General features: G+C 69.9%; 53 protein-coding genes and 3 pseudogenes (1 of these 56 cut by a window edge). 23 read left to right on the top strand and 33 right to left on the bottom strand.

Annotated features, from left to right (window positions below; all coding sequences use genetic code 11):
• From ACIBW9_RS39390 to ACIBW9_RS39375, 4 genes are all read left to right on the top strand, one after another.
• Nucleotides 1-165, top strand: partial view of a copper resistance protein CopC gene (locus ACIBW9_RS39390; RefSeq protein ID WP_398962708.1) — the 3' portion only. 1,170 nt of this gene lie to the left of the window's left edge; the window shows 165 of its 1,335 coding nt (coding positions 1,171-1,335); the start codon falls outside the window, past its left edge; the stop codon is at nt 163-165.
• Between the two features lie 61 nt (nt 166-226).
• Nucleotides 227-1,261, top strand: coding sequence for a plastocyanin/azurin family copper-binding protein (locus ACIBW9_RS39385; RefSeq protein WP_398962705.1), 1,035 nt, complete (start codon nt 227-229; stop codon nt 1,259-1,261).
• Nucleotides 1,262-1,519: 258 nt separating this feature from the next.
• Entirely contained in the window at nt 1,520-2,035 is a 516-nt protein-coding gene (locus ACIBW9_RS39380; protein WP_398962702.1) for a hypothetical protein, read from the top strand.
• Complete coding sequence (locus ACIBW9_RS39375; protein ID WP_398962700.1) at nt 2,023-2,709, top strand: plastocyanin/azurin family copper-binding protein; 687 nt, start codon at nt 2,023-2,025, stop codon at nt 2,707-2,709. The genes ACIBW9_RS39380 and ACIBW9_RS39375 overlap by 13 nt, the downstream gene beginning before the upstream one ends.
• A gap of 16 nt (nt 2,710-2,725) precedes the next feature.
• On the opposite strand, the gene ACIBW9_RS39370 is transcribed toward ACIBW9_RS39375, so the two are convergent.
• Complete coding sequence (locus tag ACIBW9_RS39370; protein WP_398962697.1) at nt 2,726-3,136, bottom strand: hypothetical protein; 411 nt, start codon at nt 3,134-3,136, stop codon at nt 2,726-2,728.
• Nucleotides 3,137-3,332: 196 nt separating this feature from the next.
• Here ACIBW9_RS39370 and ACIBW9_RS39365 point away from each other — a divergent pair, with 196 nt between their 5' ends.
• The 4 genes from ACIBW9_RS39365 to ACIBW9_RS39350 all read left to right on the top strand — a co-directional run bounded on the left by ACIBW9_RS39365 (nt 3,333) and on the right by ACIBW9_RS39350 (nt 7,600).
• A complete protein-coding gene (locus tag ACIBW9_RS39365; protein ID WP_351467940.1) occupies nt 3,333-3,770 on the top strand; it encodes a Fur family transcriptional regulator in 438 nt (145 codons plus the stop codon).
• A gap of 23 nt (nt 3,771-3,793) precedes the next feature.
• The gene (gene katG, locus ACIBW9_RS39360; RefSeq protein ID WP_398962693.1) at nt 3,794-5,989 is read left to right on the top strand and encodes a catalase/peroxidase HPI; all 2,196 of its coding nucleotides are present in this window, start codon (nt 3,794-3,796) and stop codon (nt 5,987-5,989) included.
• Nucleotides 5,990-6,151: 162 nt separating this feature from the next.
• Nucleotides 6,152-6,589 carry a hypothetical protein gene (locus ACIBW9_RS39355; protein ID WP_398962690.1) on the top strand — a complete coding sequence of 146 codons (438 nt, stop codon included), beginning with the start codon at nt 6,152-6,154 and terminating at the stop codon, nt 6,587-6,589.
• A gap of 96 nt (nt 6,590-6,685) precedes the next feature.
• Nucleotides 6,686-7,600 (top strand): hypothetical protein, encoded by a 915-nt coding sequence (locus ACIBW9_RS39350; protein WP_398962687.1) that lies wholly within the window; start codon nt 6,686-6,688, stop codon nt 7,598-7,600.
• 290 nt (nt 7,601-7,890) lie between these two features.
• Here ACIBW9_RS39350 and ACIBW9_RS39345 read toward each other — a convergent pair whose 3' ends face one another.
• The gene (locus ACIBW9_RS39345; RefSeq protein ID WP_398962684.1) at nt 7,891-8,166 is read right to left on the bottom strand and encodes a hypothetical protein; all 276 of its coding nucleotides are present in this window, start codon (nt 8,164-8,166) and stop codon (nt 7,891-7,893) included.
• 401 nt (nt 8,167-8,567) lie between these two features.
• Here ACIBW9_RS39345 and ACIBW9_RS39340 point away from each other — a divergent pair.
• The 7 genes and pseudogenes from ACIBW9_RS39340 to ACIBW9_RS39310 form a co-directional block, all read left to right on the top strand.
• Nucleotides 8,568-8,888 (top strand): annotated as a pseudogene (locus ACIBW9_RS39340) (nucleotidyl transferase AbiEii/AbiGii toxin family protein); the annotation flags it as partial.
• A 456-nt stretch (nt 8,889-9,344) separates the two neighbouring features.
• Nucleotides 9,345-10,757: an aspartate ammonia-lyase gene (gene aspA / locus ACIBW9_RS39335; RefSeq protein ID WP_398962682.1), complete on the top strand. Its 1,413-nt coding sequence runs from the start codon at nt 9,345-9,347 to the stop codon at nt 10,755-10,757.
• 143 nt (nt 10,758-10,900) lie between these two features.
• Nucleotides 10,901-12,271 (top strand): four-carbon acid sugar kinase family protein, encoded by a 1,371-nt coding sequence (locus ACIBW9_RS39330; RefSeq protein WP_398962680.1) that lies wholly within the window; start codon nt 10,901-10,903, stop codon nt 12,269-12,271.
• The gene (locus tag ACIBW9_RS39325) at nt 12,271-13,134 is read left to right on the top strand and encodes a ketose-bisphosphate aldolase (protein WP_398962677.1); all 864 of its coding nucleotides are present in this window, start codon (nt 12,271-12,273) and stop codon (nt 13,132-13,134) included. The genes ACIBW9_RS39330 and ACIBW9_RS39325 overlap by 1 nt, the downstream gene beginning before the upstream one ends.
• Before the next feature lie 160 nt (nt 13,135-13,294).
• Entirely contained in the window at nt 13,295-14,044 is a 750-nt protein-coding gene (locus ACIBW9_RS39320) for an aspartate/glutamate racemase family protein (RefSeq protein ID WP_398962674.1), read from the top strand.
• Nucleotides 14,045-14,331: 287 nt separating this feature from the next.
• Nucleotides 14,332-15,144: a 2-oxo-tetronate isomerase gene (gene otnI / locus ACIBW9_RS39315; RefSeq protein ID WP_398962671.1), complete on the top strand. Its 813-nt coding sequence runs from the start codon at nt 14,332-14,334 to the stop codon at nt 15,142-15,144.
• A gap of 514 nt (nt 15,145-15,658) precedes the next feature.
• Nucleotides 15,659-16,012, top strand: coding sequence for a cupin domain-containing protein (locus ACIBW9_RS39310; protein ID WP_398962668.1), 354 nt, complete (start codon nt 15,659-15,661; stop codon nt 16,010-16,012).
• Between the two features lie 171 nt (nt 16,013-16,183).
• Here the strand turns inward: ACIBW9_RS39310 and ACIBW9_RS39305 are convergent, their stop codons facing one another.
• The 8 genes from ACIBW9_RS39305 to solA all read right to left on the bottom strand — a co-directional run bounded on the left by ACIBW9_RS39305 (nt 16,184) and on the right by solA (nt 24,879).
• Nucleotides 16,184-17,167, bottom strand: coding sequence for a D-2-hydroxyacid dehydrogenase (locus ACIBW9_RS39305; RefSeq protein WP_398962666.1), 984 nt, complete (start codon nt 17,165-17,167; stop codon nt 16,184-16,186).
• Between the two features lies 1 nt (nt 17,168).
• Nucleotides 17,169-18,620: an NAD-dependent succinate-semialdehyde dehydrogenase gene (locus ACIBW9_RS39300; RefSeq protein WP_398962663.1), complete on the bottom strand. Its 1,452-nt coding sequence runs from the start codon at nt 18,618-18,620 to the stop codon at nt 17,169-17,171.
• Between the two features lie 41 nt (nt 18,621-18,661).
• Entirely contained in the window at nt 18,662-19,942 is a 1,281-nt protein-coding gene (locus tag ACIBW9_RS39295) for an NAD(P)/FAD-dependent oxidoreductase (RefSeq protein WP_398962660.1), read from the bottom strand.
• Between the two features lie 159 nt (nt 19,943-20,101).
• Entirely contained in the window at nt 20,102-20,869 is a 768-nt protein-coding gene (locus ACIBW9_RS39290; protein ID WP_398962657.1) for an amino acid ABC transporter ATP-binding protein, read from the bottom strand.
• Nucleotides 20,866-21,783, bottom strand: coding sequence for an amino acid ABC transporter permease (locus ACIBW9_RS39285; protein WP_398962654.1), 918 nt, complete (start codon nt 21,781-21,783; stop codon nt 20,866-20,868). The genes ACIBW9_RS39290 and ACIBW9_RS39285 overlap by 4 nt, the downstream gene beginning before the upstream one ends.
• A 43-nt stretch (nt 21,784-21,826) precedes the next feature.
• Entirely contained in the window at nt 21,827-22,846 is a 1,020-nt protein-coding gene (locus ACIBW9_RS39280) for an ABC transporter substrate-binding protein (protein ID WP_398962651.1), read from the bottom strand.
• 99 nt (nt 22,847-22,945) lie between these two features.
• A complete protein-coding gene (locus ACIBW9_RS39275; RefSeq protein WP_398962649.1) occupies nt 22,946-23,626 on the bottom strand; it encodes a haloacid dehalogenase type II in 681 nt (226 codons plus the stop codon).
• A gap of 116 nt (nt 23,627-23,742) precedes the next feature.
• Nucleotides 23,743-24,879 (bottom strand): N-methyl-L-tryptophan oxidase, encoded by a 1,137-nt coding sequence (solA, locus tag ACIBW9_RS39270; protein ID WP_398962647.1) that lies wholly within the window; start codon nt 24,877-24,879, stop codon nt 23,743-23,745.
• A 278-nt stretch (nt 24,880-25,157) separates the two neighbouring features.
• On the opposite strand from solA, the gene ACIBW9_RS39265 reads away from it, so the two are divergent.
• Nucleotides 25,158-26,780: a PucR family transcriptional regulator gene (locus ACIBW9_RS39265; protein WP_398962645.1), complete on the top strand. Its 1,623-nt coding sequence runs from the start codon at nt 25,158-25,160 to the stop codon at nt 26,778-26,780.
• A gap of 313 nt (nt 26,781-27,093) precedes the next feature.
• On the opposite strand, the gene ACIBW9_RS39260 is transcribed toward ACIBW9_RS39265, so the two are convergent.
• The 4 genes from ACIBW9_RS39260 to ACIBW9_RS39245 all read right to left on the bottom strand — a co-directional run bounded on the left by ACIBW9_RS39260 (nt 27,094) and on the right by ACIBW9_RS39245 (nt 29,996).
• On the bottom strand, nt 27,094-28,245 hold the full coding sequence (locus ACIBW9_RS39260; protein ID WP_398962643.1) for an ABC transporter substrate-binding protein: 1,152 nt from the start codon (nt 28,243-28,245) through the stop codon (nt 27,094-27,096).
• A gap of 116 nt (nt 28,246-28,361) precedes the next feature.
• Nucleotides 28,362-28,742, bottom strand: coding sequence for a nuclear transport factor 2 family protein (locus ACIBW9_RS39255; protein ID WP_126276500.1), 381 nt, complete (start codon nt 28,740-28,742; stop codon nt 28,362-28,364).
• Nucleotides 28,743-28,777: 35 nt separating this feature from the next.
• On the bottom strand, nt 28,778-29,188 hold the full coding sequence (locus ACIBW9_RS39250) for a nuclear transport factor 2 family protein (RefSeq protein WP_398962640.1): 411 nt from the start codon (nt 29,186-29,188) through the stop codon (nt 28,778-28,780).
• Nucleotide 29,189: 1 nt separating this feature from the next.
• On the bottom strand, nt 29,190-29,996 hold the full coding sequence (locus ACIBW9_RS39245) for an MBL fold metallo-hydrolase (RefSeq protein WP_398962638.1): 807 nt from the start codon (nt 29,994-29,996) through the stop codon (nt 29,190-29,192).
• A gap of 182 nt (nt 29,997-30,178) precedes the next feature.
• Between ACIBW9_RS39245 and ACIBW9_RS39240 the strand changes: the two genes are divergently transcribed.
• A complete protein-coding gene (locus tag ACIBW9_RS39240) occupies nt 30,179-30,616 on the top strand; it encodes a MarR family winged helix-turn-helix transcriptional regulator (RefSeq protein WP_398962635.1) in 438 nt (145 codons plus the stop codon).
• 854 nt (nt 30,617-31,470) lie between these two features.
• On the opposite strand, the gene ACIBW9_RS39235 is transcribed toward ACIBW9_RS39240, so the two are convergent.
• On the bottom strand, nt 31,471-32,421 hold the full coding sequence (locus ACIBW9_RS39235; protein ID WP_398962633.1) for a nuclear transport factor 2 family protein: 951 nt from the start codon (nt 32,419-32,421) through the stop codon (nt 31,471-31,473).
• A gap of 179 nt (nt 32,422-32,600) precedes the next feature.
• Here ACIBW9_RS39235 and ACIBW9_RS39230 point away from each other — a divergent pair.
• A pseudogene (locus tag ACIBW9_RS39230) lies at nt 32,601-33,025 on the top strand (aldo/keto reductase); the annotation flags it as partial.
• Nucleotides 33,026-33,341: 316 nt separating this feature from the next.
• Here the strand turns inward: ACIBW9_RS39230 and ACIBW9_RS39225 are convergent.
• Together ACIBW9_RS39225 and ACIBW9_RS39220 are read right to left on the bottom strand one after the other, a co-directional pair.
• Nucleotides 33,342-34,400 (bottom strand): tartrate dehydrogenase, encoded by a 1,059-nt coding sequence (locus ACIBW9_RS39225; RefSeq protein WP_398962630.1) that lies wholly within the window; start codon nt 34,398-34,400, stop codon nt 33,342-33,344.
• 73 nt (nt 34,401-34,473) lie between these two features.
• Nucleotides 34,474-35,358: a LysR family transcriptional regulator gene (locus ACIBW9_RS39220; RefSeq protein WP_398962627.1), complete on the bottom strand. Its 885-nt coding sequence runs from the start codon at nt 35,356-35,358 to the stop codon at nt 34,474-34,476.
• Nucleotides 35,359-35,418: 60 nt separating this feature from the next.
• On the opposite strand from ACIBW9_RS39220, the gene ACIBW9_RS39215 reads away from it, so the two are divergent.
• On the top strand, nt 35,419-35,694 hold the full coding sequence (locus ACIBW9_RS39215) for a hypothetical protein (RefSeq protein ID WP_398962625.1): 276 nt from the start codon (nt 35,419-35,421) through the stop codon (nt 35,692-35,694).
• A gap of 139 nt (nt 35,695-35,833) precedes the next feature.
• Here ACIBW9_RS39215 and ACIBW9_RS39210 read toward each other — a convergent pair.
• The 3 genes and pseudogenes from ACIBW9_RS39210 to ACIBW9_RS39200 form a co-directional block, all read right to left on the bottom strand.
• A pseudogene (locus ACIBW9_RS39210) lies at nt 35,834-36,613 on the bottom strand (aminotransferase class III-fold pyridoxal phosphate-dependent enzyme); the annotation flags it as partial.
• A gap of 396 nt (nt 36,614-37,009) precedes the next feature.
• Nucleotides 37,010-38,338, bottom strand: coding sequence for a class I SAM-dependent RNA methyltransferase (locus tag ACIBW9_RS39205; RefSeq protein ID WP_398962623.1), 1,329 nt, complete (start codon nt 38,336-38,338; stop codon nt 37,010-37,012).
• Between the two features lie 104 nt (nt 38,339-38,442).
• On the bottom strand, nt 38,443-40,497 hold the full coding sequence (locus tag ACIBW9_RS39200) for an APC family permease (protein ID WP_398962620.1): 2,055 nt from the start codon (nt 40,495-40,497) through the stop codon (nt 38,443-38,445).
• A gap of 383 nt (nt 40,498-40,880) precedes the next feature.
• On the opposite strand from ACIBW9_RS39200, the gene ACIBW9_RS39195 reads away from it, so the two are divergent.
• Nucleotides 40,881-41,552 carry a TrkA family potassium uptake protein gene (locus ACIBW9_RS39195; protein WP_030939613.1) on the top strand — a complete coding sequence of 224 codons (672 nt, stop codon included), beginning with the start codon at nt 40,881-40,883 and terminating at the stop codon, nt 41,550-41,552.
• Complete coding sequence (locus tag ACIBW9_RS39190; protein WP_099931848.1) at nt 41,552-42,229, top strand: TrkA family potassium uptake protein; 678 nt, start codon at nt 41,552-41,554, stop codon at nt 42,227-42,229. The genes ACIBW9_RS39195 and ACIBW9_RS39190 overlap by 1 nt, the downstream gene beginning before the upstream one ends.
• 135 nt (nt 42,230-42,364) lie before the next feature.
• On the opposite strand, the gene ACIBW9_RS39185 is transcribed toward ACIBW9_RS39190, so the two are convergent.
• The 9 genes from ACIBW9_RS39185 to ACIBW9_RS39145 form a co-directional block, all read right to left on the bottom strand.
• Complete coding sequence (locus ACIBW9_RS39185) at nt 42,365-43,114, bottom strand: DUF3159 domain-containing protein (protein ID WP_398962616.1); 750 nt, start codon at nt 43,112-43,114, stop codon at nt 42,365-42,367.
• Nucleotides 43,115-43,117: 3 nt separating this feature from the next.
• Nucleotides 43,118-43,516, bottom strand: coding sequence for an OB-fold nucleic acid binding domain-containing protein (locus ACIBW9_RS39180; protein WP_398962614.1), 399 nt, complete (start codon nt 43,514-43,516; stop codon nt 43,118-43,120).
• Nucleotides 43,517-43,813: 297 nt separating this feature from the next.
• Nucleotides 43,814-44,500 (bottom strand): response regulator, encoded by a 687-nt coding sequence (locus ACIBW9_RS39175; RefSeq protein ID WP_398962611.1) that lies wholly within the window; start codon nt 44,498-44,500, stop codon nt 43,814-43,816.
• A complete protein-coding gene (locus tag ACIBW9_RS39170; RefSeq protein ID WP_398962608.1) occupies nt 44,497-47,043 on the bottom strand; it encodes an ATP-binding protein in 2,547 nt (848 codons plus the stop codon). The genes ACIBW9_RS39175 and ACIBW9_RS39170 overlap by 4 nt, the downstream gene beginning before the upstream one ends.
• A 122-nt stretch (nt 47,044-47,165) precedes the next feature.
• Nucleotides 47,166-47,858, bottom strand: a complete 693-nt coding sequence (locus tag ACIBW9_RS39165) for an ABC transporter ATP-binding protein (protein WP_398962605.1) — start codon at nt 47,856-47,858, stop codon at nt 47,166-47,168.
• A 71-nt stretch (nt 47,859-47,929) separates the two neighbouring features.
• Entirely contained in the window at nt 47,930-49,060 is a 1,131-nt protein-coding gene (locus ACIBW9_RS39160; RefSeq protein WP_398962602.1) for an alginate lyase family protein, read from the bottom strand.
• A 201-nt stretch (nt 49,061-49,261) separates the two neighbouring features.
• Nucleotides 49,262-50,023, bottom strand: coding sequence for a DUF3710 domain-containing protein (locus tag ACIBW9_RS39155; RefSeq protein WP_398962599.1), 762 nt, complete (start codon nt 50,021-50,023; stop codon nt 49,262-49,264).
• Nucleotide 50,024: 1 nt separating this feature from the next.
• Nucleotides 50,025-50,576: a dUTP diphosphatase gene (gene dut, locus ACIBW9_RS39150; protein WP_398962596.1), complete on the bottom strand. Its 552-nt coding sequence runs from the start codon at nt 50,574-50,576 to the stop codon at nt 50,025-50,027.
• On the bottom strand, nt 50,573-51,157 hold the full coding sequence (locus ACIBW9_RS39145; protein WP_398962593.1) for a PaaI family thioesterase: 585 nt from the start codon (nt 51,155-51,157) through the stop codon (nt 50,573-50,575). The genes dut and ACIBW9_RS39145 overlap by 4 nt, the downstream gene beginning before the upstream one ends.
• Nucleotides 51,158-51,215: 58 nt before the next feature.
• Here ACIBW9_RS39145 and ACIBW9_RS39140 point away from each other — a divergent pair, with 58 nt between their 5' ends.
• The gene (locus ACIBW9_RS39140; protein ID WP_398962590.1) at nt 51,216-51,680 is read left to right on the top strand and encodes a DUF3093 domain-containing protein; all 465 of its coding nucleotides are present in this window, start codon (nt 51,216-51,218) and stop codon (nt 51,678-51,680) included.
• Nucleotides 51,681-51,686: 6 nt separating this feature from the next.
• Here ACIBW9_RS39140 and ACIBW9_RS39135 read toward each other — a convergent pair whose 3' ends face one another.
• The 4 genes from ACIBW9_RS39135 to ACIBW9_RS39120 all read right to left on the bottom strand — a co-directional run bounded on the left by ACIBW9_RS39135 (nt 51,687) and on the right by ACIBW9_RS39120 (nt 55,209).
• On the bottom strand, nt 51,687-52,610 hold the full coding sequence (locus ACIBW9_RS39135) for a hypothetical protein (RefSeq protein WP_398962587.1): 924 nt from the start codon (nt 52,608-52,610) through the stop codon (nt 51,687-51,689).
• A 13-nt stretch (nt 52,611-52,623) separates the two neighbouring features.
• A complete protein-coding gene (locus tag ACIBW9_RS39130) occupies nt 52,624-52,920 on the bottom strand; it encodes a DUF4193 domain-containing protein (protein ID WP_005481602.1) in 297 nt (98 codons plus the stop codon).
• 393 nt (nt 52,921-53,313) lie between these two features.
• The gene (locus ACIBW9_RS39125; RefSeq protein WP_390699668.1) at nt 53,314-54,549 is read right to left on the bottom strand and encodes a sensor histidine kinase; all 1,236 of its coding nucleotides are present in this window, start codon (nt 54,547-54,549) and stop codon (nt 53,314-53,316) included.
• 6 nt (nt 54,550-54,555) lie between these two features.
• Entirely contained in the window at nt 54,556-55,209 is a 654-nt protein-coding gene (locus tag ACIBW9_RS39120; RefSeq protein ID WP_003993508.1) for a response regulator transcription factor, read from the bottom strand.
• A 427-nt stretch (nt 55,210-55,636) separates the two neighbouring features.
• On the opposite strand from ACIBW9_RS39120, the gene ACIBW9_RS39115 reads away from it, so the two are divergent.
• Nucleotides 55,637-55,801, top strand: coding sequence for a hypothetical protein (locus ACIBW9_RS39115; RefSeq protein WP_016432180.1), 165 nt, complete (start codon nt 55,637-55,639; stop codon nt 55,799-55,801).
• Nucleotides 55,802-56,044: the final 243 nt, after the last annotated feature.

The raw sequence follows: 56,044 nt of genomic DNA, 5'->3' as shown, positions 1-56,044 counted from the left end.
CGCAGCCGCGGCTGGGTGCGGACGCGGCTCGACATCGCCGTACTGCTGCGCGGCGACCGCGCCACCGTGCGGCCCTTCGTCCACTCGGTCGCGGCCGAGACGGGGCTCGTCCTCGTCGTACTCGCCGCGACGAGTCTGCTGGTCACGTCCGCTCCCGGCCGCTGACCCGCACCCCTGTCCCACCCCTCTCCCCTCACCAGGGAACTCACAAGGGAGAAGCACCACCATGCACACAGAGGAAACCACCGCACCCGCGCCGCACCACCGGCGCTCCCGTGCGGGCAACCGGGTGCTGCTGGCCACCGGCCTCGGCGCCGGTCTCGCCGCAGTGGCCGGCCTGGGCCTGCTCCAGGCCTCCGCCGGGGCCGCGGCCCCGCAGACGGCCACCCCGGCGGCCGAGGCCAAGTCGATGTCGGACATGGGCCACTCGTCCGGCAAGGCCGCGGCGGCCGACTACACCATCGAGATCAAGAACTACAAGTTCGCCCAGCCCAAGCTGACGGTGAAGGTCGGCGACACCGTGAAGTGGGTCAACGAGGACTCCGCGCCGCACACCGTCACCACCACCAGCGGCCCGGCCAAGTTCGACTCCGGGACCCTGCAGAAGGGCGACAGCTGGTCGTACACCTTCACCAAGGCCGGTACGTACCAGTACTACTGCGCGGTCCACCCGGACATGACGGCGTCGATCACCGTCGTCGCGGACAGCGGCGGCTCGGGCGGCTCCACGGGCGGCTCGACCGGGGGCTCGACCGGCGGCAGCACCGGCGGCTCGACCGGAGGATCCACGGGCGGCTCGACGGGCGGTTCCACCGGCGGCTCCACGGGTGGCTCGACCGGCGGCTCCACGGGCGGTTCGACCGGCGGGGGCAGCAGCTCCGGCGGTACCGGCGGCGGGGGCGACGGCGACTGCGTCAGCGTCCAGCAGGTCCTGCTGCCGATCCTGCAGCACATCAACAAGGCACACCTGGAGGAGTCCCCGGGCCAGCAGGTCCAGGACGCGCTCAAGCTCGACAGCTACCTCAAGATGCACACCGTCTGGCTGGAGTCGATCCTCACCCCCGCGGTGAACGGCACCGGCAGCGTCGCCGACGACACCCTCGGGGTGCTCCTGCAGCACATCAACAAGGCACACCTGGAGGAATCCCCGGGCCAGCAGCTCGCGGACATCCTCAACCCGGACGCCTACGTGAAGATGCACACGGTCTGGGCCGAGCACCTGCTCGCTCCCACCGAGAACTACGTCACCAACTCCTGCTGAACCAACTCCTGTTGGCTTCCCCCAGCAGGACGCGGGGGGGGGGGGGGGGGGGGGGGGGGGGGGGGGGGGCGCGGCCCCGCGCCCCCCGCCCCCCCGGCGCCCCCCCCCCCCGCCCCCCCCGCCGCGCGCGCGCCCCCCCCCCCCCCCACCCCCGCCCCCCCCCCGCCCCCCCCCCCCCCCCCCCCCCCCCCCCCCCCCCCCCCCCCCCCTCACTCCATTCTCCCCGCCCGTCACTCCGCTCGCCCACGAGGTGCCGAGATGACCACCGAGACCCAACCCACCGCCGTCCTGCCCCCGGCCCGCCCGGGCCCCGACTGGCTGCCCGACCCCGGCACCTACGGCGCCGCCCCGGACCGGTGCATCGTCGAACTGACCGCCCGTTTCGGCCCGTTGACCACCCTGCGCCGCCGACTCACCGCCCTGGACGCGACCCTCACCGTGGCGCCCGACTCCGACGACTGCGTGCTGAGCCTGGAGCTGGCCGGCCGGCCGCTGGGCGGCAGGGTGCTCACCTTCGTCAGCACCAGCCTCACGCCCACGGACGAGGCCACCCGGCTGCACGTCCCCGGTGAACTGGAACTGGCCGGTGAACCGGCCCCGGCCCTCTTCGGCTTCCGTGTCGTCGAGCGCACCGCCGACCGCCTCCTGGTCCTCGGCACGCTCCGGCTGCCGTACCGACCCCTGCGCCGTACGACCGGCCTCGCCCTGCCCCGCATCCGTCCCGCAGACCGCATCCGGCTGCTCGTAGCCGCGGAGTTCACATGCCCCGTCTGACCGCCCTCCTCGGCGCCCTCTTCCTGGCGGGCGCCGCGCTCGTCCTGCCCGCCCCCGCGGTACAGGCGGCCGCCGGCCACCAAGTCCTCATGTCCGGCTACGCGTTCTCGCCCCGCACCCTGACCATCACCGCCGGGGACACGGTCACCTGGACCAACCAGGACCAGGCACCCCATGACGTCGAGACGACCTCCGGCCCTGCCTCCGTCCACTCCCCCATGCTCAACAAGGGCGGCAGCTGGAGCCACACGTTCACCACACCGGGGACCTACGGCTACCTCTGCACCGTGCATCCGGGCATGACGGCCCAGCTCGTCGTGCAGCCGGCCGCCGCGCCCGCGCCCACCGTCCACCAGCACCAGCACCAGACGGCCGCCGCGCCCGCCACCCACCCCGCCGGCGCAACGCCGTCGTCCATGCACATGGGCCACAGCGCCGAGGCCGCCGCCCCGGGAGCCGCCAAGACGCCGTCACCCTCCCCCACGGCCTCCGCCTCCGCCCCCGCGGCGGCACAGCAGCCCGCCGTGGACAACGCCGCCTCCGCCGTCCGCCCCCTCAGCCCCCTCCTGCTCCTCACCGGCGTCGTGGCAGGCGTGGCCGTCCTGTGTCTGCTCCTGGTCGGCTCCCGCTCGGCCGCCGCCGCGTCCCGGAACGAGGAGGCGGGTACGGGCTGACCTCGCACCGGGCCGGTCACGCCCGGCGCAGCACCACCAGCACGACCAGCAGCACGGTTGCGCCCGCGCTCGTCCCGTGGGCGACGACCGCCGTCAGCGGAAAGTGCCGCTCGGCGGTCCGTGCGCCCCGCGAGTGCCGTCCCGAGCTGGGCAGCCAGCGCAGCAGCATCATGAAGCCGAACGCGGCGACCACCAGCACCACGGCACAGGCCGCCCAGGCCGTGCCCCGGACCGCGCCCGCGAGATAGGCCGTCCAGCAGACCAGACCGGCGACGGCCAGCGCGACATGCCCCACGACGAGCCACAGCGGCAGCCGCGTCACCCCCGGCGTGCGCTGCCGCAGGCCGCCGTGGCGGATCCACACCGAGGCCAGATAGCCGCCGAGCCCCGCGGTCAGCAGCCACGCGCACAGAACGAAGACACTCACGCGCTCCAGCACAGCGCAGGGAACGAGTGCAGAACGGACATCCATTCACTGATTCACCCGTAGGCGTGAACAGTGGTGCGAACCCCTTGCCAGGCCTTGATCCGCGGGGGTTCCCCCGGAGGTCATCGACCGGCCACCAAACCTGTCTCGTTCGTTTTCTTGAATCATTCGTGTTTATGCGGGTAGCTTGGGTGCCATGACTTCACCCCAGACTCCGACCACCGCCGAGGAGCTGCGCGGTGCCGGCCTGCGGGTGACGGCCGCCCGCGTCGCGCTGCTCGAGACCGTCCGCGAGGGTGACCACCTCGGTGTCGAGGCGATCGCCTCGGGTGTGCGGGACCGGGTGGGCCACATATCCCTGCAAGCCGTGTACGAGGCGCTGCACGCCCTCACCACGGCCGGACTCGTACGTCGCATCGAGCCGCCGGGCAGCCCGGCCCGGTTCGAGGGCAGGGTCGGGGACAACCACCACCACCTGGTGTGCCGCTCGTGCGGTGCCGTCCTGGACGTCGACTGCGCGGTCGGTCATGCCCCCTGTCTCACCGCCTCGGACGACCGAGGCTTCGCGATCGACGAGGCCGAGGTCATCTACTGGGGCCTGTGCCCCGACTGTTCCACCGCTCGCACGGCCTGAGCACCAACCCCGGAAGGATTCCCATGTCTGAGAACAACGCCGCTGAAGCGAAGTGCCCGGTGGCGCACGATCGCGCTCTGCACCCGACCCAGGGCGGCGGAAACCGCCAGTGGTGGCCGGAGCGGCTCAACCTGAAGATCCTTGCCAAGAACCCTGCCGTGGCGAACCCCCTCGGTGAGGACTTCGACTACGCCGAGGCGTTCAAGAGCCTCGACCTGCCGGCCGTGAAGCAGGACATCGCCGCGATCCTGACGGACTCCAAGGACTGGTGGCCGGCCGACTTCGGGCACTACGGCCCGTTCATGATCCGTATGGCCTGGCACAGCGCGGGCACCTACCGCATCAGCGACGGCCGTGGCGGCGCCGGCGCCGGCCAGCAGCGCTTCGCCCCGCTGAACAGCTGGCCGGACAACGGCAACCTGGACAAGGCCCGCCGTCTGCTGTGGCCGGTGAAGAAGAAGTACGGCAAGAGCCTGTCCTGGGCCGACCTGATGATCCTTGCGGGCAACGTGGCGCTGGAGTCCATGGGCTTCAAGACCTTCGGCTTCGGCGGTGGCCGCGAGGACGTGTGGGAGTCGGAGGAGGACGTCTACTGGGGTCCCGAGAAGGTCTGGCTCGACGACCAGCGCTACACCGGCGACCGTGAGCTGGAGAGCCCGCTCGGCGCGGTCCAGATGGGTCTGATCTACGTCAACCCCGAGGGCCCGAACGGCAACCCGGACCCGATCGCCGCGGCCCGCGACATCCGTGAGACCTTCCGCCGCATGGCGATGGACGACGAGGAGACCGTCGCCCTCATCGCCGGTGGCCACACCTTCGGCAAGACCCACGGCGCGGGCCCGGCCGACCACGTCGGCGCCGACCCCGAGGCCGCCCCGATCGAGGACCAGGGCTTCGGCTGGAAGAGCACCTACGGCTCCGGCAAGGCCGGCGACGCGATCACCTCCGGCCTGGAGGTCACCTGGACCGCCACGCCGACCAAGTGGAGCAACGGCTTCTTCAAGAACCTCTTCGAGTACGAGTACGAGCTCACCGAGAGCCCGGCCGGTGCGAAGCAGTGGGTCGCCAAGGACGCCGAGGCGATCATCCCCGACGCCCACGACGCGTCGAAGAAGAAGCTCCCGACGATGCTCACCACCGACCTGTCGCTGCGCTTCGACCCGGTCTACGAGCAGATCTCGCGTCGCTTCTACGAGAACCCCGACCAGTTCGCGGACGCCTTCGCCCGCGCCTGGTACAAGCTGACCCACCGTGACATGGGCCCGAAGTCGCTGTACCTCGGCCCGGAGGTCCCGGAGGAGACCCTGCTGTGGCAGGACCCGCTGCCGGAGGCCGAGGGCGAGCCCATCGACGCCGCCGATGTCGCGGCGCTCAAGGCCAAGCTGCTGGAGTCGGGTCTGTCCGTGGCCCAGCTGGTGTCCACGGCGTGGGCCTCGGCCTCGACGTACCGCAACAGCGACAAGCGCGGCGGTGCCAACGGCGCCCGCATCCGCCTGCAGCCGCAGGCCGGCTGGGAGGTCAACGAGCCCGACGAGCTGGCTCAGGTGCTGCGCGTCCTCGAGGGCGTCCAGGCGGAGTTCAACGCCAACTCCGGCGCCAAGAAGGTCTCGCTGGCCGACCTGATCGTCCTCGGTGGCGCCGCCGCCGTGGAGAAGGCCGCCAAGGACGCCGGTCACGACATCGAGGTGCCCTTCACCCCGGGCCGTGTGGACGCCACGGAGGAGCACACCGACGCGGAGTCCTTCGCCGCGCTTGAGCCCACCGCCGACGGCTTCCGCAACTACCTGGGCAAGGGCAACCGCCTGCCGGCCGAGTACCTGCTGATCGACAAGGCCAACCTGCTGGGTCTGAGCGCCCCCGAGCTGACCGTCCTCGTCGGCGGTCTGCGCGTCCTCGGCGCCAACTACCAGCAGACCGCGCACGGCGTCCTCACCGACACTCCCGGCAAGCTGACGAACGACTTCTTCGTCAACCTGCTCGACCTGGGCCACACGTGGACGCCGGTCTCCGAGGACCAGACGGTCTTCGAGTGCCGTGACGACGCGACCGGCGAGGTCAAGTGGACCGGTACCCGTGCCGACCTGGTCTTCGGCTCGAACTCCGAGCTGCGTGCGCTCGCCGAGGTCTACGCGGCCGACGACGCGAAGGAGAAGTTCGTGAACGACTTCGTCGCGGCGTGGGTCAAGGTGTCGAACGCGGACCGCTTCGACATCGCCTGACCGTACGGTGACCGGGCTCGGTCACCGAGCAGGCCACTGACGTCCGGGCCGTCCCGCAAGGGGCGGCCCGGACGTCGCCTCTTCCGCCCGTGCATCACCGCTTGCGCCGTGCGCGTCCAGCCGCATGACGGCGCAGTGCGTGCTTCTGCGTAAGGTGAACCCGTGACTGCCACGCAGCCCGCCCCCAGCAGGCCCCGGACCCGCCACCGCAAAGTGGTGCGGCCGGCCGTGCTGGTTGCGGTGCTGCTCGGGCTGTTCCTGATGCACGGCGGCCCGGCCGCGGCCGACGGCGGCTGCCACGGGGCCATGGCGGTCACGCAACCGTCGCCGGCCACCATGGCAGCGCACTCGGCCGACCACTCCAGGACCGCGGGCGACAAGGCGACCACGCGCGCGGACGAGACCATGCGGGGCGCGCTGTGCCTGGCCACCCCGCCCCGCTCGGCGATCCCGCTGCCGCCGCTCGCCGTGGCCGCCCTGGTCCTCCCGGCCGCCGTCCTCTTGCCACGGGCCCCGCGGGCGTACCTGGGCACCCGGCGCAGGGGACCACCCCTGGGCGGGCGCGAACTTCTCCTCCAGGCGTGCATCGCACGGACGTGATGCGCCCCCCGGACACCGGCTCACCGCCGCGGTCCGGCACGGCTCCCACGTTCGTCACTTGCGTCGCATCGCGGCGCCCACCTGGAAAGACACCTCATGTCCAAGCGCTCTCGGACGCCCCGCCGCCTCCTCATGGCGGCCACCACCACCTCGGTCCTCACGCTGGCGCTGGCCGCCTGCGGCTCGGGCACCGGCCACAGCTCCGCCATGCCCGGCATGGACCACGGCGACACGCCGTCCTCCTCCGCACCGGCCGACGCCAGGGCGTCGATGCCCGGCATGGACACCGCCGCCACCGGCAACGGCCTGGCCGCCGCCCGGGACGGCTACCGCATGACGTCCACCACCGCCGGCCTCCCCGCCGGCCGGCCGGCCGACTACCGCTTCACCGTCACCGGCCCAAACGGCAAGCCGGTCACCGACTACACCGTCGACCAGACCAAGCGGATGCACTTCTACGCCGTCCGCACCGACCTCACCGGCTTCCAGCACCTGCACCCCACCATGGCCGAGAACGGCACCTGGACCGCGCCGCTCGCCGCGCTGAGGCCGGGCACCTGGCGGCTGTACACCTCCTTCGCACCGGCCACCGGCTCAGGCAAGGGCAGGGACTTCGTCCTCAGCCGTACGGTGAAGGTCTCCGGCATGCCGATGACCACGTCCCTGCCCAAGGCGTCAGGCACCACCACCGTCGACGGCTACACGATCGCGGTGAAGGGCGACCTGATGGCCGGCACGGCCCGCCGGCTGACCGCCACCGTCACCAAGAACGGCAAGCCGGTCACCGACCTCCAGCCCTACCTGGACACCTACGCCCACCTCACCGCCTTCCACCAGGGCGACCTCTCCTTCGCCCACCTCCACCCGGAGACCAAGGTCAACGGTGACCATGGTGGACCGAGCCTGACCTTCCACGCCGAGTTCACCCAGTCCGGAAACTGGCGGCTCTTCCTGCAGTTCCAGACCGGCGGCAAGCTGCACACCGCAGCACTCACCCTCCACGTGAACTGAGGGCCCGACACCCAACGCCCCGGCAGAGCACAGAGAAACACCACATCAGGGGCCTGATCCGCTTTCACGGATCAGGCCCCTGACTGGTTTGCGGGTGTCTGCATGTCAGACGGGTGTGATCTTCAGCGACGCCCGGCGGTATCGGCATCCGCCTGCGGCCCGATCAGCACGGCCGGCCAGACACTGGTGTGCCTCCATCAGCGGACCAACCCACAGACCGTCAACCACAGCCCGTGCTCCACCGGTTGGTCCATGAGACGTTGGCGAGCAGCCCCGTTCCAGGAGACGACCTAGAAGGCGCGGTCGTTGCAGCCCATGGACGAGCCGATGTGAGAGTTCTGCCCACCCGCGTTGCCCTCGCCGTTGAGCGCGTTGCCCAGCGCGCCGTTGAGGACGCCGACCTGACCGAGGACGTCGACATTCAGGTCGTGCGACCTGCAGTGGGCGCTCTGCAGGACGTTGCCGCCGTGACCGTCGCCCCCGTCGGCGGTGGCGGTGCCGGCACTCAGGAGTCCGACACCACCGAGGGCGACGGCCAGGACGACAGCCTTGTGAAGCTTGCGCATGACATCTCCGATGGAGTGAGGTGGGTGCGATCCGTGAGAGATCGACTTCGTACAGTTACCAGACGATAGTATGAAGAATGACGATATGGGCGCTATGACGCGCCGAGAGACGTGATCAGCGCACGACCTTGACCGAGCGCCTCAACCGGCTGCGACATGCGCATGTTGACGGTTCGTCACGGCGTGCGATGTGCATGCGGAGCTGCTCGGTCCCGCTGTCACCTGACCGGAACGCCCCCTGACAGATCATCAGGTGGAGCGGCAGGTCACCGGCGACCACTAGCCCAGGCACGGCTGCTGTCGGCCTACACGGCGGTCGTCTGGAAACATGCGCAAAACGCTCGGCACCGCACTCGCAGCCCCGGACAGACGCGCAGAGTCGGCCGCACCGTGCGCGCCGTATGGGAGGACGCCTTCCCTCAGCTCGCCTCCCGCACCCGGGCAGCCGCGTGACAGACTTGCCGGAGCTGCACACGCGGCTCCTGGCGGATGTGATCGCGCTAGGTTCCCCGTATCCACTCGTTCTCACGGGTGGATACGCCGTGCGAGCCCACCGCCTCGTGAACCGCCCCAGCCAGGACCTCGACGTCGCCACCGAGAACCCGGCCCCCATGGCCGACATCGCCGCCACGCTCCGCGCCGGCCTGGAAGCCCGCGGTTGGAAGGTGCACGCGCTGGAGACCGCCCCGCTGTCCGCCCGCTTCACCGTGTCCGACAATGCAAAAATCCGCCCCTTCACACTGCTGTCGGCGGCAGCCGAACCGGACGTCAGCGACCGATCGGGTGTGGTTCACGTCATGCACTTCGGGAAACGCCCTTATAAGGCGACCCTATAAGGAACATCGGCATTGCGTCTTGGACGCGCTGCCCGGCCCGCTGCTGGAATCGGCCCTATGCCGAACCCAGAACCACCGCATCACCCTCATCTCCGGTGACGGCATCGGGCCCGCGGGACCGAGATCCTGCCGCCCGCCCGGTTCCTGCCGTTCGGCCGCGCCTACTGCAAAGCGAAGGAGAAGTCGTGCTGAGCCGATACCCACGGCGGTGAGCCTGCGCAGACTTCCGCCACGTGATCGTGAGAAGTCCCCACCGCCCTGGCGGGTCGGCTCGCTCGCCTCCTTGCTGCACCCCACGAACACGCCCGCCTGAACATGCTCCGAGAGAAGGCCCGGCCTGCCATGACCGCCGTAGCTCACCGCAGCGAGCACGACCTGCTGGGCGATCGGGACGTACCCGCCGACGCCTACTGGGGTGTGCACACCCTGCGTGTCACCGAGAACTTCCCCATCACCGGCACCCCGATCTCCGCCTACCCCCACCTGATCGATGCCCTCGCCGCCGTCAAGGAGGCCGCCGCCCTCGCCAACGAGGAGCTGGGGCTGCTGGAGCCCAGGAAGGCCGCCGCCATCATGGAGGCGTGCCGTGAGATCCGGGACGGGAAGCTGCACGAGCAGTTCGTGGTCGACGTGTTCCAGGGCGGCGCCGGTACCTCCACCAACATGAACGCCAACGAGGTCATCGCGAACCGGGCCCCGGAGCTGCTGGGGCACGCGAAGGGGCAGTACGCGTTCCTGCACCCCAACGAGGACGTCAACCTGGGGCAGTCGACCAACGACGTCTATCCGACCGCCGTCAAGGTCGCGACGGTATATGCGGTGCGCGGGCTGCTGAAGGCGATGGCGGTGCTTCAGGACGCGTTCGCGGCCAAGGCGGTGGAGTTCCGTGACGTGCTGAAGATGGGCCGCACCCAGTTGCAGGACGCAGTGCCGATGACGCTGGGGCAGGAGTTCTCGGCGTACGCGGTCATGCTGGAGGAGGACCGCAGCCGGCTGTCGGAGGCAGTGGAGCTGGTCCACGAGATCAACCTGGGCGCCACGGCGATCGGCACCGGCCTCAATTCTCCTGCCGGGTACGCCGAGTCGGTGCGGCGCCACTTGTCGCAGATCACCGGGCTTTCGCTGGTGACCGCGGTCAACCTGGTGGAGGCGACGCAGGACTGCGGGGCATTCGTGCAGATGTCCGGCGTGCTCAAGCGGATCGCGGTCAAGCTTTCCAAGAGCTGCAACGACCTGCGTCTTTTGTCGTCCGGGCCGCGCGCGGGTCTGAACGAGATCAACCTGCCGCCGGTGCAGGCCGGTTCCAGCATCATGCCCGGCAAGGTCAACCCGGTGATCCCCGAGGTCGTCAACCAGGTCGCCTTCGAGGTGATCGGCAACGACGTCTCCATCACCATGGCCGCCGAGGCCGGGCAGCTCCAGCTGAACGCCTTCGAGCCGGTCATCCTGCACTCCCTCTCCAAGAGCATCACGCACCTGGAGCGCGCGTGCCTGACCCTGACCGAGCGGTGCGTCGCAGGGATCACGGCCAACACCGAGGCGCTGCGGGCGGCGGTGGAGAACTCCATCGGCCCGTTCACCGCCCTCAACCCGTACATCGGCTACGAGGCGGCCACCGGCATCGCCAAGGAGGCCCTCGCCACTGGACGCGGAGTCGCCGAACTCGTACTGGACAAGGGCCTCCTTCCCGCCGGGACCCTCGCCCAGCTGCTCCGTCCCAAGGCCGTCGCGGGACCCGGTCAAGCCCTGGTGTGACGTGATCAGGCGCGACCTCGACGGACGTTCCCCCTCAACCACTCGTAACAGACCAGGAATTCACCATGTCTCTACCCCTTCATGCCCAGACGCGGCCCGTCCCCGAGGCAACGGTGCTGGAAGGGCTGCCTCCAGTCCACGAGGTGAGCGCCGCGGAAGTGACCGCCCGCATATCCGGCGGCCCCCGTCTCGTCGTCCTCGACGACGATCCGACCGGCACCCAGACGGTCGCCGACGTGCCCGTCCTGACGTCCTGGACGGTGGACGACCTGCGCTGGGCGCTGCGCCAGAACAGCGCCGTCTTCTTCGTCCTCACCAACACCCGCAGCCTGTCCCCCGAGGACGCCGCCGCCCGCAACCGCGAGGTGGTGCGCGCCCTGCACGCGGCGTCGGCGGCCGAGGGCACCGGCTACGTCCTGGCCAGCCGCGGGGACTCCACGCTTCGCGGTCACTTCCCGCTGGAGACCGATGTCCTCGCAGAGGAGCTGACGGAGCTGGGCGCAGGTGCTCCGGACGGCGTGGTAGTGGTCCCCGCCTACATCGAGGCAGGCCGCCTGACCGTAAACTCCCACCACTGGATGCGCACCGCCGACGGCCTGCTCCCGGTCGGCGAGAGCGAGTTCGCCCGCGACGCCACCTTCGGCTACCGCAGCTCCTCGCTGCCCGATTGGGTCGAGGAGAAGACGGGCGGACGCGTGCCCGCGGACGAGGTTCTGCGCGTCACCCTCGACGACCTGCGCGGCGGCGGCCCGGCGCACACGGCGCGGCTGCTGTCCTCGCTGCGCGGCGGACGCACGGCCGTGGTCGACGCGGTGTGCGACGACGATCTGCGGGTGCTGGCCCTGGCCCTCGCACAGGCGGAGGAGAACGGCACGCGGCTGGTGTACCGTGTCGGGCCGTCCTTCGTCAGGGCCCGCGCCGGACAGGCTGCGCGGGCACCGCTCACCCCGGCCGAACTGCGCCCACTGCGCGGCGACGCACCGCACGGTCTCATCGTCGTGGGCTCTCATGTCGCGCTGACGACACGGCAGTTGGACCGGCTGCGGGAGCGAGGCGGGATCGCCGAGTACGAGCTGGACGTGGCCCTGCTGCTCGACGAGGAGCGGCGTGACGCCCACATCGCCGAAGTCGCGACCGCGGCTGCCGCCGCGCTGGACTCGGCGGACGCGGTGATCCGTACCTCTCGCATGCTGGTGACGGGTGCCGACGCGGACGACAGTCTGGCGATCTCCCGCCGGGTCTCCGCCGCACTCGTTCAGGCCGTGCGCCAGGTCAACGCCTCCCGGCGGCCCGCTTTCGTCCTCGCCAAGGGCGGGATCACCTCCAGCGACACCGCCACCCACGGCCTTCGGATCCGCCGTGCCTGGGCCCGGGGCACGCTGCTGCCGGGCATCGTCTCGCTCTGGGAGCCTGCGGACGGCCCCGCCGCCGGCATCCCCTACATCGTCTTCGCCGGGAACGTCGGGGGCGCCGACGCCCTCGCCGACGCCCTCGACCTGCTCAGGAGTGCCTGATGCTGCTGCAGGGAACCGATGCCCTGAAGGAGGCCGCGGCCGCCGGTCACGCCCTGCCCGGGTTCGTCGCCTACAACCTGGAGACGGTCCAGGGCGTCACGGCCGCCGCTGAGGCCGCCGGACGGCCGGTCGTCATCCAGGCGGGCTCAAGCCCCTTCAAGCACGCCGGCCGCGAAGCCCTGATACGGCTGGCGCTGGACGCCGCCGCACGCTCCACGGCCCCTCTCGGTGTGCACCTCGACCACAGCCGGGACCTGGCCGAGATCACGGCCTGTCTGGAGGCGGGCTACACCTCCGTCATGGTCGACGGCTCCCACCTGCCGTTCGCCGAGAACATCGCCTTGACGAAGGAGGCGGTCCGCCGGGCCCGCAGCCACAGCGCCTGGGTGGAGGCCGAGCTCGGTGCCCTGCCGGGCGACGAGGACGTCTCCACCGACGCCGTCGCGCACACCGCGGCGATGACCGACCCGCAGCAGGCGGCCGAATTCGTGGCCGCGACGGGCGTGGACGCGCTCGCCGTCGCCGTCGGCAACGTCCACGGCTTCACCAAGCACCCGGTCCGCCTGGACCTGGAGCGGCTCGCCGCGATCCACGAGGCCGTACCGGTCCCGCTCGTCCTGCACGGCGCAAGCGGCCTGCCCGTCGAGGAACTGCACGGCGCCCTCGCCCGAGGCGTCGCCAAGGTCAACGTCAACGCCGAACTGCGCCGCGCCTATCTGGAGGCCACCCGCCTGACCCTCCCGTCCGCGTTGCCCGGCTCCGACGTCGTCTCCCTGTGGGCGGCCGGCCGCGACGCGGTCCGGGACGCCGCCCTCGATGTCATCAACCGCCTGAGCCCCCGCGCCGCAGGGGGAAACGCATGACCTGAGCTCAGCCCCGCTGACCTGGACCGCATTACAGCGACGGGCACCAGACCGTCGTACGCCCCGGCCGTGCGCGTCGCGCGCGGTTCTCACCGCTTCGTCACGCGCTCTCGTGCCCTCACCGGCACGCGGGCCGATACCTCACCCTGTCGGAGACACCATGTCCACCACTGCCTCGATCGCCGTGCTGCACACCAGCCTGCTGTTCGTCAACCCCGATTCGGTCATCAACGAATACCTCGCGGAACTCGCGCCGGACGCCAACGTCCTGCACTTCGTCGACAGCGACGTGCTCGCTGCCGTGGTGCGCGACGGTGGGATCTCACCTGCCAGCACGCAGCGCATGGTGCACCTGGCCCAGGCCGCGGAGGCCGCGGGGGCCGATGTCATCTTCTCCGCCTGCTCCTCGGTCGGTCCGGCCATCGACGTGGCCCGACGCCTGGTCTCCGCCCCGATCGTCAAGATCGATGACGCGATGACCGCGTCAGCGGTCGAGACCGCTGACGCCATCGGCGTCCTGGCCACGGTCCCCACGACGCTGCCGCCGACCCGTGCCCTCGTCGAGGAGAAGGCCCGGGCGGCCGGTCGCGACATCACCGTCCAAGAACGGCTCTGCGAGGGTGCCTTCTCGGTGCTGATGTCCGGTGACCGCGACCGCCACGACGCGATGGTGCTGGACGGGGCACGGGCGCTGGCCACCGAGGTCGACGTGATCGTGCTGGCCCAGGCGTCCATGGCACGGCTGGCTCCCGCGATCGCCGAAGCCGTCGGCAAGCCCGTGCTCTCCAGCCCACGCAGTGGAGCGGAGGACGCGGTGCGTGTGCTGAACGAGCAGGCGGCTGAACCCGTCCGTGCCACAGGCAGGGCCTTCGAGACCGTGGAAGGGCAGGGAGGCTGCGAAGCCAGATAATGGCACCGCATCACACTGCGGTCCGGCTTTTGATGACGCGGCCCACGGTGCTGCGATCTTTTCAGTGCGTGGCACCGTGGCGGACCGGGCGGCCATCCGCAAGACCCCTTTCCTTGCGGATGGCCGCCTGGTCGGCCTGCTCCGGGATCACCGCCCAGATCTTCCGTCTACGCAGGTGAGCACGGCCGGCTCGGACCAGGAGTACGCCCTGTCCCCTGCAACAGGCCTCACAAGCAGTCCGTCAACCACTGCCCTTGGCCGTCCCCGGCCGGAACACAGGAGCCAGCATGCCGAGGTTCGCAGCGAACCTGTCCATGATGTACACCGAGCACGATTTCCTCGACCGTTTCGCCGCGGCCTCGGCTGACGGCTTCGAGGCCGTGGAGTACCTCTTCCCCTATGCGTACGACGCCACCGAGCTGCGCCGCCGGCTCGACGACCACGGCCTGGAGCAGGTGCTCTTCAACGCCCCTGCAGGAGCGTGGGAGTCCGGAGAGCGCGGGATGGCGGCACTGCCCGGACGCGAGGCGGAGGTGCGTTCCGGGGTCGACCGGGCGCTGGAGTACGCGGCGGCGTTGGGCTGCCCGCGGGTGCACCTCATGGCCGGGCTGGTCCGGCCGGACGCGCCACCGGCCGAGCGGGCCAAGCACCGTGACACCTACCTGACCAACCTGGCCTGGGCCGCGGAGCGGGCCGCCGCGGCAGGCGTCGACATCCTGATCGAGCCGATCAACGGCCGCGACATGCCCGGCTATTTCCTGAGTACCCAGGCCGAGGCCCACGCCGTGGTGCAGGAGGTGGGAGCCTCGCATCTCAAAGTGCAGCTCGACCTCTACCACTGCCAGATCGTCGAGGGCGACCTCACCGCGACCCTGCGCCGTGACCTGCCGACCGGCCGGGTCGGTCATCTGCAGATCGCGGGCGTGCCCGACCGGGGTGAGCCCGATCGAGGTGAGCTCAACGTCCGTCACCTGCTCGACGCGGTCGACGAGCTGGGCTTCGACGGGTGGATCGGCTGCGAGTACCGCCCCCGTGCCGGGACGAGCGAAGGTCTCCGCTGGCTCCACGACTACCGGAGCCAGCGAGGGGAAAACACATGAGCACCTCATCACGGGTGCCTTGGGCTTCCTGGGCGGACAGGTCGCCGCCGCACTGCTGAAGACGCGGTTCGTCTGCGTGGTGCACCGAGGGACGGGCTGATGCTCGCAGACCCGTCCGTGCCGCTGGATGCGCCCGTGGCGACCGATCCGCTCCTGGTCATGAATGCCCCTCTGGCCTCCCGCCTGACACAACGTCCGAACATCGTGACCGCGACGGACAGATCACGCATGGGCTCCGTGCGGGGCGTCAGAAATACTCGACGGGCCGAAGCAGTCGCACGCTCCACACCGCCGGTGCAGGCCGGTTCCAGCATGATGCCCGGCACGGTCGATCCGGTGCTTGCCGAGGCCGCCCATCAGGTCGCCTTCGATGCCGATCGTCCGGCACACCCGTGGCGGCAGCCGTCAGGCCCTGCTCCGAGACGCGCGATGAGTCTGGTCGAACTCGGCCCGGTGCCGCCCACTATGTCCGCTCCCGATTTTCATCGTTGTCAAATTCCACTGGAGGAAGAACATGTCGCTCCTGAAGACCATCGATCCCAACCCCTCCTTCGCGCCCCAGGAGTCCGGCCCGCTGCCGGAACGCCTGATTTCCGGCAACCCTGCTTACAAGACCTGGGCCCAGGACGCCGCCCGCGGGGAAACGATCAAAACGGGCGTCTGGGAAGCCACGCCCGGCGAGACGCACTCGATCAAGGGCGAGCTCTTCGAGTTCTGCCACATCCTTTCCGGCGTCATCGAACTCACGCCGGAAGGTGGCGAGCCGGTGATCTACAAGGCAGGCGACAGCTTTGTCATGAAGCCGGGCTACGTCGGTGTCTGGAAGACCATCGAAACCGTGCGCAAGATCTACCTGACCGTTTCATAAGTCCGGCTCAGCGAAGCGGTACGGGGTGATGGGACCGGGCGGCTACCGCCCGGTCCCATCCATGCTGCTCGGCGTCCGGGTCCAGCCAGGTGCCGCAGGTCGGAGAGAGAAAGCGAGTAGCACGCGCCCCGGCCGGTAGGAGTCACCGGCCGGGGCGCGTGCTGCTCGCTTTCAGGCTGGGCGCGTGTCGTCGACCACGTATCCGCGCCGCTTGTCCACCACGTTGCGCAGCGGTCGGCCCTCGATGTGGCGGGCGAAGTTGTCGAGGAACACCTCGACGAGCGCCTCCCGCTCGCTGGTGGTCTCGCCCGCCGTGTGCGGGGAGATCATCACGCCGGGCAGGTTCCACAGGGGAGATTCGGCCGGCAGCGGTTCCTGGGCGAACACGTCCAGGGCTGCACCGGCGAGCCGTCCGGCGGCGAGGTGGTCGACCAGCGCCTCCTCGTCGACGAGTCCGCCCCGGCCTACGTTGATCAGCCGCGCCCCCGGCTTCATGGCGGCGAGCGCGGAGGCGTCGACCATGCCCCGGGTGTTCTGGGTGAGGGGGGCGGCCAGGACGACGTAGTCCGCTTCTGTCAGGGCCGAGCGCAGGGTCGTCGCACCATGAACAGTGCCGAAGTCGGGATCGTCCGTGCGGGATGTGCGGCCCGCACCGCTCACCCGCATCCCGACGGCGCGCAGCAGCCGGGCGATGGCCCGGCCGATCGGCCCCGTCCCCCAGACCAGCACGGTGCGTCCGGTGATGCTGTCGCTGGGCCGCGGGCGCCACTCGCGGCGCCGCTGGTGCTCCCAGGTGCCGGGGAAGTCCTTGGCGAGGGCGAGGATCAGGCCCAGGACGTACTCGGCGGTCGGCTGTTCGTAGACCCCGCGGGCGTTGGTCAGGACAACCTGCGGATCGTCCACCAGGGCGGGGAACAGGAAGGAGTCCACGCCCGCGGAGGACGCGTGCACCCAGCGGGGCGCCTTGTGCGGATCGTCGGGCCACGCCTCCCGGATGGCCGGGGTGATGTTCACCCAGGCCAGGAGGACATCGGCGCCGGGCAGGAGGTAGGGCAGCTCCTCCTCGGTGGCGTAGACGGTGTCGGCGAGGCTTTCGAGGCGCGCGGTGGCGGGGGGCCGGTTGCCGCGGTAGAGGACGACGAGTCGCTCGCGCATGTCAGGCTCCGACGGGGACGGCCAGGTACTTGTACTCCAGGAACTCGTCGATGCCGACGCGTCCGCCTTCGCGGCCCAGGCCGGACTGCTTGACGCCGCCGAAGGGCGCGGCGGGGTTGGAGACCAGTCCGGTGTTGATGCCGATCATGCCGCTTTCGAGGCGTTCGGCGACCCGCAGGGCACGGTCGAGGTTCTGCGTGAACAGGTAGGCGGCCAGGCCGAATTCGGTGTCGTTGGCGGCGGCGACGGCCTCGTCCTCGGTCTCGAAGGTACGGATCGCGGCGACCGGGCCGAAGATCTCGGTGTCGATGATCGCGGCGTCGGGGGCGATACCGATGAGGACGGTCGGCGGGTAGAAGCAGCCGGGCCCTTCGGGGAGTTCACCGCCGGTCAGGACGGTGGCGCCGCGCTTGACGGCGTCCCGCACCAGGTCGTGGGCCTTGCTGCGGCCGGCGGCGTCGATGAGGGGGCCGACATCGGTGCCGGGTTCGGTACCGGGACCGACGGTGAGGGCGGCCATGCGATCGGCCAGGCGGGAGGCGAACTCCTCGGCTACGGAGGCGTGGACGAAGATGCGGTTGGCCGCGCAGCAGGACTCGCCCATGTTGCGCATCTTGGCGACCATGGCGCCCTCGACGGCCACGTCGAGGTCGGCGTCGTCGAAGACGAGGAGCGGGGCGTTGCCGCCCAGTTCCATGGAGGTGCGGATGACGGTGTCGGCGCACTGGGCCAGCAGGATACGGCCGACCTGGGTGGAGCCGGTGAAGGACAGCTTGCGGATCTGCCCGCCGCGCAGCAGGGGTTCGACTACGCCGGCGGCGTCGGAGGTGGTGACGACGTTCAGCACCCCGGCCGGCAGCCCCGCTTCGGTGAGGATCTCCGCCAGGGCGAGGCTGGTCAGGGGCGTCTGGGGGGCGGGTTTGAGGACGATGGTGCAGCCGGCGGCGACGGCGGGGCCAATCTTGCGGGTGCCCATGGCCAGGGGGAAGTTCCAGGGCGTGATGAGCAGACAGGGGCCGACGGGCTGACGGGTGACCAGGAGACGGTTCCTGCCGTCGGGGGCGGTCATCATGCCGCCGTCGATACGCACGGCTTCCTCGGAGAACCAGCGGAAGAACTCCGCGCCGTAGGCGACCTCGGCACGCGCCTCGGCCAGGGGCTTGCCCATCTCCAGGGTCATCAGCAGCGCGAGGTCCTCGGTGCGCTCGATGATGATGTCGTAGGCGCGGCGCAGGATCTCGCTGCGCACGCGCGGCGGGGTGGCCGCCCAGGCGGCCTGCGCGGCGACCGCCGCCTCGACGGCACGCCGACCGTCGCCGGGTGAGGCGTCGGCGACCCGGCACAGTTCCTCGCCGGTGGCCGGGTTGTCGACGGACAGGGTCCGGCCGGACTCCGCGTCCTGCCAATCGCCGCCGATGAACAGCTGCTGGGGAACATCACGGACGACAGTCATCGTGGGTATCTCCTTGTAGGGGTAGAGAGGCTGCCGACCGGTCAGCGGACGCGGTCCAGCGTCTTGTAGTAGGCACCCGCGAAGGGCAGGAACCAGGCGGTGCCGTTGTAGAGGGGGATGCGGGGCGGGGCGAGGTCGCGGACGGGGCTGACCTCGGGGTGGCCGTCCATCACCTCGGCCATGACCTGCCCCATGTGGGTGGCCATCTGCACGCCGTGGCCGGCGTACCCCAGGGAGTAGTAGACGCCGTCCTCGGTCTGCCCGGCGTGCACGATGCGGTCCATGGCGAAGCCGACGGAGCCGCCCCACACGTACTCGATCTTTGTGCGGGAGAGCTGGGGGAAGATCCCGCACATCTCACGGAACAGGACCGCCCCGCTCTTCTTGTCCGAGGCCGGGTCGGACGGTGCGAAGCGGGCGCGGCCGCCGAACAGCAGCCGGTTGTCCGGGGTGAGCCGGAAGTAGTGGCAGACCTTGTTGGAGTCGACGATGAGGCGGGCCTTGGGGATGATGTCCCGGGCGAGCTCCTCGCCCAGCGGCTCGGTGACGATGATGAAGCTGCCCACGCAGACCTGCTGGCGGCGCAGCCACGGGAAGTTCCTGTCGGTGTAGGCGTCGGTGGCCATCATGACCTGACCTGCACGGATCACACCGCGCTCGGTGCTGACCTCGTACCGTCCCGCTGCGGTACGCCGCACGCCGATGGCCGCGTTGCGCTCGTGGATCTCGACGCCGGTGCGCTCGCACGCCTCGGCCATACCGCGCACGAAGCGGCCGACGTGCAGGGCGGCGCTGAACGGGTCGAGCAGGCCGCCGTGGTAGGCGTCGGAGCCGATCTCGGAACGCAGCTCGGACTTGCCGATCAGAGTCGTCTCGTGTCCGAAGTGCTTGGCCAGGTCGCGCTGCTGGGCCTTCTTGCTCTCGAAGTGGGCGGGTCGGGAGGCGACGCCCAGGCGTCCGACGCGGCGGAACTGGCAGTCGATGGACTCCTCGTTCACGAGTCGCTCGACGGTGTCCACGGCCTCGCCGTAGGAGTTGTAGATCTCGCGGGCCCGTTCGAGTCCGTACCGGCGGATGGCCTGGCCCACGCCGATGGTGAAGCCCAGGTTGGCCATGCCGCCGTTGCGGGCGGAGGCACCGGAGCCGATCTGGCCCTTCTCCACGAGGGTGACGCGGGCGCCCTTGCGGGCGGAGTGCAGGGCGGTGGACAGACCCGTCAGGCCGGCGCCGACGACCACCAGGTCGGTGTCCTCGGACAGCGGCTTGCCGGACCGGTCGGGAAACGCCCCGGCGGTATCTATCCAGTAGGGAATCGTCTTCATGTCGGATCCTTAGCGGGGAGTTTCGAAGTGGGGGCGGCCGGGCAGCACCAGGGGGCCCTGCCGACGGCGATGTCAGCGACGGTCGGATCGACGTCTGACTGGAGGGCGTTGAGGACCGGGACCAACAGGGTGCGGACGTCACGTCGGTCCCAGCCGCTTCTACAGGACCCTTTCGAGGAAGGCCTGGGTTCGCTTCTCGCGGGGGTTGGCCAGCACTTCGCGTGCGTCGCCGCGCTCGACTGCGATGCCTTCGTCCATGAACAGGACTTCGTCGGCGACTTCGCGGGCGAAGGCCATCTCGTGGGTGACGAGCAGCATGGTCATGCCGTTTCCGGCGAGGTCGCGCATGACGGCGAGTACTTCGCCCACGCGCTCGGGGTCCAGCGCACTGGTGGGTTCGTCGAACAGCATGATGGTGGGTTCCATGGCGAGTGCGCGGGCGATGGCCACGCGCTGCTGCTGACCGCCGGAGAGCTGGGCGGGGTACTTGTGGCCACAGCCCTTGAGGCCGACCTTGGCCAGCAGTTGCTGTGCCTGTTCCCGGCAGGTGGCGCGGTCTTTCTTCTGCACCAGTACTGGTCCGGACATGACGTTGCTTTCGGCGGTCATGTTGGGGAACAGGTTGAACTGCTGGAAGACCATGCCGATACGGGCGCGCTGTTCGGCCAGCCGCTTGGGGCGGACGGCGTGGTAGACGTCGTCCTTCTCGACGTAGCCGAAGTCCTCTCCGTTGACCTTGAGGACTCCGCGGTCGACGGTCTCCAGGCCGTTGATGCACCGCAGCAGTGTCGATTTGCCCGAGCCGCTCGGTCCGATGATGCAGGAGATCTCCCCGGCCTTGACGGTCAGGTCGATGTCACGCAGGACTTGGTGACGTCCGAAGCTCTTGCACAGCTTGCGTGCGACGATCGTTCCGTCCGGGTTCACAGCAGCGACTCCCTCGTAGTGGGAACGAGTTGACCGGCCCCGGGCTCGGCCGCGGTGGCGGCCGGGGTCAGCCGCGCCCGGGTCGAGCGGGAGAAACGGCGCTCGATCATGGACTGCGGCACGCTCAGCACCAGCGTCATGATCAGGTACCAGAGGCTGGCGACGATCAGCAGCGGGATCGTCTGGTAGTTGCGGGCGTAGATCGACTGTGCGCTGTTCAGCAGGTCGGCGACGCCGAGCACGCTCACCAGCGAGGTCTCCTTGAGCATGCCGATCACCTGGTTGCCCGTGGCCGGGATGACCGCCGGCATGGTCTGCGGGATGATCACGTGCCGGAGCTTGGTGAACCCCGACATGCCCAAGGACTCCGCCGCCTCGTGCTGTCCGCGACTGACCGAGGCGAACCCGCCGCGGATGATCTCGGACATGTAGGCGGCCTGGTTGAGCGTCAGCCCCACGATGGCCGCGGTCATCGGCGTCATGATCGCGTTCACGTTCACCGGCGTGGAGATGTCGGTGAACGGGATGCCGATCGAGAGGTGCGGGTACAGGGCCGCGATGTTGAACCAGAAGACCAGCTGCACGAGCACCGGGGTGCCGCGGAAGAAGGTGATGTAGAGCTGGGCGAGCCCGGAGACGGGCCGCTGGTGCGACATGCGCATCACCGCCAGCACCAGCCCGAGCAGCGTGCCCAGGGCCATGCTCGCCGCGGTCAGGAGGAGCGTGATCAGCAGGCCGTTGAGGATGGTCTCGGTGGTGAAGTAGCTGAACACCACCGGCCAGCGGTAGTTCTCGTTCGTCACCGCGGTCCACACCAGACCGGCGACGATCGCGATCGCGACGGCCCAGGCGACGTAGTCGCGCGGTCGTTTCGGCGTGATCCGCTTCTTTTCTTCGGCCAGCAATGGTGACATCGGTCGGCTCCCGGTCTTCGTACCGATCAGATCCGTGGACATGTCAGTCCTGCGGGACAGCCATGGCCGCGGTCTTGATCCCGAGGTCCTTGAGACCCCAGCGGTCCAGCGCCTGGGTGTACTTGGGGTCGTCGATGATCGACTGGATGGCAGCCTTCACCGCGGGGGTCAGCGGCGAGTCCTTCTTCAGCGCGACGGTCGCGGGCTTGGTGGCCACCAGGGGCTTGAGGACGTCGAACGTCTTGGGCTGCTGCGCGGCCGCCCACTCGAGCGAGATGAAGTCGTACATCACCGCGTCGATCCGCTTGGAGACCAGCTGGGTGAGAGCGTCGTTCACGCTGGGCAGGGACACCGACTTGATGGCCGGCTTGCCCTTGCTCGTACAGTCCTGCTTGGACAGCTGGGGCAGCCACTGCAGCTCCGCGGTGCTGCCGGAGGGGACGGCGACGCGGTGCCCGCACAGCGTGTGGGTGCCCAGCTTCTGCGGGTTGCCGTAAGGGACGGACACGCCGGTCCCGGAGTTGACGTAGTCGACCATGTCGAGCACCTTCAGCCGGTCGCTGGTGGCACCCATGGTGGAGGCGGTGAAGTCGTACCGGTTGGCTTGCAGTCCGGTGATGATGGTGTCGAACTTGACGTTGTTGATCTGGAGTTTCAGGCCGAGCTTGGCGGCGATCAGCCGGGACATGTCCGGGTTGAACCCGATCGGGGTCTTGTTGTCCGATGCCATGAACGTGGTGGGCGGATAGGCCAGGTCCATGGCCACCGAGAGCGTGCCCTTGGCCTTCACCGCCGCGGGCAGCAGCTTCACCGCGTTCTGGTCCGGCTTCACGCCCACCGAGATGTCGTCGGTGTGCTCGGCGGACGCGCCGGCTCCCCCGCCCTGCGTCGTGCCCTTCGCCGCCGCGTTCTGTGCCGTGCCGGTCGCCCCGCACGCGGCGAGCGCGAGGGCCAGGGCGGTGGTGGCGATCGGGATGCTCAGGTGTCTGTTGACCTGCATCGCGGCGGCCACGGCGCCTGCGGTGCGGAATACGTTTCTGCGGCCTGTCCGGTTGGTTTCCATGGCGGTGCCTCCTGGGGATACGGGAATACGGGGAATCCGTGTTGCGGGGACGACGTGCGGATCGGACGGGGGGGTGGGTGAGCGGGTGCGCCGCGCGCGTCAGATGCCGAGCATCTGGTTGAGCTCGTCCAGGGACTTGACGGTCACGTAGTCGTAGCCGTGGGTGACCGGATCGCAGCCGCGGTCCAGCAGGACGAGGTTGCGGAATCCCATGTCGTGCATCGGCATCAGGTCGTAGCGGGTGTGCGAGGAGACGTGCACGAAGTCCTCGGGGGACGCGTCGAGCTGGTCGAGCATGTACTCGAACGCGGCGTAGCGGGGCTTGTAGTAGCCGGCCTGCTCGGCGGTGAAGACGGCGTGGAAGTCGGCGCCCAGCCGCGGCACGCTTTCCGCGAGGAAGGAGTCGTCGGCGTTGGACAGGATCACCAGCTTGTAGTGCTCACCCATCTTCTTCAGCGGCTCCGGCACGTCCGCGTGCGGCCCCCAGCTGCGCACGCCGTCGGCCAGCCGCTTGCCCGCGTCCGGGGCCGCCTTGACGCCCCACTTGCGGCAGACCCCCTCGAAGGCGGCCTGCAGCGTCTGCTCGTAGGGGTAGTACTTGTCGAGGACCGCGTCGTAGCGGTAGCCGCGGAACTCCTTGACGAACTGGTCCCACTGCTCGGCAGGGATCTGGTCACCGACGAGTTCACGCGTGATGGGGGTCATCGGCCACTCGATCAACGTCCCGTAGCAGTCGAACGAGACGTACTTCGGGCGGAACTGGAACGAGGGAATGGGCATGGAAGTACTCCACTTTCTTGCGTCGGGGAACTGGTCGGGGCCGGCCGCGGCCCTTTTTGGGCATGCTCACGACAGAAATGTCGAAGGGGGGTGATGACGTCGGCAACCGCCGGGGATCAGGCGGCGCCGACTCCTGCCGGAGCAAGGAAGTCGACAGGGTGCTGGGTGGCGCCGTCGAGCGCCAGGTCGGCGGCGATCTCGCCCATCGCGGGCGAGAACTTGAAACCGCTGCCGGAGAACCCGGCCATGACGATGATGTCGTCCTCGCCGGGGAGATGACCGACGAGCGGGTTTCCGGACTCCGTATAGCCCTCCATGTAGGCCGACATCCTGATGGGGTCGGGGTTCAGGTCGGGCATGAGTTCGCCGATGAGCTCGTGGAAGATGCCGAGTTCTTCGGGGCGGACGGTACGGTCGAGCCGTTCGGGCTCGGGCACCGGCGCATGGTATTTGAAGGAGAGTCCGAGCTTGACGGAGATGCCGTCGGGCGACGGGATTCCGAAGCAGTCGTGGGGTGCGGCGCGCACGAAGGAAGGGGCACCGCCCGCGAACCAGTCGTGGCGGGTGGGCAGGTGCCAGGAGCAGATCACCCGGCGGACGTCGACGGCCTGGGGGAGGTCCGGGAGCAGGGTGTTGATCCAGGGGCCCACGGTCACCACGGCGGCGTCCACATGGTCCGTGCCCTGGTCGGTGACGATCCGCACCCCGCCGCCCGCTGCGGGGACGACCTCGCGCACCGTGGTGTAGCGGTGCAGCCGGGCTCCCAGCTGCTCGGCACGTCCGGCGGCGGCCTGGATCGACGCCTCCGGTCTGATGACGGCGCCCAACCGGTCGAGGACGGCGGTGTGTCCGTCCGGGAGCCGGTGCTGCGGGTAGCGGCGGGCGAGTTCCGCCCGGTCCAGTACCTCGTGATCCAGCCCCTGGGCCGCACTGGTGGAAAGGAGGAGGCTCATGGACGCTGAGGACGCCTCTCCCATCACCAGGCTGCCGCTGCGGCGTCGCAGCGACCGGCCCGTCTCCGTCTGGAGCTGCTCCCACATCCGGTCCGCGAGCCGCAGCAGCGGGATGTACGCGGGCTCGCCGAGGTGGGCGGCCCGGTAGATGCGGCTCTCGCCCCCGGCCGCGCCGCGGTCGTGACCCGGTGCGTACCGGTCGTAGCCGATGACCTCGGCTCCGCGGGCGGCCAGTCGCCACATGGCCTGGCTGCCCATGCTGCCGGCACCGATCACGGCGACGCGCTTCGGGATGCGCATGAGGTCGCTCCTCTCGATGGTGTGGTGGGTGGCAGTGGGGCCCCAGCACGGTGCGGACACCGTGCGGACCTTTCCGGTTCGCCTCCTGCTGGGGATGGCGTTCACTCTCCGCCCGGGAGAACCCGCAGGGCAACCCACACTGTGTTCCGCCTCGGGGCCTTCTTGAGACGGTCTGTCACGGCGGACGACCGGACTGCCCGAATGACGGGCCGCCTCTTGTCACGATGAGTGGCCGATGCGAAGGTGAGCCCGATTCCCCTCGGATGAAAGCACCACCTATGCCACCCAGACGTCACGCAGCCGGGCACTTCCCGACGCTCAGGGAGGTACTGCGCCTGCCCGTGCTCGCCGAAGGGATGCCGCGCGTGCTGGCCGGCGAGTCACGGCTGGACAGCCCGGTGCGCTGGGTGCATGTCACCGAGCTGCTCAACCCCGCCGACTTCCTGGAGGGCGGCGAGCTGATCCTGACGACCGGCGTGCCGCATCCCGAGGACGCCTCCCAGCTGCGCGGCTACGTCGACCAGCTCGCGGACGTCGGCGCGGCCGGCCTGATCGTGGAGCTCGGTTACCGGTACCAGAAGGTGCCCCAGGAGCTGGTGGCGGCGTGCCGCGCCCGTGATGTGCCGCTGGTCGAGCTGGCCCGTGGCGTGCGGTTCATCGACGTCACGCAGACGGTGCACGCGCTCATCCTCGACGCCCAGGGGGCCCTGCTGCGCCGCGGCCGGGACATCCAGGACATCTTCACCGCCCTGACACTGCGGGGCGCGGACCCCGAGGAACTGGTGCACACCACCGCGGAACTCACCGGAGCCCCCGTGGTGCTGGAGGACCTCACCCACCGGGTCCTGATGTGCGAGCTGCTCGGCCGGCCGTACGAGCCGGTGGTGTCGGCCTGGTCGCGGCGTTCGCGGGCCGCCCCGACGCCGGAGAGGCTCACGCCGAGCGGCCCGGAGGGGTGGCTGATCGCGCCGGTGCAGGACCACCACGGCCCGTGGGGGCGGCTGGTCCTGCTGGAGGACCGGCTGAGCGCCGAGCCCGACCCGGAACACGTCCTGGTGCTGGAGCGTGCGGCGATCGCGCTGACCATGGCGCGTCTGGCGGGGCAGGCCTGGTGGGAGCGCCGGGCCCACCGCTCGGTCCTGCGGGACCTGTACGAACGGCGTTTCCGCTCCCCCGCGGACGCCCGCGCCCGCGCCGAGGCACTGGGACTGCCCACCCTCGGACACCGCCTCTTCGCCGTGGTCATCCGCCACCCGTACACCGGCACCGAAGGTGAGCACCTCGACGAACGGATCGCGAAGGCGCTGACGCACACCGGTGTCCGCGCCCTGGTCGGCGAGACGGCCCCGGGCCGCATCGGTGTCCTCATGGCGCTGGCACAGGCGAGCGCCTGGCAGCCGGTCGCCGAACGGATCGGCCGACTGACCCGGGAAGAACTCGGACCGCGGGCCGTCGTCGCCATCGGCCCCGGTGTGACCGACCTCGGCGGAATCGCCCGGTCGTGGCAGGAGGCGGAGCAGACGGCCGAGGCCATCACACCGGCCTCCCCGGAGCGGTGGTTCTACGTCCCCGCCGACGTCCGCCTGCCGGAGTTGCTGGGCATCCTGCGCGAGGACACCCGTCTCCAGCGGTACGCCGAGCGGCAACTGACCCGCCTCATCGAGCACGACGGCCGCAACGGCGGCGATCTGCTCCCGGCACTGCGCGCCTATCTGGCGGCGGCCGGGAACAAGTCGGTCGCGGCCAAACGCGCCGGCATGTCCCGGCAGGCGTACTACCAGCGCCTGCACACCATCGAACGGCTCCTCGGCTGCGACCTGGAATCAGGTCTGCAGCGCACCTCCCTGCACGTCGCTGTGCTGGTTCTGGACGCGGGAGAAGCAGCTGTTCCCGGCGCGTGACGGGGCACGTCGGCCGTCACGCGCGTCGCAGTGCGACCGGCTCTTATTCGCCACCAGGTCTCGGTCGCCGTCTACCAGCGTCCAGCTCCTCTGACGACCACTCTTGCCGCGCGCCCGCCCCTTAGGCCTCGATCACTCGATCAGACCAACGACGACGCCCAGGACGGGGAAACGGGACTCGTCCGGCTACCCGTGACCTACTTTGCGGCTGGTGTCTGAGCTAGGACTCCAGGGCTCTGTGGGGCGGCCAGGAATTGCCGGGCCGCCGGCCCATCGCGCGGTGAGTGCGGGGCCGGGCGGCACCGGTCGGCGGTCAGGCTCCGGGGTGCAGTCCGAGCCAGCCCGGTGACGGGTCTCCCTTCACCTCACCGAAGTACAGGGCGAAGGTCTGCTTCCAGCGCTCGATCGCCGCGCGGTCGGCCATGAACTTGGGGAAGCCGTCGAGATTGCCGTTGGGGTACTCCCAGACAGGCCTCAGCCCGCTCGGCGGGGTGACATCGGTGCGGACCGACCAGCCGTTGGTGGCGGCCTTCTGCTGCTCGACGGAGAGCCGCCAGTTCAGGTACAGCTTGGCGGCGGTGGGGTTCTTGGCCTGCTTGAGGATCGCGGCCCGCTGTCCCCAGGACATGAACGGCGCCTGCTCGGGCAGCACCCACTTGACCGGCCCGGTGGACAGCGGTGCACCGGAGCCGCCGATGCCGATGGCCTTCTGGCCGCTGGTGACGGCCGCGCTCGGGGTGTAGCTGCCGCGGGCGAACTGAATGTCCTGGGCGGCCAGCCGGGCCAGCCAGTCCCAGCCGTACTTCTCCACGTAGAGGGTGTAGAGGTAGAGGACCGCGTCGTCGTCGTGCGGGTAGGAGGAGGCGATCTTCCCCTTCCAGCGGGCGTCGGCCAAGTCGAGCGGACCGCTGGGGATGTCGGAGCCGACCGCGGCGGGACCGTACATGTAGCTGAAGGCACTGACCTGGACGGCGACCCACGCGCCGTGCGGGTCCTTGAAGGGAGCGTAGAGCTTGGAGAAACCGGCCGGCTTGTAGGCGAGCAGGCGGCCCTGCTCCTTCCAGCGCACGAAGTCCTGCACGGTCTGGAGCTGTACGACGTCGGGTATCAGGGTGTCGGTCGCGAACTGGTTGTCGACGCGGACGTCGTGGTACTTGCTGTAGTCGACGACCACCGTCAGGTCGATGTCCGGGAACCGGCTCTTGAAGCCGTTGCGTATTCCGTCCGCCTGGCTGGAGATGTCACCACCGGCGTAGAGCACGAGCTTGCCGCCCTCCGCGAGGGCTGCCTGGTAGAGCTCGTCAAGGGTCCGCTTCTCCTCGGCGCCGCCCGTCACCACGCGGCCCGCGGAGGCCTGGCCGGTGGCGGCCTGAGCGGGGGTGACGGAGGCAGCGGCGACACCGAGACCGAGAGCGGCGCCCGCTCCGGTGGTAAGCAGGCGGCGTCGGCTGGGAAGGCTGGTCATGGTGGGGGGAGCCTCTCTGTCTGTTCTGTTCGGTTGTCTGTGTGGTGCGGCTGGACCACGGCAGTGGAGCAGCACGGCGCCCGGGTACGGCACGGGTGCCGTGCTGTTGCGTGGGGTCAGAACATGGTGTTGTCGTTGGCGCTCTTCTCGGGCACCTCCTGGATGACGTCCCAGTGCTCGACGATCTTTCCGTCGGCGACGCGCCAGAAGTCGGCGACGGCCATGCCACGGTCGCCGGGCTTGAGGTGCAGGTTGCTGTGGGTGACCACGAGGTCCCCTTCGGCGATCACACGCTTGATGTCCAGTCGCAGGTCGGGGAACTGCCCGCGCAGCCAGTGGACATAGCCGACGAAGGCCTGCGGGCCGTCCTGCGCCTCGGGGTTGTGCTGGGTGTAGCTCTCGCCGAGGTGTGCGGTGGCGGCCGCCTCGGGCTGGTAGTCGTTGAATGCCTGCTCGTAGAACGCGGTCACGAGTGCCTTGTTGTCCGCAGCGGACATGTCTGTCTCCTGCCTCGCGGTGGGTGCGGTACGACTCAGTCGTTCATGGCCTCGCGGACGAGCGCCGTGTCGACGAACTGTTCGAAGCGGACGATGAGTCCGCCCCGTACGGTGAAGTGGTGCGCGACCCGGACGTCGATCGGCTTGCCGGTGGCCTTGTTGGTCGCGGTGTAACGGGCGAGGACGACGACGTTCTCGCCGTTGACGACGTAGGTGTCGTCGTGGGCGGCCCAGCCGTCCCACTCCTTGCCGAGCTGCTCCATGACGTTCGAGGTGACGCCCTCGGGCGTGCGATAGGTCCCGGCCAGCGGGAAGCCGGCCATCTCCGTCCACTCCACGTCGGGAGCGAGGGTGGCGCGCAGGGCGTCCAGGTCGCCGGTCGCGGAGGCCAGGTACTGGCGGCGTACGACGTCGGCCGGGGCGGTGGAGGTGGCGAACTCGCTCATGTCAGCCCCACTTCATCTCGCCCTTGGCGACCTTCGAGCCGATCTGGGCGGCGATCAGCATGCCGTTGTCCGGGAAGCGCTTGACGAGGGCGTCGTTCAGGGCGGCTCCGTCGGCGGCCTTGCCGAGCTCCTCCTCGAAGGCGATCAGGTAGTCGCGGGTGGCGGTGATGGCGGAGGCGTCGGCGGCGGTGCCGGGGAGGCGGTGGCCGGGGACGACCAGTTCGGGGTCGAGGACGGCCATGTCGTCGAGCAGGTCGATCCAGGCGGCGCGGTCGCCGGGGGTGGGGGTGTCGGCGACCCAGACGTGCTCCTGCTGGAAGAGCAGGACCCCGCCGAGCAGGGCGCGGTGCTCGGCCTGCCAGAGGTAGTGGCGGTCGGGCAGGCCGGCCGGGCCGCCCTTGAGCTGGAAGGTGTGGCCCTCCAGGGTGAGGTCGCCGGTCAGCGGCTCCAGGTCGACCAGGCGGGTGGGCAGGTTCGGGCCGAGCACGGCCCAGGCCTTGAGCTTGCCCTCGTAGGAGTGCTTGATGTGTTCGATGACGATCGGGGTGGCGACGAACTTCGCCTCGGGGAAGGCGTCGGCGATCACCTCGGCGCCGAAGTAGAAGTCGGGGTCGCCGTGGGAGATGAAGACGGTGGTCAGGGTCTTGCCGGAGTCGAGGATCTCGGCGGCCAGGCGGTGGCCGTCGGCGCGGGTGAAGGCGGCGTCCACCAGCAGTGCTTCGTTCTCACCGGTGACGAGGGTGGCGGTCTTGTTCTTGCTGCCGGCCGGGAAGTCGAGGTCGAGGACTTTGAAGGAGAGAGTGCTCATGCGTGCTTCCTCGGGTGAAGGGTGAGTGGTCGGGGAAATCGCCTCGCGGCGAGGTGTACGACGTGAACCGGGCCGAGATGGGAACACGGTCGAAATATCTGCCGACGCAGACAATATATCTGCTGCAGCAGAGTTTGCAACGGCAGCTTCTGCCACTCAGATCCTTCTGTCATCCTTGAGGAGTGAACGAGCAACTGCTGAACGACGACGACGTGACACTCTTCGGTCTCTTCGTGGAGGCCCACAGCCGTATCAAGCCTCTGGTGAACCGCGATCTCGATATACCGCCCACCTGGTTCGAAGTGCTGCTGCGACTGGGCCGCACCCCCGGCCACCAGCTCCGCATGACGGACCTGGCAGAGGCCGTGTCCTTCAGCTCGGGCGGCTTCACCCGGCTCGCCGACCGCATGGAAAAGGAAGGACTCATCCGCCGCGACCCCGATCCTGACGACCGGCGAGCCGCACTCGCCGTACTGACCGACAAGGGCGGTCAGGCGCTCGACCACGCACTGGCCGCCCACGTCTCCCACCTGCGCAACCACCTCGCCGGACCACTCTCAGCCGAGGACCGCCGCCACCTCAAGCGCATCCTGCGCACGCTCCGCGACGCGAACGCGTAAGTTCCTGTTCCTGATCCGGATCGCCGTCGCGGGCTTCGGACGCCGCCAGAGCCTGCCTCTGGCTCCCCATGGCGGTCGTCGGTTCAGTAGGTGTTTTGATCCCTGGCAGGTGCAGGCCGGCCGTACGCCTGGATCATCTGGGTTGTGGGGGCTGACAAGACGGCTCGGCGGTATTGCCAGGAGTGCGGTGGTCCGCTGCCGCAGACGATCGCTGCGCAGGCGTCAGCAGAACCTTGAGCGAGTCATCGCGATGCAGCGTGGCGAGCAAGCGGAGTGCCCGGTATGCGGCAGGTGGCAGGTCGTGGACGGTGGGGTGGAGCGGTCGAGGGCGGCTGTGTACCGCTCGGACCGTTGTCGGGCGCGAGCATGTCGTCAGCGACGGGCGTCTCGGAAACACCGCGGCCGAAGGCCTAGCGAACAAGTCCAGCCGGCGACCGAGCTTGGCGAGCGCGCTGCGGTAGCTGCCTCCCGGCGTCCTGGGCCCCGCTGGGCCTACGACGGCCGTCACGACCCGGTGCTGTACACCGACTTCCTCGCGCTGATCGAGGGCCGCGTCCAGGCCCAGAGCCTCACCGCCCCCCCGACCACGAGGCCACCCGTTCCTGCGCGGGCGCCGCTCTCCCTTCCCGCCATGGCCTGTCGAGGTCACCTACGACGAGCGGAGCACCGTCCTGACCTCCGCGGACGGCGAGGCCCTGCGCTTGCACCGCCCTAGGTGTATTGATCACGAGCGTTGTTGACACTCGTGATCAATACACCTAGACCCCACCGCACCCGGCAACCGCGCCCGGGCGGTGTTCGCCACCGCGCACATCGGCGGACCGGGGCGGGGGTGACGGGCGGGGCCCCGGCCTCTAGAACATGCCGTTGCCGTTGGCCGAGGTCTCCGGGACGTTCTGGATGATGTCCCAGTGCTCGACGATCTTGCCGTTCCGCACCCGGAACAGGTCCAGGATCGCCGCGCCCCGGTCTCCCGGATAGTTGACGTAGTGGCTGTGGACGGCCACCAGGTCGCCCTCGGCGATGATCCGCTTCGGGGTGACCGTCAGTTGCGGTGCCGAGGCGAAGTAACCGCCGAGGCCGGCCTTCGCGGCGGGCACGCCGTTCAGCATCTGCGGGTTGTGCTGGAGGTAGCCGGGGTCCCAGTAGCGGTCGAGGGCGCTCAGGTCCTTGTGGACCATGAGCTCGTCGAAGGCCTTGGTGACCAGCGCCTGGTTGGCCTGGGTGAGCCGGTGGTCCAGGGGCTGCGAGACCCGCGGTGAACTCAGCGTGGAGAACATGTCGTTGCCGCTGGCCGTGGTGTCCGGCACGTTCTGGATGACGTCCCAGTGCTCGGCGATCTTCCCGCCCTGGAAGCGGAAGATGTCGATGACGGACGCACCCTTAGTGCCCGGGACCAGCACCACGTTGGAGTGGAGCAGCACGAGGTCGCCCTGGGAGATGACCCGCTTCACGTCGTACTGGGCGTCGGGGAACTGCTGGTGGATCGAGGTGGCCAGGGCCTTGAGGCCCGCTGAACCGTCGGCCGCGGTCGGGTTGTGCTGGATGTAGTCCGGCCGGACGTAGCGGTCGACGACCGCGGTGTCACCGCGCTCGAACACCCTCTTGGTGACGGTGATGGCGACGGTCTTCTGGTAGCCGAGGCGGGCGGCATCGCCGTAGCCGCCATGGCCGTGCGCCGCGTGCCCGGCGGCCGGGCCGTGCGGGGCCGCCACGGCGGGTACGGCGGTCGCGCCCAGGACCGCGGCGGCGGCGAGGAAGGCGGCGGCCCGGCGGGCAGGGGTGGTGGGGGCAATGGGGGGCATGGTGCGCTCCAGTCATCTCATGCGTGCCAAAACCAAAGAGCTTGAAGATTCAAACTCTGCTTCGGCAGGTAATCACTGCAGGGCGGTTCATGTCAACCGTCTTTGCCGCCTCTCGACGTTCCTTGACCCTCCTCGACGCTCTTGCCTGGGGGGCACTCGAAGCCGTGGGCCAGGTGGTCATGAAGTACACGCAGCTCGGACGCACGGGACTCGAGGTCAGCCGCTGGCCCTCGGCACCATGAACTTCGGACCGCAACGAACGAGGCCGACAGCCACGCGATCATGGACGCGGCGGGGGACACCGGCATCGACTTCTTCGACACGGCCAACGTGTACGGCTGGGGCGAGAAGAAGGGCCGTACCGAGGAGATCATCGGCAACTGGTTCGCCAAGGGCGACGACCGACGCGACAAGGTCGCCCTCGCCACCAAGGTGTACGGCAACATGGCCGCCGACGGTCGAGTCGTGGCCCGACCACGACAAGCTCTCGGCGGTCAACATCCGGTGTGCGGTCGACGCGTCGCTCAGGCGGCTCCAGACCGACCACATCGACGTCTACCAGTTCCACCAGGTCGACCGCCGCACCCCCTTCGAGGAGATCTGGTAGGCGATCGACACCCTGATCACCCAGGGCCGAAGCGGACGGATGACGGCCAGCTTTCCGTCGCAGAGCGGACTACGAGGACGTACTGGACCCCTCGTGGTGGATCCCCACGGGAGAGCCAGCCGATGAGTGGCGAGATGCGCAGTGCCGGTAGGTGAGCGACCCTGCGCCAATGGCGAGTTGCCGCCCGGCGGCTGGTCTCACCGGAGCGGATGGGATCTGACGACGGGGCGTACTACGCCGTCGGCGAGGGGTCGCCAGGGTGGGGTGAGCGGTGGGCGGCGCCGTCCATGCCGCCCACCGAGAGGGAGACGACTCAGAGCAGCTCGATCAGCTTGTCGGTGAACTCGGCGGTGGTCGCGGTTCCGCCCAGGTCACGTGTGCGGGTATCGGTCTTGGCCAGGACCGACGCGATCGCGTCCGTGATGTCCCTGGCCGCGGCTGGGTGGCCGAGGTGGTCGAGCATCATGGCCGCGGACCAGATCGCGCCCAACGGGTTGGCGATGGCCTGGCCTGCGATGTCGGGCGCTGAGCCGTGTACCGGCTCGAACATCGAGGGGAAGTCACCCTCGGGGTTGAGGTTGGCCGCCGGAGCGATACCGATGGATCCGGCGACCGCGGCCGCGAGGTCGCTGAGAATGTCGCCGAAGAGGTTGGAGGCGACGACGACGTCGAAGCGGGCGGGGTCGAGGACGAACTTGGCCGCCAGCGCGTCGATGTGCTCCTGGTCCCAGGTGACGCCGGGGTGGTCGGCGGCCCGCTCGGCGATCAGCTCGTCCCAGAACGGCATGGTGTGAATGATGCCGTTGGACTTGGTGGCGGAGGTGAGCTTCCCCCGGCGGCGGGCGGCGAGCGAGAACGCGTAGTCGGCGATACGGGTGACCCCGGCCCGGGTGAACACCGATTCCTGGACGGCCAGTTCCTCGGGCGTGCCCTGGTTCAGCCGTCCGCCGATCTCGCTGTACTCACCCTCGGCGTTCTCCCGCACGATGACGAGATCGACCTCGCCCGGCTGTGCGCCGCGCACCGGACTGTCGATGCCTTCGAAGACGCGGACGGGCCGGAGGTTGACGTACTGGCGGAAGCTGCGCCGGATCGGGATCAGCAACCCCCACAGCGAGACATGGTCCGGCACCCCCGGGTAGCCGACGGCGCCCAGCAGGATCGCGTCCTTGTCGCGCAGTTGGTCGATCCCGTCGGCGGGCATCATCGCGCCCTCCCGCAGGTACCGCTCGCACGACCAGTCGTACGAGGTGTAGGACAGGCTGAAGCCGTGGCGGCGACCGAGAACATCGAGCACCTGCTGTGCTGGGGGGAGTACCTCGGCGCCGATGCCGTCGCCGGGGATCAGGGCAATGCGGTGGTTGGTCGTCATGCCGTCGATTGCAGCAAGGCGGTCCTCGGGGCGTCCAAGACGCAAAGCGGATATCCCTTATAAGGGGCGCCTATCAGCTGCCGGAAGCCGAGATGGCGGCCGTGACGAACGCGGCAGCCGCCGGCGACAGGCTGCCGCGGCGGCTGACGAGAGCGATGTCCAAGGTGGTCTCCGGCTCGATGTCCAGGACGCGGGCGCCCAACTGCCGGGCGAGGTCCCGCCAGGAATCCATGACCACCGCGAGCCCCACACCGGCCAGTACCAGGGGCATGAGCGACACCCGGTGCTCGGTCTCGGCGGCGACGGTGAACTCGATGCCCTGTTCCCGCAGCGCGTCGACGTAGGCGCGCATCCCGGTACCCGGCTGCCCGACGATCAGCCGCTGTCCGGCAAGCTCCTGGCACCCCACCGCCGTCCGATCAGCGAACGGGCCGTCGGCCGGCACCATCAGCACAAAGCGCTGCCGCCCCAGTGCATGGCAGACGACCTCCTTGTCGGAGAACGGCCCGGCGGACGCCAAGAGCCCCAGTTCCACGGCACCCGTGCGCACCATGTCGATCACATCCCGCGAGGTGAACGCCGCTTTGATGGCCACGGAGACGCCGGGATACCGGTGGCTGAAGGCACTCACCAGACTCGTCAGCGGCTCCACCGCCTGCGACGGCACGGATGCCACGTCCAGGCGCCCCTCCCGCAGCTCATGCACCGCCGCGACACTTGCCCGCGCCGTCTCCAGACTCCGCACGGCCTCCCGGGCAGGCTCGATCAGAGCCCTTCCGGCCTCCGTCAGCACTGCCCTACGCCCGATGCGATGGAACAACTCGGAACCGAGATCACGCTCCAGTGCCCGCACGGCCTGCGACAGCGACGGCTGCGACACGTACAGAGCCGAGGCCGCACGGTTGAACCCCCCACGATCGACGATCGCAAGGAAGTACTCCAGCTGCCGAATGTCCATTGCGCACCCTCTGCCCCTCAGCAAAGCAGCCGACGACTCGATGGTCCCGACCATGGTTGCGTGAAGGACAGCCTCGACGAAGCACGGCCCCCCGATGCGGTGACCGTTTCTGTCACCGCATCGGGGTCACAGCTGGTTGAGGCGCTCGTCGCCACCATGCGGGCCCGCCGCGGCCCGGACTCCGTCACTGGCTTCCCCGAGGCCCGTGCCTGGTGGTATGTCGAGTTCGACTGCGACGACGCGGACGCGGTGAAGGCCCGCGCCTCCGGCGCTGCTGGTCGTACAGCAGCGCCGGAGAACCTGGCTGCTCACCTGCGCGACTTCGCAAGCTCCTGACTCAAGACGCGAGGGAGCGGTGTGGAAGCCTGTGCGGTCGCCACCAGGCGGACCGTCGCCGCGGTGACGACCGCACAGGAGCCCTCGGTACGCGCAGGCCGGGTGCGGCCGGAAAGGACGGCGCCCCGGCCCGACCACGTCATCGCCGCGCCGCTCCCGATGTGCCGGCCTCCACCGCGGCCGCCCATGCCTCAAGTCCCTGGTCCACCGCCGTCTCGTCGATCACCAGGGCCGGGATCATCCGCACGACCTGGTTCCAGGCACCGCACAGAAGCAGGAGCAGGCCCTGGTCGACGGCGGCACGCTGCACGCGGGCAGCAGTCTCAGGGTCCGGACTGCCGTCCTCGGTGACGAACTCCGTGGCGAGCATGAGCCCGAGGCCGCGTACGTCGCCGATGCCTGCGGTCCGGTCGGCCACCGCCTCCAGGCCCTGGCGAAGGCGCTTGCCCATCGCCTCGGCGTTCTCGACGAGCCTCTCGTCGCGGACGACGTCGAGGGTGGCGCAGGCCGCGGCGCAGGCGACGGCGTTGGCGCCGTACGTACCGCCCTGCGAGCCCGGCCACGCCTTGGTCATCAGCTCCTCGGAGGCGGCGATTCCTGACAGCGGGAAGCCGCTGGCCAGGCCCTTGGCGGTGATGAGGATGTCGGGCGTGACGCCGAAGTGGTCGTGACCCCAGAAGCGACCGGTGCGGCCGACGCCCGTCTGTACCTCGTCGAGGATCAGCAGGAAGCCGTGGCGGTCTGCCCGCTCCCGCAGGCCCTGCATGAAGGCGCGGTTCGCGGGCACGTAACCGCCCTCGCCGAGCACCGGCTCGACGATGATCGCGGCCGTGTCGGCGGGCGAGGAGGTCGTCTGGAGCGTGTAGTCCAGCTCCTTCAGGGCGAAGCGGGTCGCGGTCTCCTCGTCCCAGCGCTCACGAGCGACACCTCCCGCCGGCCGCACATCCGTGTCCGGACCCGGCGGCTGGCTCGTGACATCCGTGGAGTACCAGGGCGAAAGCTGGGGCCGGGTGGTCATGTTGCCCGCCTCGTCACGCCAGCCCACCCCCTCGACATTCGGCCCCACCGCTGTGACGGTCCTGGAGAGAGCTGCGATGGCCCTCACCATCGCCCGCGTCATCCACCCCGTGCCCTGGGAACGCGCACACTGCAATCTCCTGCGCGACTTCGTCGAACAACGCCACCACTCCCCTGCGCCACTCCCACGCACCCCTCCTCCTCAGACGAACGCCCACGTCACGCGGCATCGTCCGCCTTCACCCGTTCCCACCTCCCAAACAGGTCGAGCCGACGAAAGAAGTCAGAAAACCGCAGGTCAAGAGCCCTTTCCAGTGGGTTCCAGGATCGCGACGCACTCCACGTGCGCGGTCATCGGAAACAGATCGAACGCCCGCAACATCCGCACCCGGTACCCCCCGTCCCGGAAGTACCCCAGGTCCCGTGCCAGCGCTGCCGGGTCGCAGGCCACGTATGCGATGCGGCGGGCGCCCAGGGAGGACAGGTGGGCGACCGTCTGACGGCCGGCGCCCGAGCGTGGGGGGTCCAGGACGATGAGGTCGACCTCGGTGATTCCGGTGCGCGGGAGTACCGCTTCGACCTTGCCCTGTTCGATCCGCACCCGCTCGAAGTCGGCGAGGTTGTGCCGGGCGTCCTCGACGGCCCGCTTGCCGGACTCGATGCCGAGGACCGCGCCCTTGTCGCCGAGCCGGTCGGCGAGGGCTCCCGCGAACAGGCCCACGCCGCAGTACAGGTCGAGCGCCATCTCGCCCTTGCGCGGCAGCAGGCCCTGCATGACCGCGGTCACCAGGGTGTCGGCGGCCTTCGGGTGGACCTGCCAGAAGCCGCCGCTGCCGACACGGTACGTACGGCCGTCCGCACGCTCTCGTACGAAGGGGCGGCCGTGGACGCGGTGCACCCCGCCGTCCTTCTCCTCCACCCGCATCACGGACACCGGCTTGTCCAGCTCGACGATCGGCAGCCGGGCGCCCGGCTTCGGCGTGAGGATCACCTGGCGGTCCTGCGATCCCGTCGCCGCGATGGCGTCGACCGACGCCATGCCCGCCCAGTCGCGCTTCTCGATGCCCAGCTCGCTGACGCCCTCGGCCGCGATCATGCAGTGGTCGATCGCCTCGACCTCGTGTGAGCGGTGCCGGCGCAGACCGGCATGCCCGTCGGCGTCCACCGCGTACTGCACCCGCGTCCGCCAGGCAGGCACCTCGCCCGCGGGCAGCTTGTCGCCCTCGGCCGGCATCACGGTGCCGTCCCAGCCGGCTTCCTCGGGCGTCAGGCCCGCGAGCCGCTGCAGCTGCTCGGCGAGCACCTCGCCCTTCAGCCGCCGCTGCGCCCCCGGCTTGGCGTGCTGCCAGTCGCAGCCGCCGCAGCGGCCGGGGCCGGCGTAGGGGCAGGGCGCCTCGATGCGATCCTTGGAGGCCGAGAGGACCTGGACGGCGTCCGCGCGCAGGAAACGGGCGCCCTCCTCGCCCTCCGTGACCCGCGCCACGACCCGCTCACCGGGCAGGGTGTGCCGGACGAACAGCACCTGGCCGTCGGCGGTACGGGCGATGCAGTGCCCGCCGTGGGCGACGGGGCCGATCTCGACCTCGTACTCCTCCCCGACCAGCGACTTCTTCGGTTCTGCCTGCATGGCGGGGTGACTCCACAACATCGAAGGGGAACTGGCGAAAGGAAACAGCCGGACAACAGCCCACCAGTCTACGTGGGTGTCGTCCGGCCGTTGACCGACGTGTGTCAGCCCTGGGAGCTTGAGGGCTCCTTCGGCCGGCCCTCCTGGGCCGGACCGCGCCGCACCGAACCCGGCGCGTTCCACTCCTGCCGCTTGCGGGCCCTGCTCTTCGCCGCCTCCGAGGACTGCAGCTGGTAGGGCACGGACGTCACCATGATGCCCGGCGTGAACAGCAGCCGGCCCTTGAGCCGGAGCGCGCTCTGGTTGTGCAGAAGATGCTCGTACCAGTGGCCGACCACATACTCGGGGATGATCACGGACACCGCGTCGCGGGGCGACTCCTTGCGCAGGCCCCTGACGTACTCGATGATCGGCCGCGTGATCTCGCGGTACGGCGAGTCGAGCACCTTCAGCGGTACGTCGATGCCGCGCCGCTCCCACTCCTCCTTCAGCGCCTTCGTCTCCGCCGCGTCGACGTTGACGGTGAGCGCCTCCAGGCTGTCGGAACGCATCAGCTTGGCGTAGGCGAGGGCACGCAGCGTGGGGCGGTGGATCTTCGAGATCAGGACGACCGAGTGGACGCGGGAGGGCCGTACGCTGTCGTCGCTCGGGCCCTCGGGCGCCGCGATCTCCGCGGCCACACCGTCGTAGTGCTTACGGATCGCGGTCATCGTCGCGTAGAAGATCACCATGCCGAGCAGGGCGACCCAGGCGCCGTGCGTGAACTTGGTGACCAGGACGACGACCAGCACCAGGCCGGTGAAGAAGGCGCCGAAGGCGTTGATCGCACGGGAGCGCACCATGTGGCGGCGGGTGGCGAGGTCCTTCTCGACGGCCAGATGACGGTTCCAGTGCCGGACCATGCCGGTCTGACTGAGCGTGAAGGACACGAACACGCCGACGATGTACAGCTGGATCAGCCGGGTCGAGTCGGCGCCGTAGATCACGGTCAGCAGGGTGGCCGCACCGGCGAGGAGCACGATGCCGTTCGAGAACGCCAGGCGGTCGCCGCGGGTGTGCAGCTGGCGGGGCAGATAGCGGTCCTGGGCGAGGATCGAGCCGAGCACCGGGAAGCCGTTGTAGGCGGTGTTGGCGGCCAGGAACAGGACCAGGGCGGTGGCCGCGGCGAGCACCACGAACAGGAAGCTGCCCTTGCCGAAGACGGCCTCGGCCACCTGGGTGATCACCGGGTTCTGCACATAGCCGGAGCCGATCGCGACGCCGTGCTTGAGCAGGTCGGTGGCCGGGTTCTCGGCCATGCGGACCTTGGTCGTCAGGGCGAGGACGATGATCCCGCAGAACATGGTGACGGCGAGCAGACCCATCGCGGCCAGCGTGGTCGCGGCGTTCTTCGACTTGGGCTTGCGGAAGGCCGGCACGCCGTTGGAGATCGCCTCGACACCGGTGAGCGCGGCACAGCCGGAGGAGAAGGCCCGCAGCATCAGGAAGACCAGCGCGAAACCGGCCAGCCCCTGGTGCTCGGCCTTGATCGTGTAGCCCGCCGTCGGCGCCCGCATGGTGTCGTTGAGCACCAGCCCCCGGAACGCACCCCACGCGATCATGATGAACACGCCGCCGACGAACACATACGTCGGGATCGCGAAGAGCTTGCCGGACTCCTTCACGCCGCGCAGGTTCATCAGCGTCAGCAGCACGATCACGGAGACGGCGCACAGCACCTTGTGCTCGACCACGAACGGGATCGCGGAGCCGAGGTTCTCGATGCCGGACGCGATCGACACGGCGACGGTGAGGACGTAGTCGACGAGCAGGGCGCTGGCCACGGTCAGGCCCGCCTTGGCGCCCAGGTTGGTGGTCGCGACCTCGTAGTCGCCGCCGCCGCTCGGGTAGGCATGCACGTTCTGCCGGTAGGAAGCGACCACGGTGAACATCAGCACGACGACCGCGAGGGCGATCCAGGGGCTGAAGTGGTACGCCGACACACCCGCGATGGACAGGACCAGCAGCACCTCTCCCGGGGCGTAGGCCACGGAGGACAGCGGGTCGGAGGCGAAGACGGGGAGGGCGATGCGCTTCGGCAGGAGCGTTTCGCCCAGCCGGTCACTGCGCAGTGCGCGCCCGATCAGAATCCGTTTGGGCACGTCGGTCAGTTTGGACACAACAGGTAATCGTAGGCGTTCGAACGGGCACCCAACCACCCTCCCCCACCCATCTGCCCTCCGAGTGAAAACACAGGGGGCTCCGGCGACGGATTCCGCAGCTCGCCACGCCCTCATGCCTATATGACAATCACCGCCCCAGTTGCCGCCCCTTGGAGGTTCCATGCATGCCACCGCAGAGCTGATCGGCGCCGCGGCGGCCCTCGTCGGCCTCGGAATCCTGACTCTTGCCAGTGTCCGCAGCATCAGCCGTCGCTGAGGTCACACGCGGTGCGGCAACCGTGCACGGGGGTGCCGTCGTCCTACCGCGCGTGTGTAGCTTGGGCGTCTGTCTGAGACCCTGATGTGGCTGAGCAGTAACTCTTGACACCGGAAGGACGGTCGTGCACATCGTCATCATGGGCTGCGGAAGAGTGGGTTCCGCGCTTGCCCAGACCCTGGAGCAACAGGGGCACACGGTCGCAGTGATCGACCAGGACCCCACGGCCTTCCGCCGCCTCGGGCCCGGATTCGGCGGCCGTAGGGTCACCGGGATCGGCTTCGACCAGGACACCCTGCGCGAGGCCGGCATCGAGGAGGCCGGTGCCTTCGCTGCCGTGTCCAGCGGGGACAACTCGAACATCATCTCCGCGCGGGTGGCCCGCGAGATGTTCGGCGTGGAGAACGTCGCAGCCCGTATCTACGACCCGCGTCGTGCCGAGGTCTACCAGCGCCTCGGCATCCCCACCGTCGCGACGGTCCGCTGGACGGCCGACCAGATGCTGCGTCGGCTGCTGCCCTCGGGCGCCGAGCCGCTGTGGCGGGACCCCACGGGCGGTGTCCAGCTCGCCGAGGTGCATGCCTCCGCCGCCTGGGTCGGCCACAAGATCAGCAAGTTGCAGGAGGAGACGGGCGTCCGCGTGGCGTTCCTGACCCGGCTCGGTGAGGCGATCCTGCCCAGCTCGCAGACGGTGCTGCAGGAGGGCGACCTGGTGCATGTGATGATGCGCACCGACGAGGTCGACAAGGTCGAGGCGTCCTTCGCCAAGGGTCCCGAAGAGGAGGGCGGTCACTGATGAGGGTCGCCATTGCCGGTGCCGGCGCGGTCGGCCGCTCGATCGCGGGCGAGCTGCTGGAGAACGGCCACGAGGTCCTGCTCGTCGACAAGGCGCCGACCGCCATCTCGGTCGAGCGCGTCCCGCAGGCGGAGTGGCTGCTGGCCGACGCCTGCGAGATCACTTCGCTGGACGAGGCGGCGCTCCAGCGCTGCAACGTGGTGATCGCCGCGACGGGCGACGACAAGGTGAACCTGGTCGTCTCGCTCCTCGCCAAGACGGAGTACGGCGTCCCGCGTGTCGTGGCCCGCGTCAACAACCCCAAGAACGAGTGGCTCTTCAACGAGTCCTGGGGCGTCGACGTGGCGGTGTCGACCCCCCGTCTGATGTCGGCCCTGGTCGAGGAAGCGGTCTCGGTCGGCGACCTGGTACGCCTGCTGCGCTTCAGCCACGGCGACGCGAACCTGGTGGAGCTGACGCTGCCGGAGGAGTCGGCCCTGGCCGGCACCCAGGTCGGCGACGTCGAATGGCCCGAGGACACGTCCCTGGTCACGATCATCCGCGGCACCCGAGTCCTCACCCCGTCCCGCGACGACTCCCTGGAGCCGGGCGACGAACTCCTCTTCGTCGCCGCCCAGGCCCGGGAGGAGCAGCTGGAGGACCTGCTGTCGGTCCGGCGCGAGGACACGGCGAGCTGATCGCCCGTCCGGTACGACGAAGGGCGCCCCTGAACCCAGGGGCGCCCTTCGTTTTGTTGTCTCAGCCCGTCCGGCGTTTGAGGACGAGGCAGTCCAGGCCGACGAGCGGGGGTCTGGGGGCGCAGCCCCCAGGGGCTACGCCTCCCGCCGGTGCCGGGCACCGCTCGGCTCGGCCTCCGCGGTAGCGGCCCGCTCCTTCTCGGCCTTCTCCTCCGCCTCCATCTCCGCGAACACGTCGATCGGAGCCGGCGCCTTCGCCAGGAACACCCAGGTGAGCCACACGGCCAGCAGGAACGGCGGAATCTTCAGCGCGACCAGCACCCAGCCCAACTGCGCCGTGTTCGCCCACCAGTACAGCGGGAAGAGAATCGCGCACTTGGCGAGCAGGATCAGCCCCCAGGCCCAACTGGCCTTGGCATACGCCTTCTTGCGCCCAGGATTGCGCGTCCGCCAGGAGAGGTTCTCCTTGAACACCGGTCCGAGGATCAGCCCGAGCAGTGGCACCCCGCACAGGGTCGTGACGATGTACGCCAGTGCCAGGCCCAGCGTGTAGAGCATGCCGGGGAGGTAGAAGTCCTTGGCGTTGCCCGTCATCATCGCGAAGACGACACCGAAGGCGACACCGAAGACACCGCTGAACGCGTGCTTGACGGTGTCCCGCATCACCAGGCGGACCACCACGAGCAGCAGGGACACCGCGAGGGCGGCGATCGCCGACCAGTGCAGGTCCTTGTTGATCGTGAAGATGGTGACGAAGAGGAGGCCGGGCAGCACCGTCTCGACCATGCCCCGCACTCCGCCGAACGCCTCGAACAGGGCGGCCTCGGTCACCGCCCGGGCTTCGTCGGCTTGAGTGTCTTCGGTCGGCTTGTCGAGCGACGTCACCGGCTACTCCCGTCCGAGGGGTCTCAGTTCGTATTTCGGATTGAACAGCACCCGGCGGCCCCGGCTGAGCGAGACGCGGCCCGATGCGATCAGCCTGCGCCCCGGTTCTATGCCCACGATGGAGCGCCGGCCGAGCCACACCACGTCCAGGGCGGCGGAGCCGTCGAACAGCTCGGCCTCCAGGGCCGGGACGCCCGCACGCGGCCGCAGGGTGACCGTGCGCAAGGTACCAGTAACCGTCACGATCTGTCGGTCGTGACAGTCACCGATCCGGGTGCATCCGGCGGTCTCGGTGTCCTCCCGCAGCTCCTCGGACTCCAGGTCCTCCTGCGAAGAGGAGAGCCGGTCGAGCATGCGCCGGAACCGGCCCACCGGCTTTTCGGATTGAGGAACAGGACTCATATCTGAAGCGTACCGGGGTGCACTGACAGCTACGTACCCCCGACCCCGGGGACCGAACCGACGCCCTCACCTCTCGAACCGGCGGGAGACAACCCCCCGGACCCCCGGCCCGCCGCACAGCTCCCCTCTCAAACCGGCACCCCATCCCCGGCTCCGTGATGCCACAGCTCCCAGGGGCCACCCCCCGGACCCCCGGCCCGCCGCACAGCTCACCTCTCAAACCGGCACCCCATCCCCGGCTCCGTGATGCCACAGCTCCCAGGGGCCACCCCCCGGACCCCCGGCCCGCCGCGCAGCTCACCTCTCGAACCGGTACCCCATCCCGGGCTCCGTGATGAAGTGCTCAGGGTGCGACGGGTCCGCCTCCAGCTTCCTGCGCAGCTGGGCCATGTACACCCTCAGGTAGTTCGTCTCGGTGCCGTATGACGGACCCCACACTTCCTGCAGGAGCTGCTTCTGGCTCACCAGCCGGCCCGTGTTGCGCACCAGCACCTCCAGCAGATGCCACTCGGTGGGCGTGAGCCGTACGTCCTTGCCTCCCCGGTTGACCTTCTTCGCGGCCAGGTCGACGGTGAACTCCTCGGTCTCCACGGTGGTCACGTCGTCCTCGCCGGCGCCGACCGGCTCGGCGCGGCGGACGGCGGCCCGCAGCCGGGCGAGCAGTTCGTCCATGCCGAAGGGCTTGGTGACGTAGTCGTCGGCGCCGGCGTCGAGGGCCTCGACCTTCTCGTCGGAGGTGTGCCGGGCGGACAGCACCAGGATCGGCACGCGGGTCCAGCCGCGCAGCCCGCGGATCACCTCGACGCCGTCCATGTCGGGCAGGCCCAGGTCCAGGACGACCACGTCGGGGTGGCGGGCGGCGGCGAGCTCCAGGGCGGTGGCGCCGTCGTGAGCCGCGTCGACCTCGTACTTGCGCGCCTTGAGGTTGATCACGAGGGCGCGCACGATCTGCGGCTCGTCATCGATGACCAGCACACGGGTCATGTGGCCTGCCTTTCGGGTTCCGCCGGGTGGACGAGCTCGGGCGCGCGCGATCCTGCCGCACGCAGGGTGAGGACCATGCTGAGGCCGCCGCCGGGTGTGTCCTCGGCGTTCAGGGTGCCGCCCATGGCCTCCGCGAAACCGCGCGCCACGGCGAGGCCGAGGCCCACGCCGGCCCCGCGCGGGGCGTCGCCGTGGCGCTGGAAGGGCTCGAAGATGCGCTCCTTGGCGTCGTCGGGGACGCCGGGTCCGCGGTCGACCACGCGTACCTCGACGCGGTCGGCGATGGCGCTGGCGGCGACCAGTACCGGGCGGCCCGGCGGGCTGTACTTGACGGCGTTCTCCACCAGGTTGGCCACCGACCGCTCCAGCAGGCCCGGGTCCACGTCGACCATGGGCAGGGTCTCCGGCACGTCCAGCTCGACGCTGTCCTCGGGCACTCCGACCAGCGCCATGGGTACGACCTCGTCGAGGTCGACCTCGCGGATCAGCGGGGTGACCGTGCCGGTCTGCAGACGGGACATGTCGAGGAGGTTGCCCACCAGGTGGTCGAGCCGGTCGGCGCCCTCCTCGATGCCCTCCAGCAGCTCCGCCTCGTCCTCCTCGGACCACGCCACGTCGTCCGAGCGCAAGGACGACACGGCCGCCTTGATCCCGGCCAGCGGGGTACGCAGGTCATGGCTCACGGCGGCCAGCAGCGCCGTGCGGATCCGGTTGCCCTCGGCCAGGGTCCGGGCCTGTTCGGCCTCCTCCTGGAGGCGCCGGCGGTCCAGTACGACGGCCGCCTGGGCGGCGAACGCGGCCAGCACCCGGCGGTCCTCGGCGGGCAGCACCCGCCCGGTCAGCGCCAGCGCCATGTGGTCACCGGCCGGCACGTCGACGTCCGCCTCTTCCGGCCGCTGCACCGCGGGCCCGAGGCCCGCACGGCCCGCGCAGGTCCACGGATCGTGGTCGCCGGCCCGCTCCAGCAGGGCCGCCGACTCCATGCCGAAGGTCTCTCGGACCCGTTCGAGGAGTTCCTCCAGACCGGTCTCGCCGCGCAGCACGTTGCCCGCGAGGAACGACAGGATCTCCGACTCGGCGCGCAGCCGGGCCGCCTGGTGGGTGCGCCGGGCGGCCAGGTCGACCACGGAGGCCACCGACACGCCGACGCCCACGAAGATCACGATGGCGACGATGTTCTTCGGGTCGGCGATGGTCCAGCGGTGCAGGGGCGGTGTGTAGAAGTAGTTCAGCAGCAGCGAGCCCAGCGCGGCCGAGGCCAGCGCGGGCAACAGGCCGCCGAGCAGCGCCGCGGCGACCGTCACCGCCAGGAACAGCAGCATGTCGTTGGCGAGTCCGAGCTGGACGGTGTTCAGGAGAACCGCGAGGAGCGCGGGGCCGAACGCACCGACCAGCCAGCCCGCGATGATCCGCGACCGGCCCAGCCGCGCCCCCCGGGCCACCGGCAGCCCGCGGCCCTTGCCCGCCTCGTCGTGCGTGATCAGGTGGACGTCGAGGTCGGGCCCCGAGTCGCGGGCGACCGTCGCGCCGACGCCGGGCCCGAAGACGTACTGCCAGCTCTTGCGCCGTGAGACACCGAGCACTATCTGCGTGGCGTTGACCCCGCGCGCGAAGGCGAGCAGCGCCGCCGGTACGTCGTCGCCGACCACGTGGTGGAAGGTGCCGCCGAGGTCCTCCACGAGGGTGCGCTGCACCGCCAGTTCCTTCGGTGAGGCGGCCGTCAGCCCGTCGCTGCTGGCTATGTAGACGGCGAGCACCTCGCCGCCCGCGCCCTTCTCGGCGAGGCGCGCGGCCCGCCGGATGAGGGTGCGGCCCTCGGGTCCGCCGGTCAGACCGACCACGATCCGCTCCCGCGAGCCCCATATCTTCGACACCCGGTGGTCGCTGCGGTACTGCTTCAGGTACTCGTCGACCCGGTCCGCCACCCAGAGCAGGGCCAGTTCCCGCAGGGCGGTCAGGTTGCCGGGCCGGAAGTAGTTCGACAGGGCCGCGTCGACCTTGTCGGGCTGGTAGATGTTGCCGTGCGCCATACGGCGGCGCAGCGCCTGGGGCGACATGTCGACGAGCTCTATCTGGTCCGCCCGGCGCACCACCTCGTCCGGCACGGTCTCCCGCTGCCGTACGCCGGTGATCGACTCGACGACGTCGCCGAGCGACTCCAGGTGCTGGATGTTGACGGTCGAGACGACGTCGATGCCGGCCGCGAGCAGTTCCTCCACGTCCTGCCAGCGCTTGGCGTTGCGGGAGCCGGGGACATTGGTGTGGGCGAGCTCGTCCACGAGGGCCACCTGGGGGCTGCGGGCGAGGACGGCGTCGACGTCCATCTCGGTGAAGGCCGTGTCCCGGTACGCCAGCTCCTTGCGGGCCACCTGCTCCAGGCCGTGCAGCATCACTTCGGTGCGCGGGCGCCCGTGGTGCTCCACGAAGGCCACCACGCAGTCGGTGCCCCGCTCCACCCGCCGGTGCGCCTCGGAGAGCATCGCGTACGTCTTGCCGACGCCCGGTGCCGCACCGAGGTAGATCCGAAGCTTGCCGCGTCCCATGGCCCCATTGTCTTCCGGTCACTGCTGCCCACGCAGCGTCGACCTTACGGCCAGCAATCGCGACAAAAGGTCCCGTCAGCGGCATCGGAGCCGTCTTTGACGGAACTCTGACGCCGTACCGCTCAGTGCTCGGCGATCTCCCCGTCGCGCAGCTCCAGCACCCGGTCGGCGAGGTCCAGCAGGGTCGCGTCGTGGGTGGCCACCAGGGCGGTGACCTGTTCGCTGTCGACGACGGCCCGCAGCAGCTCCATGACCGCGTGCCCGGTCTCGGCGTCCAGTTGGCCGGTCGGCTCGTCGGCGACGAGGAGCGAGGGGCTGTTGGCGAGGGCGCGGGCAATGGCGACCCGCTGCTGCTGGCCGCCGGACAGCTCGCCGGGCCGCTGGGCCGCGTGATCGGTGAGACCGACGAGGGCGAGCAGCAGTTCGACACGTTCCTCGCGCTCGCGCGCCTCGGCCCGGCGCAGCCGCATCGGCACGCCGACGTTCTCGGCGGCCGTGAGGATGGGGATCAGCCCGAAGGACTGGAACACGAAGCCGACGCGGTCGCGCCGCAGGGCCAGAAGTCCGTCCTCGCCGAGCTGCGACAGGTCGAGGCCGTCGACGCTCACCCGCCCCTCGTCCGGTACGTCGAGCCCGCCGACGATGTTGAGGAGCGTCGTCTTGCCCGACCCCGAGCGCCCCTTGAGGGCGACGAGTTCGCCGCGCGACACCTCGAAGGAGACACCGCGCAGGGCATGCACTGCGGCCGCTCCCTGAGCGTAGGACTTGTGGACGTTCTCGACCCGCACCATGGTCCCGGTGACCACCTGGCTCATGTGCCCTCCCCCGTGCAGCCGTCGGCCGGGCGTCAGTATCGTCACCCGGCGCCCGGTCCTTCAACGGTCGGTCAGCTCGGATTGTCCCCGTGGGTGAGGGTCTCCCAGGCGACGAAGAGGCTGTTGGTGCCGGCCGGGCGCTGCTGCTCGGTGAGCGTCTGTGTGTTGGTCATCGCGATGCCCAGGCGGTTGTGCAGGGCGTTGTAGCCGACCTCGGTGACGGGTCCGAGCCCGAGCTTCAGCGAGCCGCCGCACAGCCAGCCGGGGACGGCGGCGCCCAGCTGGTACTTGGCCTGGAACCCGAGCGCCTGCCGCAGCCGCTCGCCGACGTCGGTGCCGTACAGGTCCTGGCCCTGGATCCGGCTGGTCTCGGCGACGTGCGAGATCGCGGAGATGCCGTATCCCGTGTGGGTGAGGTCGCGGCAGGTCTCCTGGGTGAGCCCGGTGACGAAGGTGGACTGTCCCTGCCAGTAGCTGACGATCTTCGCCTTGGTGTCGAGGTTCTGGCCGGGCACCGTCTTCGGCAGATCGCCGTCGGAGGAGAGATAGACATAGGCGGCGGTACGGGTCCGGAATTTCGCCATGGCCTTGTCGTACGACGCCCTGTCCTCCAGGAAGACGGAGATGCCGATCGCGGCCTCCATCATCGACAGCTCCCAATTGCCGTTGGAGTGGGAGCCTTTGACGACCTCGGGGAGGTACACGTTGCGGAGCATGGTCGCGAAGCGGCCGGAGTTCGGCCAGCCGCCGGTGTACGTGTACTTGATGATCTCGGCGGCCCTCGGCCAGGAGGAGCCCGCCCAGCCGGTCTGCAGGGGCGCGTTGCTGTTGGTGTGCTCCTTGAGCACGGCGGACCAGGCGTCCATCAGCTCGATGGACTTCTTCGCGTACCGGTCGTCGCGGGTGAGGTACCAGGCGAGTGCGTCGGTGTACGCGGCGATCGCGTCCTGGCGCTCGTCGGTGCAGCCGTGGTCGGGGTTGGAGTAGGAGCCGCACTCGACCGTCGCACGGGGTTTCGGCGTGTGGTTCAGGTCGGCGTACTTGCTCGCCATCATCTGGTCAAAGGCACCCTTCCAGGGCTGGGCGCCCGCGTTCACCTTGGTTCGTGCGAAGTCCAACTGTGCCTTGGAGACGGTGACTCCCGGGTGCACGAAGGCGGCGGGGGCGGCGTCGGCGTGGCGGGCGACAGGCCAGAAAATCATGCACACGACAAGCGAGGAAGCGGTCGCGAGGAGTGCGGTACGGCGCATGGCGAGGGTCATCCGTTCTTATAGGTGAACGTGAAGCGCCTTTATGAACAGGCGTGTTGAGCGGAGACCGTAGGTACAGACCAATGCGCCGTCAAGGGTCCTGCACACGAAAAAGGGCCGCACCCCCTGGGGTGCGGCCCTTTCGACGTACGGCTAGCGGACCTCGGTGATCTCCGGTCCGCGCTGCAGCTGCCCCATGCCGCCGGAGAAGCGCGAGCCCTCCTCCTGCAGGACACCCTCGGGGACCATCTGGGCGTCGTTCGGCAGCTTCAGGACGATCGGGTCGCGGGGCGCCATCGGGCCCTCGCCGCGGACCACGACCGTGTCCCGGAAGATCTGCTCGAGCAGGCCGGCCGCCTGCGGCTGCACCGCGCCCTGGCCGGAGATCACGCCGCGCAGGAACCAGCGGGGACCGTCCACACCGACGAACCGCACGACCTGGAAGCCGCCCGTGCCGTCCGGCAGCTGGACCGGCACCTGGGCGCGCAGCTCCCAGCCGAGCGGGCCCTCGACCTCGTCGACGATGCCACCCTGCTGAGTGATGCCGGCGCCGATCTCCTCGCGCACCTCGGCCCAGATGCCCTCGCGCTTGGGGGCGGCGAAGGCCTGCAGCTGGATGGCGCTGTCGCGCAGCACGACGGTCGCCGCGACGATCGCGTCACCCGCGACCTCGACCCGTAGCTCCATGCCGTCGACGCCGGGCACGAAGAGACCGCCCAGGTCCACGCGGCCCTCCGCGGGGTCGCGCACCTCGGAGTCGTCCCAGGGGCCGTCCGGCCGCGGCTCGGGCTCGAGCCTCACGCGCTCGCGCTCGCCCTCTTCGTCGTCCGCCTCAGTGTCGACAAAGTCGACGACCTGCTCGGCCTCGCCGGCCGCGTCCTCGGCGGCACCCTTCTTGTTGCGACGTCCGAACACGTCACTGTCCTTCCCGGTCGGATACGACCGAAGCGTATCGATTCCCACCCGTAGTGCCGCCCACGGCGGCCTGACCGATTGTGCTGCTCGTCCCGGCCACCGCCGCATGACCTCCGGTGGACCCGAAGCCCCCTTCGGCCCGCGCCGAGCCGGGAAGCTCCGCGACCTCCTGGAAGCGGACCCTCTCGACTTGCTGGACGACCAGTTGGGCAATCCGGTCGAAGCGCTCGAACCGCACGGCCTCGCGCGGGTCGAGATTCACCACGATCACCTTGATCTCCCCACGGTACCCGGCATCAACCGTCCCCGGGGCATTCACCAGGGCGACACCGCAACGGGCGGCGAGCCCGGACCGCGGGTGCACGAAGGCCGCGTACCCCTCCGGGAGCGCGATCGACACCCCCGTGGGCAGCACGACCCGCTCGCCCGGCTGCAGTTCACACGCCTCGGTGGTACGCAGATCGGCGCCCGCGTCACCGGGATGTGCGTACGACGGAAGCGGTACGTCGGGGTCGACGCGCCGGATCGCTACGTTCACGGGGTCACGGCTCACGGGTTCACCTCGAAGGCGCGGGAGCGCCGGATCTGGTCCGGGTCGTTCATGGCGGCGCGGATCTCCTCCGGGCGGCCGTTGTCGATGAAGTGGTCGACCTTCACCTCGATGAACAGCGCGTCGGCGCGCACGGCCACGGGCCCGTCCGGGCCGCCGATGCGCCCGGTGGCGGACGAGTAGATCTTGCGGCCCGCCACCGCCGTGACCTCGGCCTCCAGGTACAGCACCGTCCCGACCGGAACGGGCCGCACGAAGTCCGTCTCCAGCCGTCCGGTCACGGCGATCGTCCTGAGCAGCCAGTTCAACGAGCCGAGGGTCTCGTCCAGGGCGGTGGCCAGCACCCCGCCGTGGGCCAGTCCGGGCGCCCCCTGGTGAGCGGGCTGGACGGTGAACTCCGCGGTGATGGTGACGCCTTCGCCGGCCCGTGCCTCCAGGTGCAGTCCATGGGGCTGCCCGCCGCCGCATCCGAAACACTGTTCGTAGTGGGCACCGAGCAGCTCACCGGGCGCGGGAGCGTCAGGGTGCCGCACCGGTTTCACCGCGTCGGCGGGAGGCTGAAGAGCTGGGGAAGTACCACTCACAGCCGCAGACCTTACCCGCGCGTCCACCAAATCCGGACACCGTGCCAAGCTTGGCTGCATGCAGCTCTCCGCCACCCCTTACGAAGAACGCCTCACCGCCCCCCGCTCGTGGTGGCTGATCTCCTTCCTGGTGGGCGTCTCCTTCGCCCTGATCCTGCTGCCCTTCGGCACCCTGCCGCTGCTCGGCGGCCTGGTCGGCGGCACGGCGGCGATGGCGGTCGCGGCGAGCGCGTACGGCTCGGTCCGCATCCGGGTGGTGGCCGGCTCGCTGATCGCGGGCGAGGCGAAGATCCCGGTGACGGCGCTGGGCGAGGCGGAGGTGCTGGACCCGGAGGAGGCGCGCGCCTGGCGCACCTACAAGGCCGACACCCGCGCCTTCCTCCTGCTGCGCGCCTACATCCCCACGGCCCTGCGCGTGGAGGTCACCGACCCCGAGGACCCGACGCCGTATCTGTACCTGTCGACGCGGGAGCCGGAGCGTCTGGCTGAGGCGCTGAGGACGGCCAGGGAGGCCGTGGCGTAACCCCGCTCAGCCCGCTGAGCCGTCCCCCAGCTCCAGCGGCCGCTCCGGGGCTTCCAGGGGCGGGAGGTCGGGGAGTGCGTCCCAGGGCACCTGGACCTTTCTCAGGTCCCCCCGGATCCGCGCCGCGAGCTTCTTGGTGTCCCGGCGGTTCATGACCGCCCCCACGGCGGCTCCCACCATGAAGGGCATGAGGTTCGGCAGGTCGCGGACCATGCGTTTCATGATCCGCTGGCGCAGTTCGCGCTTCATGGGGCCGTTCAGCGCGGAACTCACGGTCGACGGCTTGGTCACGTCGATCCCGCGCTCTCCCGACCAGGAGTTGAGATACGCGGTGCTGCGCTGCTTGAGGTTGCCGGGCGGGCGTACGCCGTAGACCTCGTGGAGTTCGGCGATCAGTTTCAGCTCGATCGCCGCGACCCCGGTGATCTCGGCGGCCAGTTCCGTCGGCATCGCGGGCGGTACGGGCAGCATCGCCGCCGCTCCGATCCCCGCGCCGACCGTCGAGGTGGCGGCCGCCGCTCCCGCCACGAGCTTGTCCGCGAGCTGCTCGGGTCCCAGGCCGGGGAACTGTCTGCGGAGCGCCGCGAGGTCCCGTACGGGGATCCGCGGGGCGTTCTCGATGATCCTGTCCGCGACATACGCCAGGCCCGCCCTGGCGGCGCTGCCGCCCTTGCGGACGCCTGCCCTGGCCTTGTCGCGGATCACCGCGGCCCGTCTGGCGCCGGGCACGCGGGTCTGCGGCGTGGCCGGGAGGTCGGCCCGGCCGGCCGCCGGTTCGAGCGAGGCCGATCCTGTGGGCCCTTGCGTACCCGGTGTCGCACCGGATGGGCCCCGCTCGTCGTCACGCGCGCCGTGAGGGCCGCCGGACGGCCCTTCGTCCGCTCCCGGCAAGGGGGAGCGGCGCTTCCAAGGAGGGGTCGAGCCGGTCACGGCCGACCCGGCCTCAGTCGCAGTCGCGGCAGATCGGCTGACCGTTCTTCTCGCGGGCCAGCTGGCTGCGGTGGTGCACCAGGAAGCAGCTCATGCAGGTGAACTCGTCCTGCTGCTTGGGCAGCACCCGGACGGCCAGCTCCTCGTTCGAGAGGTCCGCGCCGGGCAGCTCCAGGCCTTCGGCGGCCTCGAACTCGTCGACGTCCACAGCGGAGGTCGACTTGTCGTTACGCCTGGCCTTGAGCTCTTCAAGGCTGTCCGAGTCGACGTCGTCGTCGGTCTTGCGTGGGGTGTCGTAATCCGTTGCCATGTCGCTCTCCCCCTCTGGGTGTCTGCGGTGTCTCCAGCGCACGTAACGCGTGAGAGGCCGGACTTGTGCCCGACCCGAGGCGGAGATTTTGCCTCACATCAAGGTCTGTTACTCAATCGACACCCAACCGGACTCCTCAAGAGTGATCGGCTTGGATGGCGAACGGGACCGTACACGGTCCCCCTACCGCACTTCAAAGGCGCCTCACCCTGTACTTCCCGTGATCAGGACACCCGAAAACCCGGATTTTCCCGGCTTTACGGCAGTCCTCATGATCACGGAGAGTAGATGGCCAGAAAATCGCCCTTGTGATCGATCACACATGGGATGCTCCGTTCGGCGGCCAGAAAATTCCGCGCAAAGCGAACATCCCCGTGTGTCGGCGACATGATCTCAGATCGGCAGCGCGACGCGCATCACGAGGCCACCCCCTTCACGGGGCTGGGCCGAAATGTGCCCGCCGTGGGCCCTGGCCACCGACCGGACGATGGAAAGACCGAGGCCGACGCCCTTGTCGCTGCCCGTGCGCTCCGTGCGCAGCCGCCGGAAGGGCTCGAAGAGATTGTCGATCTCGTACGCCGGTACCACCGGTCCGGTGTTCGACACCACCAGGACCGCCTGGCCGTGCTGGACCTCGGTGGTGACCTCGACCCAGCCGTCCTCCGGCACGTTGTACCGCACGGCGTTCTGTACCAGGTTCAGCGCGATCCGCTCCAGGAGCACGCCGTTGCCCTGCACGACCGCGGGCTTCTGCTCGCCGCGGATCACCACACCCTTGGCGTCCGCCTCCGAGCGCACCTGGTCGACGGCCTGCTCGGCGACCTCGGCGAGGTCCACCGGCTTGCGCTCGACGATCTGGTTGTCGCTGCGGGCGAGCAGCAGCAGGCCCTCGACGAGCTGCTCGCTGCGCTCGTTGGTCGCCAGCAGCGTCTTGCCGAGCTGGTGCAGCTCCGCCGGCGCGTTCGGGTCGGACAGGTGCACCTCGAGCAGCGTGCGGTTGATCGCGAGGGGGGTGCGCAGCTCGTGCGAGGCGTTGCCGACGAAGCGCTGCTGGGCGGTGAAGGCGCGCTGCAGGCGCTCCAGCATGTCGTCGAAGGTGTCGGCCAGTTCCTTGATCTCGTCGTCCGGGCCGTCCAGCTCGATACGGCGGGACAGGTCCGAGCCGGCCACCGCGCGCGCGGTGCGCAGAATCCGGCCGAGCGGGGAGAGCACCCGGCCGGCCATGGCGTAGCCGAAGGCGAAGGCGATGATCGCGAGGCCGAGGAGTGCGAGCAGGGAGCGGCTCAGCAGGTCGTCGAGGGCATGCTGGCGCTGGATGGCGTCGCACTGCTTCAGGATCGAGCTGACCTCGCTCAGCGGTGCCGAGTTCACGGCGGGGCAGGTAGTGCTGGTGATGTCGAAGTTGCCGGACACCGAGAACGCCTGGCCACTGCCCTCATGGAGGGCCTGGGCGGCCAGCAGATAGATGATCGACAGCAGCAGGATGCCGGCGATCAGGAACATGCCGCCGTACAGCAGCGTGAGGCGTATGCGGATGGTCGGGCGCAGCCAGGGGAACGGCGGCTCGGGCTTCCGGGGGTCCCAGGTGGGCTTGGGCGGTGCCGTGGGGAGAGCGGGTGTTGCGGCCATCGCGCATCAGATCCGGTAGCCGGAGCCGGGCACGGTGACGATCACGGGCGGCTCGCCCAGCTTGCGGCGCAAGGTCATGACGGTCACGCGCACGACGTTGGTGAACGGGTCGGTGTTCTCGTCCCAGGCCTTCTCCAGGAGCTGCTCGGCCGAGACGACGGCGCCCTCGGAGCGCATCAGCACCTCCAGGACGGCGAACTCCTTGGGCGCGAGCTGCACCTCCTTGCCGTCACGGAAGACCTCACGGCGGTTCGGGTCGAGCTTGATGCCCGCGCGCTCCAGAACGGGCGGCAGCGGCACACTCGTACGCCGGCCGAGGGCACGCACGCGTGCGATGAGCTCGCTGAACGCGAAGGGCTTGGGGAGATAGTCGTCGGCGCCGATCTCCAGGCCCTCGACGCGGTCGCTGACATCGCCGGAGGCCGTGAGCATCAGCACGCGCGTGGGCATGCCGAGTTCCACGATCTTGCGGCAGACGTCGTCGCCGTGGACGAGCGGGAGGTCGCGGTCGAGGACGACCACGTCGTAGTCGTTGACGCCGATGCGCTCCAGGGCGGCCGCACCGTCGTACACGACGTCGACGGCCATGGCCTCCCGGCGCAGTCCGGTGGCCACCGCATCGGCGAGCAGCTGCTCGTCCTCGACGACGAGTACGCGCACGTCGCTTGTCCTTCCTGTGTCCACCCGCGTAGCGCCTGCAAGGGCACACGCGGGCAGGGGTCTTCATGAGTGTGTGCCTCCATCCTGCCCTTTTCGGTCATAAGTCGGCGGTAAGGCGGGGAGCGCAGGATGAGCGCAGGATGAAGGACAGGTGTGAGACCCGGGAATGCGAGATTTTCTCGGCGGGTTGAGGTTTCCGTGGAAGGAAGCGGGGGGAGGACGGTTCATACCCCGCGATCACGCTCTGCTAGTGCCGCAACACCATGCGGCACGGCGCAATCCGCTTTCCGCAGAGTGGGCGTGGGTGTCCGGCACCGTCGCCACCCCCGGCGCCCGTGTGCCGGGCACCTGATGGAGACGTGATCGCCCCTTCCCAACGGCACACCCCCGTGCCACCGACCCACGACCCAGGACGAGGGGGCGCAGCATGGACGCATTCACCGCAGGACTTCTGCAGCGCATAAGGACGACCGAGTCCGACCTGACGCGGGCTCGCGACGAGGGCGACGACTTCCTCGTCGAGGTGGAGCAGGGCGAGCTCGACGACCTGCGCCGCCTCGCCGCCGAGCACGGTGTGGAGGTCGGCGCCTAGCGTCTGCGTCTGATCAGCGCGTACGTACGACAGCGGCCCCCGGCGAATCCAGCGCCGGGGGTTTGCTTGTGGCGCCTCCTTTGGGTGGGGGGGGGCGGCGGGGGGGGGGCCCGCGGGGGGGGGGGGGGGGGGGGGGGGGGGGGGGGGCACTGGTGGGGGTCCTTCTGCTGCCCTTGGTGTGGGTGTCGCACGAGCAGGCGGGGCAGGTGGGCTGGCTGGTGACACCCGGGTGGGACCAGGCGG

The organism is Streptomyces sp. NPDC049541 (assembly GCF_044465725.1).
GTDB lineage: Bacteria > Actinomycetota > Actinomycetes > Streptomycetales > Streptomycetaceae > Streptomyces.
The sequence above is the reverse complement of the archived record's forward strand: the minus strand, read 5'-3'. Positions and strand labels throughout refer to the sequence as shown.

Bases quoted from the DNA above. Each gene is read 5' to 3' on its own strand.
- ACIBW9_RS39375 (WP_398962700.1), top strand. From the start codon at position 2,023: ATGCCCCGTCTGACCGCCCTCCTCGGCGCCCTCTTCCTGGCGGGCGCC.
- ACIBW9_RS39310 (WP_398962668.1), top strand. From the start codon at position 15,659: ATGTCGCTCCTGAAGACCATCGATCCCAACCCCTCCTTCGCGCCCCAG.
- ACIBW9_RS39260 (WP_398962643.1), bottom strand. From the start codon at position 28,245: ATGACCAGCCTTCCCAGCCGACGCCGCCTGCTTACCACCGGAGCGGGC.
- ACIBW9_RS39380 (WP_398962702.1), top strand. From the start codon at position 1,520: ATGACCACCGAGACCCAACCCACCGCCGTCCTGCCCCCGGCCCGCCCG.
- ACIBW9_RS39140 (WP_398962590.1), top strand. From the start codon at position 51,216: ATGCAGCTCTCCGCCACCCCTTACGAAGAACGCCTCACCGCCCCCCGC.
- ACIBW9_RS39205 (WP_398962623.1), bottom strand. From the start codon at position 38,338: ATGCAGGCAGAACCGAAGAAGTCGCTGGTCGGGGAGGAGTACGAGGTC.
- ACIBW9_RS39220 (WP_398962627.1), bottom strand. From the start codon at position 35,358: ATGGACATTCGGCAGCTGGAGTACTTCCTTGCGATCGTCGATCGTGGG.
- ACIBW9_RS39125 (WP_390699668.1), bottom strand. From the start codon at position 54,549: ATGGCCGCAACACCCGCTCTCCCCACGGCACCGCCCAAGCCCACCTGG.
- ACIBW9_RS39275 (WP_398962649.1), bottom strand. From the start codon at position 23,626: ATGCCCATTCCCTCGTTCCAGTTCCGCCCGAAGTACGTCTCGTTCGAC.
- katG (WP_398962693.1), top strand. From the start codon at position 3,794: ATGTCTGAGAACAACGCCGCTGAAGCGAAGTGCCCGGTGGCGCACGAT.
- ACIBW9_RS39115 (WP_016432180.1), top strand. From the start codon at position 55,637: ATGGACGCATTCACCGCAGGACTTCTGCAGCGCATAAGGACGACCGAG.
- ACIBW9_RS39245 (WP_398962638.1), bottom strand. From the start codon at position 29,996: ATGAGCACTCTCTCCTTCAAAGTCCTCGACCTCGACTTCCCGGCCGGC.
- ACIBW9_RS39285 (WP_398962654.1), bottom strand. From the start codon at position 21,783: ATGTCACCATTGCTGGCCGAAGAAAAGAAGCGGATCACGCCGAAACGA.
- ACIBW9_RS39385 (WP_398962705.1), top strand. From the start codon at position 227: ATGCACACAGAGGAAACCACCGCACCCGCGCCGCACCACCGGCGCTCC.
- ACIBW9_RS39295 (WP_398962660.1), bottom strand. From the start codon at position 19,942: ATGAAGACGATTCCCTACTGGATAGATACCGCCGGGGCGTTTCCCGAC.
- ACIBW9_RS39190 (WP_099931848.1), top strand. From the start codon at position 41,552: ATGAGGGTCGCCATTGCCGGTGCCGGCGCGGTCGGCCGCTCGATCGCG.
- ACIBW9_RS39350 (WP_398962687.1), top strand. From the start codon at position 6,686: ATGTCCAAGCGCTCTCGGACGCCCCGCCGCCTCCTCATGGCGGCCACC.
- ACIBW9_RS39175 (WP_398962611.1), bottom strand. From the start codon at position 44,500: ATGACCCGTGTGCTGGTCATCGATGACGAGCCGCAGATCGTGCGCGCC.
- ACIBW9_RS39170 (WP_398962608.1), bottom strand. From the start codon at position 47,043: ATGGGACGCGGCAAGCTTCGGATCTACCTCGGTGCGGCACCGGGCGTC.
- ACIBW9_RS39250 (WP_398962640.1), bottom strand. From the start codon at position 29,188: ATGAGCGAGTTCGCCACCTCCACCGCCCCGGCCGACGTCGTACGCCGC.
- ACIBW9_RS39165 (WP_398962605.1), bottom strand. From the start codon at position 47,858: ATGAGCCAGGTGGTCACCGGGACCATGGTGCGGGTCGAGAACGTCCAC.
- ACIBW9_RS39325 (WP_398962677.1), top strand. From the start codon at position 12,271: ATGCTGCTGCAGGGAACCGATGCCCTGAAGGAGGCCGCGGCCGCCGGT.
- ACIBW9_RS39305 (WP_398962666.1), bottom strand. From the start codon at position 17,167: ATGCGCGAGCGACTCGTCGTCCTCTACCGCGGCAACCGGCCCCCCGCC.
- ACIBW9_RS39300 (WP_398962663.1), bottom strand. From the start codon at position 18,620: ATGACTGTCGTCCGTGATGTTCCCCAGCAGCTGTTCATCGGCGGCGAT.
- ACIBW9_RS39130 (WP_005481602.1), bottom strand. From the start codon at position 52,920: ATGGCAACGGATTACGACACCCCACGCAAGACCGACGACGACGTCGAC.
- ACIBW9_RS39280 (WP_398962651.1), bottom strand. From the start codon at position 22,846: ATGGAAACCAACCGGACAGGCCGCAGAAACGTATTCCGCACCGCAGGC.
- ACIBW9_RS39160 (WP_398962602.1), bottom strand. From the start codon at position 49,060: ATGATTTTCTGGCCTGTCGCCCGCCACGCCGACGCCGCCCCCGCCGCC.
- ACIBW9_RS39255 (WP_126276500.1), bottom strand. From the start codon at position 28,742: ATGTCCGCTGCGGACAACAAGGCACTCGTGACCGCGTTCTACGAGCAG.
- aspA (WP_398962682.1), top strand. From the start codon at position 9,345: ATGACCGCCGTAGCTCACCGCAGCGAGCACGACCTGCTGGGCGATCGG.
- ACIBW9_RS39265 (WP_398962645.1), top strand. From the start codon at position 25,158: ATGCCACCCAGACGTCACGCAGCCGGGCACTTCCCGACGCTCAGGGAG.
- ACIBW9_RS39180 (WP_398962614.1), bottom strand. From the start codon at position 43,516: ATGAGTCCTGTTCCTCAATCCGAAAAGCCGGTGGGCCGGTTCCGGCGC.
- otnI (WP_398962671.1), top strand. From the start codon at position 14,332: ATGCCGAGGTTCGCAGCGAACCTGTCCATGATGTACACCGAGCACGAT.
- solA (WP_398962647.1), bottom strand. From the start codon at position 24,879: ATGCGCATCCCGAAGCGCGTCGCCGTGATCGGTGCCGGCAGCATGGGC.
- ACIBW9_RS39320 (WP_398962674.1), top strand. From the start codon at position 13,295: ATGTCCACCACTGCCTCGATCGCCGTGCTGCACACCAGCCTGCTGTTC.
- ACIBW9_RS39225 (WP_398962630.1), bottom strand. From the start codon at position 34,400: ATGACGACCAACCACCGCATTGCCCTGATCCCCGGCGACGGCATCGGC.
- ACIBW9_RS39235 (WP_398962633.1), bottom strand. From the start codon at position 32,421: ATGCCCCCCATTGCCCCCACCACCCCTGCCCGCCGGGCCGCCGCCTTC.
- ACIBW9_RS39345 (WP_398962684.1), bottom strand. From the start codon at position 8,166: ATGCGCAAGCTTCACAAGGCTGTCGTCCTGGCCGTCGCCCTCGGTGGT.
- ACIBW9_RS39365 (WP_351467940.1), top strand. From the start codon at position 3,333: ATGACTTCACCCCAGACTCCGACCACCGCCGAGGAGCTGCGCGGTGCC.